A 57,671-nucleotide genomic window follows, 5' to 3' on the forward strand; every position below is an offset into this window, starting at 1 on the left:
CCCGCTCGTCGTCGGCGGTGCGCCTGAGGTAGGCGAACACCGCGGCGAGGGAGGGGCCGGCCCCGAGCGACAGCAGACCGAAGAAGACCGGGTACCGCCAGGGTTGGTGCTCGGTGGCCAGGGCGAGCAGCAGCGGCAGGTTGGTGACCGCCACGCCGAGGTTGACCACCAGGACCCGGTGGACATGGGACCAGATGACGTCCCACGAGTCGTGCCCGACGTTCAGCCGGAGCCGGCGGCCGCTCACCGTCGTGCCCGATGTGCTCGGTGTGCTCATCCCCGTCACCTCACTTCATCCCGCTGGTGGAGATGCCCTGGACGAAGTACCGCTGGCCGAGCAGGAAGACCACCAGGATCGGCAGGACGGACAGCACCGAACCGGTCATGATCATCCCGTACTGGGAGCTGTACATGCCCACGAACGACCGCAGGCCGAGCTGCACGGTCCACAGATTGTTGTCCGTCAGGTAGATGAACGGACCCATGTAGTCGTTCCAGGTGTTGACGAAGGTCAGCAGCGCGAGGCTGGCCAGCGCGGGCTTCGACAGCGGCAGCACGATCCGCGCCCAGATGCCGTACTCGGTCAGCCCGTCCAGCCGCGCGGCCTCGCTGAGCTCGTCCGGGATGGTCAGGTAGAACTGGCGCATCAGGAAGACGCCGAACGCGCCGAACGCCTGCAGCAGGATCAGCGACAGATGCGTGTTCACCAGGCCCAGCTTCTGCATCATGATGTACTGCGGCACCATGTACGCCTGCCACGGCACCGCGATGGTGGCGATGTAGGCGACGAAGACCGCATCGCGCCCGGGAAAGCGCATCTTGGCGAAGCCGTAGGCCGCGAAGCTCCCGGTCAGCACCTGCAGTGCGGTGATGACGACGCTGAGGAACAGCGAGTTCCCCATATAGGTCCACAGCGGGATCGCGGTCCAGATGTCGGAGAAGTTCTCCCAGCGGAAGGACTTCGGGATCCATTGGATCGGGACCGTGAAGACGTCGGAGTCCGGCTTCACCGAGGACACCAGCATCCACACGAACGGCACCAGGACCGCGGCCGCCAGCACGGTCAGCACCACATACAGCAGGGCCCGGCCGACGATCCGCCCCGCCCCGGCCGGCCCCGCCGGGCCCCGGCGACGGGGCCCGGCGGGAGCGATGGCGCGGTCACTCGGTCGCGACGACTCGGCCGTCGCGCTGCCCTTCGGCAGCACGGTCGTCTTCATCGCTCGGCCCTCCGCTGGAATCGGAACTGGGTCACCGTGATGATCAGGACGATGACGAACAACACCAGGGAGATGGCCGAGGAGTAGCCGAACCGGCCCTGGGTGATGCCCTCCCTGAAGATGAGCTGGGACAGCACCAGCGTCGAACGGCCGGGACCGCCCTCGGTCATGACCTGGACCAGGTCGAAGACCTTGAAGCTGGAGACCGTCAGCATGACCAGCACGAAGAAGGTCGTCGGCCGCAGGGACGGCACCGTGACATGCCAGAACCGCTTCCACGGCCCGGCCCCGTCCACCCTGGCGGCCTCGTACAGCTCCCCCGGGATGGCCTGGAGCCCCGCCAGGTACAGCACCATGTAGTAGCCCATGTCCCGCCACACGCTGGTGATGATCACCGCGGGCAGCGCCCAGTCGGTGTCGGTGGTCCACCCCGGCGGGTGTGCGACCCCCACGGCCTTCAGCAGCTGGTTCACCGGCCCGGCGTCCGGGCTGAACAGCATGTTCCACACCACGGCCACCGCGACCAGCGAGGTGATGTAGGGGAAGAAGAAGGCCGTGCGGAAGAAGGCGACACCGCGCAGCTTCTGGTTGAGCAGCACCGCCAGGCCCAGGGAGGCCGCCATGGTGAGCGGGATGTGCCCTGCCGCGTACCAGGAGGTGTTGGACAGCGCCGTCCAGAAGTTGTCGTTGTCCCACAGCCGGCGGAAGTTGTCGAACCCGATCCACTGGGGGGTGTTGTACGAGTTCCAGTCGGTGAACGACAGCAGGAGTGTGGCGATCACCGGGACCAGGGTCAGGGCGGCGAAACCCAGCAGGTTCGGCAGGATGAAGCTCCAGCCCACCAGCGCGTTGCGCCGGCGTCGCCGCTTGAGGGCCGTGGCGTTGGAGGTGTTCAGGGCCGGCCCGCCGGGGGTCTTGGAGAGGGCCACGGCTCCCGAGGACTTGTCGAGGGCCGTGGCGCCGGAGATCTCGCTCATTCGACTTCGGACTTCACGCGGGATTCCATCTCCTGGATGCCCTTGTCGATGGACTTCTCACCGGACATCACCAGCTCGTGCTCCTCGGTGAGGATCTGGTCGATGTCGGAGGACTTCGTGCTGACCGGCATCTCAAGCTTGACCGTGTCCGGCTTCATGGCCTTCTTGGACAGGGCGTCGTTCGGCATGCCCTTGACGCCGAAGAAGTTGTTCATGACCGCGTCATCGGTGTAGGACGGGACGACGCCGACCTTGGCGATCGCGGCCGCTCCCTTCGGGCCGGAGGCCCACAGCACGAACTTCTTGGCCGCCGCCGAGTTCCGCGCCTTCTTGTTCACGGCGAACGCGGTCGGGGAGCCGAAGGTGACCGTCTTGCCGTTCGCGCTGGTCTGCGGCAGCGGCGCCATGCCCCAGTCGACACTCTGGCCCTGGGCCTTGAGCTGGAGCATGCGGGCGGCGAGCCAGGTACCCATGGGCACCATCGCGGTCTTGCCGGTGGCGAATACCGCGTCGTACTTGACCTGCTGGCTCTTGGCCGTGGCGAACGGCATCACGGCGCCGTCCTTCTGGAGGCCCAAGGCCATCTCGTACTGCTTCTTGAAGAACCCGTAGTCGCCGCTCAGCAGGTCGCCGCCGGTCTGCGCGGAGGCGACGGCCTGCACCACCGAGCGCCAGGTCTGGTGGTAGGTGCCGTACACCTTGGACGAGCCCGAACCGGTGGTGAGCTTCTTGGCCAGGTCGGCGTACTCGGACCAGGTGAGCTTGGACGGGTCCGCGCCGCTCTTCTTGAGGAGGGTCTTGTTGTAGAAGAGCACCCAGAAGTCCTGCCGGTACGGCAGGGCGTAGTAGTCGCCCTTGAGGTCGAAGGCGTCGAGGCCGGAGTACTTGGCCTTGTCGAGCTTGTTGACGTCGGTGGTGAGCGACTGCAGCTGGCCGCGCGTGCCGTACCGGGCGTAGTCGGTGACGTTCTTCATGGTCAGCACGTCGGTGGAGTCACCGCCTGCGAGCATGGTGGTGAGCTTGTTGGAGTAGTCGGTGGAGAGGATGTCGACCGGCTGCACGTCGATCTTCGGGTTCTCGGCCTCGAATCCGTCGATCAGCGCCTTGAACTCGGGGGTCTTCTCGTAGTCCCACACCGCGATCTTGACGATGGTCTTGCCGTCGGCGGTCTTGCCACTGCCTTCGCCGTTGGCACAGCCGACGGCGAACAGGGACAGCGCGACGGCCGCGGTCAGAATTCTGACGGGACCTTTGCGGGTGCGTATCACGGGAGCGGCTCCTTGATGAGGGATGTGTTGCGGAAGGTACGTCGCGGGGGGGTGCGGGGGTGTGGCGGGGGGTGTGTTCAGGGGGTGTCGCGGGGTCGCGTCTCCCAGACGCCCTCAGGCGCCTTCAGACGCTCAGGCACTTAGGCCGAGCGCCAGCGCCTCCGCGGTGATCTCGGATTGCAGGGGTTCGCGCGCGGTCCACCGGGCCAGCTCGTCCATGGCGTGGTCGGTGAGGCGCCCGATCTCGGTGCCGAGCGAGCCCGCGATATGCGGGGTGATCATCACGCTGGCCTGGTGTCGCAGGGGCGAGTCGACGGGCAGGGGCTCGGGGTCGGTGACGTCGAGGATGGCGAAGAGGCGTCCGGAGGCGCATTCGGCGGCGAGCGCGTCGGAGTCGATGAGGCTGCCTCGCGCCGTGTTGATCACCGTCGCGTGATCGCGCAGCAGAGCGAGCTGGTCGGCGCCGATCAGATGGCGGGTCTCGCGCAGTTCGGGAGCGTGCAGGGACAGCACGTCGACGCGCGGAAGCAGTTCCTCCAGCGGGACCAGGGTGGCGCCCGCGCGCTTCACCTCCTCCGCGTCCGCGTACGGATCCGCGACCAGGCAGGTAGTGCCCCCCAGGACCTTGAGCAGGTCGACCACCCTGCGGCCGATCCGCGAGAAGCCGACGATCCCCACGGTCCGCCCGAAGTTCGACAGGTCGCCGTACCCCGTCACCGTGCCCCAGCCCTGGTAGGCGCGGGCCTCGTCGGCGGCGAGGAACGGGGCCTTCTTGCCGGCGAAGATGATGGCCGCCAGGGTGTACTCCGCGACGGGGATCGCATTGGCGTCCGCACCGCTGGTCACCCGGATCCCGCGGCGCCACACCTCCTCGCCCACCAGGCCCCGCACACTGCCGGCGCAGTGCAGCACCGCCCGCAGCGCGGGGGCCGCGGCGACCCGCTCCGGCGTCAGCGTGGGCGCGCCCCAGGACGTGAGCATGACCTCCACGTCCGCCAGGCGCGCCCGCACCGCCGGATGGTCGAGGTCGTCGACCCAGACCGGGTCGCCCAGGGTCACCAGCTCCGCCAGGCGCGCGAGCCGGGCGGAGTCGAAGTGCGCGTCGAAGCTCGGCCTGCTCATGACGACCAGCGCGTGGGGCTTCGTCTGCATCGGGCGTCGAGTCCTTCCCTAGGCCGGTTTGGACCGGCACCGTTGCCATCTAACGCGAAGTCGTATGTCCTACTAAATGCCGTGTTGCGTCGAACACATTGGAACTTGCCGAACACGTTGGAACAGGGATAGTGGTCAGCAGTACAGATCCGCCATAGACCGAACACAACCGAAGCAATTCGTTCAGACTCGAACAGGCCATCAGGCCATCGACGAGGGGGCCCGATGAGCGCAGACCGACCTTTCGCCCTTCAGCGCAGGGAACGGCTGATGGACGAGTTGCGCCGGCACGGCACCGTGCGGGTCCGGGACCTCGCCCGGCTGCTCGACGTCAGCGAACTGACCGTACGGCGCGACATCACCGCCCTGGCCGCCCGCGGCCTGCTCACCAAGGTGCACGGCGGCGCCACCCTGCCCACCGACCTCGACCAGGCCCCGGCCCCGGCCCGCCGGCCCCGCCCCACGCCCGTGCCCTTCACGATCGGCATGGTCGTGCCCTCCCTGGACTTCTACTGGCCGTCGATCGTCAGCGGCGCGCGTACGGCCGCCGCCGGGCTCGGCGTCCAGCTCCAGCTGCGCGGGTCGACTTACGACCAGGCCGAGGACCGCCGCCAGATCAGCCGGCTGACCGAGGCGGGGCAGGTCCAGGGGCTGCTGCTGGCGCCCAACCTCGAGGGCAACGGCGTCGACGAGATGATCGACTGGATCGGCAACCTGCCGGTGCCCACCATCCTCGTCGAGCGGCAGACCTCGCAGTGGACGCCGACCCCGCGCCAGTTGGAGTGGGTGCGCAGCGACCACGCGCTCGGCATGGAATTGGCCGTACGCCACCTCCACGAGCACGGCCACCGTCGGATCGGTCTGGTGCTGTCGAAGGGCAGCCCGACCTCCGCCCACCTCGCCCAGGGCTGGCTGAAGGCGTGCACGGAGCTCGACCTGCCCAGCGAGTTCGTGGTCCGCGAAAGCGTCGCCCTCGACCAGCCGGGTCACCGACAGATCATCGAGGGCATCCTCGACCGATGCCGCGGGTCCCGGATCACCGCGCTCATCGTGCACAGCGACCCCGACGCGATGTCGATCGCCCAGTACCTCGCCGAGCAGGGGTTCGCCATCCCCGACGACATGGCCCTGGTCAGCTACGACGACGAGGTGGCCCATCTCGCGGAGCCCGCGATGACCGCTGTCCGCCCGCCCAAGGCCCGGGTCGGCCGGGTCGCGGTCGAGATGATGGTGTCCCGGCTCGTGGAGGGCAAGCGCCGCCCGGCGCAGCGCGTTCTCATCCTGCCGGAGCTGATCCTCCGCGACTCCTCGGTCAAGCGGGCCCGGGCGCTGTAGCGGCGCAGCGGGCAGGCACCTCGGACGGGCGCCCCGGGCGGGCCCCGGAGGCGGCCCGCGCGCCAAGCGCCCGCCAGGAGCGGCCCGCCGGGAGCGACCCACCGGGAGCGGCCCGGCCGACCCGCCGGTGACGTACGGCCGGGGGCCTACGGCCGGTGACGTACCGCCGGGTCGGAGCGGGCCGAGCCGGTCAGGGGGCCGCCGGGGGCAGCTCGACCTCGGTGGTGAGGCCGTCCGGCCAGGTCAGCCGGGCCCGGTGGCCGCCGTCGGGACCCGGGTGGACGGAGACGTCAGGATCGGGGCCGTCCTGGTCGTCCTGGCCGCCACCGTCGAGAGTCACCGCGGCAGCGAGCACCTCGCCGTACGGCACACCGTCCGTGGCCAGCCACGGCGTCGCGGTCCGGGCGCCGAGCGGGCTGTCGTCCTTCCCGGTGGCGACTCCGCCGCGGTGCAGCCCCCGCAGGCCGCGCAGGGACGAACGCAGCGGCGAACGCGCCGACGCGGTGCCCGCTTCGGCGTACGGCCCCGCGCCCGCGGGGCCGGTGCCCACCTGGGTCTCGGGCGGGTTGTCAGCCGCGACCGGCCAGCCGCCCATCCGTACGCAATCCCCGGCCCGGCCCGCCCCCGACTCCGGGGCGTCCACCCTGACGAGCCGGACCTCGACCCCCGCGCGCAGCACCGAGGCGACGGTGACCACAGGCCCCGGCGTCGTCGGCCCGGTCCGGCCGGAGCCGTGGTCGGGCGAGTCGTCGGCGCCGCTGTCGACCCAGCGCACCGGCCCCCGGGAGGCGGCGGCGAGCACACCACCGGGAAGCTCGCGGGCGTACAGGGTCTCGAACCCGGTGCGGTGGCTGGCCCGCCCGGCGTCGTCGAGCAGTACGACCGCGTTGTCGACCGGGTCCGCCGCCGACGCGGCGGCCAGCGGAGGCACGGTGGCGGTGGAGTAGCCGAGCCGCGCGTACAGCGGTGAGTCCGCGCTGGTGTCGCCGGGGCGCGCGTGGTCGGTGCCGTGGTTGAGCACCACCGCGATGCCGTCGCGGCGCCGCGCGGAGACCAGCCAGCCGGGGGCCTCGACCACCCGTGCGACGTCCCCGGTCTCCACCGGCAGCGGGAGTTCCGGATCGGTCCACACGGGGTGGTCCTCGGGCAGCATCAGGCCGAGCATGCCCTTGGCCGCCCAGTACGGCGAGCCGGGCCCGGAGTAGGACTGCCGCATCGTCGGCCAGGCGGCGTACCAGCCGAGGTTGAGCAGTCCGTCCTGGTCGGGGGCTCCCCGGTCGGCGAAGTGCCGGACCATGCCGGAGGCCACCCGCCGCACCAGCCCGGGCGGCTGTCCGCCCGCCCCGGTGACCGCGCCGACCCAGAAGGGCGCCGCGGCGGCGAAGCGGTAGGTGAGACTGCGCCCCTGCAGCAGCGGGGAGCCGTCCGCACCGACCAGGCACACCGCGTCGTCGAGGTAGCGTGCGAGGTCCGCGGCCCAGGTGTCCCGGAGGGCCGGCGGGCACAGGGTGCCGGTGACGTCGAACAGGTGGGTCCACAGCAGCGGGTACAGGTGCAGTGCCCAGCCCGTGTAGTGGTCGTAGGCCCGCTCCTGCCCGTCGCTGAGCCAGCCGCCCGCCCGGCGCATCGAGGCGTGGACGGCCAGGTCCTCCTCGATGTCGCCGGGCGACCACGGTCCGCCGGCCTCCCGCAGGAACGACTCGACGACGATCCTGAACCACACCCAGTTGATGGGCGGATAGTCCTGCCCGACGACGGTCCCCAGCCAGGCGATGACCCGCTCGCGCACCCCGTCGTCGAGCCGGTCCCACAGCCAGGGCTTGGTCAGCTGCAGCACCAGGGCGATGGAGGCGGCCTCGACCTTGGCCTGGCCGAGCCGGTCGGGGCGGGGCCAGGCCTCGGGCGAGTGCGGGTCGGTGCCCGCCGCCAGGCCGCGCGCGTACCGCTCCAGCAGGCCGCCGGGGTCCGCGCCCCGCTCCCCCGCGATGCGGAAGCCGGCGATCAGGAAGGTGCGGGCGAAGCCCTCCAGGCCGTCGGAGGTCGCGCCGCTCTGGCTCGCCGGACCCGGCAGGTCGATCCGGGCTCCCGACGGGGAGGCGTACGGCTGGGTGGCGGCGAGCATCCGGTCGGCGAGCGCGGTCCAGCGCGCCCTGGTCCAGCCGGTGTACGGGGCCAGGTCCCGATCCTCGTCAGGCGGCACGGCTTCCTCCGAAAGGCGGTGGTAGGTGATCGATGGATGGTGTTGCCACCTCACCCCGTGGCATAGTCCCGAGTCAACGATTTCGCACAGAATCGATCAGGAGAGATAATGGGCCTGGTAGAGCCGGTTTCCCCCGCGTACCGCTCCCTCCGGAACCGGCTGGGCCCGGCCCTGCACCCCGCTTCCGCCCCCGGTTCCCGCCCCGATCCGCTGGTCGAACTCCTGCGAGACGCCCCCACGCGGCTGCCCGTCCCCGAGGTCTCCGCGCGCTCGGTGTGGGAGGCGGTGGACGCCGCCACGCGCGAGGGGCTGCTGGACGAGGCCGCCGCCGAACTCCACCGGACCGCACCGGTGCTGACCGCGTCCGACTGGGCCCGGACGTTCCGCGACGGCGTACGGACCGCGTACGAGGACTCCGCCCGGCGGCTGCGCGAGCGGGCGACGCTGTTCGTGCTCGCCGCCACGCTCACCGGTGAGGTGGCGCCGGCCGACGCCCCGCCCGGGGCCGCGCCGTACCTCGACGCCGCGGCCGACGCGCTGATGGCCCTGGCGGAGACCAGCACATGGTGCTGGGCGCCGCACGACCGCTTCGCCACGGCCCGCGGTGAGGTGCTGCCGGACCCGGACGAGCCGTTCGTCGACCTGGGGGCCGCCGAGGTGGCGTCCCTGCTGGCCTGGGCCGACCACGTACTGGGCCCACACCTGGACATCCGGATCCCCGGGCTGCGCAGGCGGCTCCGGCGCGAGGTGGACCTGCGGGTGCTGACGCCGTTCGAGCACACGCGGGACTGGCACTGGATCGGCCTCGACGAGGAGGCCCACAACTGGAATCCCTGGATCCACGGGGCGGTGCTCGCCGCGGCCCTCCTGCTGGCCGAAGACGAGGAACGGCGGGCGCGGCTCGTACGGCTCGTCATCGAGGGCCTGGACCACTACCTCGCGGTGCTCCCCGACGACGGCGGGATCGACGAGGGCGTCGCCTACTGGTGGCAGGGCGCCTGCCGGCTGCTGGAGGCCCTCGACCTGCTCGCCGACGCCGGCGGCGCCGCGCTCGACGCCCGCGACCTGCCCGTATTCGGTCCGCTCAGCAAGTTCCCGCACCGCATGCACCTCGCCGGGGACTGGTACGTCAACGCCGGTGACGCCCCCGCCCGCCTGTGGGCCGACCAGCCCTGGCACGTGCTCTTCCAGTGGGGCGAGCGGCTGGCCGACCCCGACGTCCGCGCGCACGCCCTGGCGTGCGCGCGCGGAGGGCCGGCGGTACGCGCGGTACGGCCCCGGGCGGGACTCGGCCGGGCGCTGGCCGGACTCTGCGACCCCCACTGGCAGCGCGCCCTGGCCACCCCCAGCGGCGGAGACGGCGGCCCCGCCCCCTGGGCGGCACGGGAGACGTGGCTGCCCCGGGTCCAGGTGCTCGTCGCCAGGGAGGCGGCGGGCACGGCCGAGGGGCTGACCCTGGCGGCGAAGGCGGGACACAACGGCGAGCGACACAACCACCTCGACGTGGGCTCGTACTGGGTCGCCCTCGACGGCCGGCCCCTGGTCGTCGATGTCGGCCAGCCCACCTACACCGCGGCCAGCTTCGGACCCGACCGGTACCAGGCGTGGCCCCTGCGCAGCGCCTGGCACAACGTGCCCGAGCCGGGAGCCGCGCAGCAACCGGGCGCCGCCCACCGGGCGGACGACGTACGGGTGGACCTCACCTCCGCCGCTGCCGCCCTCCACGCCGAGCTCGCCGGGGCGTACCCGGCCGGCCTGTTGCGCGGCTGGCGCCGGTCCCTGCGACTGGTACGCGCCACGGCGGGCGCCCCGGCACACGTCCTGGTCGAGGACCACTGGACACCACACCCCGCCGCCCCGGTGCTGCTCCGGCACGTCCTGGCGGGAGACGTCGAACTGGGCGAGGGACGGGCACAGGTCACCGCCGACGGGCACTCGTTGTTGATCACCTGGGACCCGGAGCGCGCCACCCCGGAACTCGAACACCGCCACCTCGACGACCCATTGCTGCGCGAGTCGTGGGGAGAGCAGCTGACCAGGCTCACCCTGACCGTCGCGGCCCCCTCCGCCGGGGAACCGTTCGCAGTCCGGCTGGAGCGGTCACGGTAAGCGTCGCAGACCGCGTCGGGAGAGGCCCTGCTCATCGGTCAGGGCCTCTCCCGACGCGCGCACACCGCGAGAAGTCCGCCGCGGTGCGGTGCCGTACGACGGTCAGCGGCCCAGGGCCTTGGCCAACTGCTCCTTGGTCATGTGCGAGCGGCCCTCGACGCCCCGCTGCTTGGCCTCGTTGTACAGCTGATCGCGCGTCGGCCCCTTCGAGCCGCCGCCCGAACGCTGGCCGCCCCGCTCCGGCGCGGACTTCCGGTCCTGGGTCGAGGTCTTGCTCGCGGACTTCGACTCCCCGGCGCGGGCTCGTTCCTTGTTGACGGTGCGCGCCGCCATCTCCTTGGCACGGCCCGCGGACGCGCCCCGCTTCTCCGCGCCTTCCTTGATGTGCTCGTACTGCCGTTCACGCTTACGGCTGGATCCTGCGGGCATGGTCATCCCTCTTCCTTGCCCCTCGGTTGCTTGCCGCGTCCGGTCTCACGACGTGGCTCGTGAACCTCTGTCTTCAGTTTGCGACGCTCAGAACGTCGAGGTCGGAAACGACATGCTTCGTGTCCCCGCCATTCCCCGCCTCTAACAAGCCCGTGGAAATGCGTGGGTGCCCCCGCCCACGGCCCCACGGCCGGAATGAGCCCCCGTCCGCCACCGCTCCGAACGCGACGGCATGCGACTCCTCCGCATGGGGTACCCGCTCTCCGTCCACGCCCGTGTCCGGCCCCGCACCGTGAAGGAGACCACATGCTGATGGCACACCCGGCGGTCCTGCGCGATCTCATCCGGCAGTACGAAACCCTTCTGGCGCTCAATGCCGACGCGGGCGGCCCGGAAGTGCGGCGGCGCATGGAGGACGTCGCCTACACCCTGTGCATCGCGACCGGCACCCGGGACGTGGACAGCGCCCTCATCGCCGCCCGGCACCGGCTCCCCGGCGCCCGCGTAAAGGACGATTCCCTCGTGGCCAACTGACGCCCGTGGCCAACTGAGGGAAGCCCGTTCCCTTCGAGCGCGCCGTCAGGCGTCCGGGCCGGCCTCCGTGTCACCCTCGGGCTCCGCGGTGATGGCCGGCGTGTCGCTCAGGCCCAGGCGAAGGTGCTCGACGTGGTAGAGCGCCTGGTCGAGGAGTTCGGCGACGTGGTTGTCGTAGAGGGCGTACACCACGGAACGCCCCTTGCGGGTGCCGGTCACCAGACCGAGGTTGCGCAGCAGGCGGAGCTGATGGGAGCAGGCTGACTGCTCCATGCCGACCTCGGCGGCCAGTTCGGTGGCCGCGAGGGGGCCCTCGCGCAGCCGGGCGAGGATCAGCAGCCGGGAGGGGGTGGCCAGGGCCTGCAGGGTGGTGGCGACCCTGGCGGCGCCGGCCGCGTCCAGACGCGCACGAGGGATGGCGCTGGCGGCGGATGCGGCTCCATGACCCATGCGGCCATCGTACGACCTGAATGAATGCATGAATTCTTGTTCATCTATTCCTGTTACGGTGGTGCCGTTGGATGCGATTCCTCCCGCCCGTGAAGGACCACTGCCGCGATGTCGTCCACCCTCACCCGCACGGCCCCTGCCCCCGGCGTTGCCCGCGATGCCGTGGCGCCCAGGCGCCGTACGCGGATCTTCGCCCTCCCCGAGGCCCGCTGGGCGGCGGCCGCGCTGGTGCTGTTCCTGGTCGGGCTGCCGCTGTATCTGCTGGGAGCGCCCAGGTGGGCGTGGGGTCCGCTGTTCGCGCTGGTGTACGCGACCGGCGGCTGGGAGCCTGGGTGGGCAGGGCTTCAGGCGCTCAAGGACAAGACCCTCGATGTGGACCTGCTCATGGTCGTCGCCGCACTCGGCGCGGCGGCCATCGGGCAGGTGCTGGACGGCGCACTGCTGATCGTCATCTTCGCCACCTCCGGCGCGCTGGAGGCCATCGCCACCGCCCGCACCGCCGACTCCGTACGCGGCCTGCTCGACCTCGCCCCGGCCACCGCCACGCGCATCGCCGACGACGGCGGGGAGGAGACGGTGGCCGCCGAGCGGCTGCGCGTGGGCGACACGCTTTTGGTGCGGCCCGGAGAGCGCATCGGCGCCGACGGCCGGGTGCTGGACGGGGCGAGCGACGTCGACCAGGCCACCATCACCGGCGAGCCGCTGCCGGTGGCCAAGGAGACCGGCGACGAGGTGTTCGCCGGCACCCTCAACGGCACCGGCGCGCTACGGGTGAAGGTCGAACGCGACCCGTCGGACTCGGTGATCGCCCGCATCGTCGCCATGGTCGAGGAGGCCGCCGAGACCAAGGCCCCCACCCAGCTGTTCATCGAGAAGGTCGAACAGCGCTACAGCCTCGGCATGGTCGCCGCCACCCTCGCGCTGTTCGCGCTCCCCCTCGTCTTCGGCGCCGCCCTGCAGCCGACCTTGCTGCGGGCGATGACCTTCATGATCGTCGCGTCCCCGTGTGCGGTGGTGCTGGCCACCATGCCCCCGCTGCTGTCGGCGATCGCCAACGCCGGACGCCACGGCGTACTGGTCAAGTCCGCCGTGGTGATGGAACGCCTCGGGCAGATCGACGCCGTCGCTCTCGACAAGACCGGCACGCTCACCGAGGGCACGCCGAAGGTGACGGACATCCGCCCGCTGCCCGCCTCCGGCCTGACCGGGGACGAGTTGCTACGGCTCGCGGCGGCGGCCGAGCACCCCAGCGAGCACCCCTTGGCCCGCGCAATCGTGGACGCCGCCGGTGGCCTGCGCCTCCCGCCCGTTGATGCCTTCAACTCCACGCCCGGCACCGGCGTGACCGCTCGCGTCGACGGCAAGGCTGTCGCGGTCGGCAGCCCGGCCCGGCTCCTGGACGGCCGCACCGACCACCCGGCGGCCGGTCTTGCCGCGCAACTGGAGGGCGAGGACCGTACCGCCGTCCTGGTGTTGGTGGACGGCGCCCCGGTCGGCGTACTGGGCATCGCCGACCGGCTCCGCGACGAGGCCGCCGCCACCGTCACCGCCCTGACCGCGCTCACCGGCACCGCGCCGGTCCTCGTCACCGGCGACAACCCGCGCGCCGCCGCGCGTCTGGCTGACGAGGTCGGCATCGCGGACGTACGGGCGGGACTGCTGCCACAGGACAAGGTTGCCGCGGTGCGGGAGTTGGAAGCCGCCGGGCGAAAGGTCCTGGTCGTCGGCGACGGCGTCAACGACGCCCCAGCTTTGGCCGCCGCCCACACCGGCATCGCCATGGGCCGTACGGGCTCCGACCTCGCGCTGGAGACCGCCGATGCGGTGGTGGTGCGAGACGAGTTGGCCACCATCCCGACTGTCGTCGCGCTCTCCCGCCGCGCCCGGCGGCTTGTGGTGCAGAACCTGGTCATCGCCGGGACCTTCATCACCGGCCTGGTGATCTGGGACCTGGCTGGGACCCTCCCCCTGCCTCTCGGCGTCGCGGGCCACGAGGGGTCCACGGTGATTGTTGGCCTCAACGGTCTGCGGCTGTTGGCCGATGGCGCGTGGCGCCGCGCTCGGGGCTCCGGGGACGCCGGGTAAGCGGGTAAGCCGACGCGCAAGCCGCGAAACCGCCCCCTCGCGCTGTGGCGTGTCAGTATGGAAGGTCTCGACGGCGTGAGGGGGCGTCAGGTGAGCGCACGGATGCGGTGGTTGCTGGCGGGGGTGGGGTCGCTGGTGGTGTTCGGGTTGTTCGTGTGGCTGGGGGAGTTGGTGTTGCCCTGGGATCGGCCAGAGCGCATCGGGACGGGCGCGGGGGCTGGGGCTGTGGTGGCCGGGGTGCTGGTGGCGTGGGTGTCGTCGGCGACTGGGTCCCGGGCTCCGGCGCCGTCCACGCCGCCGTCGCCTGGGACGGGTTCGGGAGGGCCTACGGCCTCCGGGGAGCGGTCGGTGGCTGTGGGGGACAACTCGGGTGTCATCGTGACGGGTGACGGAGGCACGGTTCAGCGGTGAGTGGGGAGAGTGTGCCGTCCGCGTCCGGGGATCGCTCGGTCGCGGTGGGCAGGAATTCCGGGGTAGTCGCGACCGGTGACCACAACCACATCGAGCACCGGACGGTGGTCCTGCCAGCAGGCAGTGTGGGAACCGCTGCCGTGCCGGATGACACCGTTGTACGGGTGAACAACCTACCGACGCCTGACAGCGCGGTGTTCCGGGGCCGGGATGAGGCCCTTGCGGTGCTGATGGCGTTACCGGCGGCCGGGGCGGGGGTGGTCGCGCAGAGCGTGCGGGGGCTGGGCGGGGTCGGCAAGAGCACGCTGGCGCTGCAGCACGCCCGCCGGTTCCTCGCGGCGGGTGGCGGGCCGGTGTGGTGGGTGGACGCCGAGTCGGCGTCCAAGGTGACGGCTGGGCTGGCCGCGATGGCGACGGCGCTGAACCCGGTGCATGCGGGGCTGCCGGTAGACGAGGCGGCCCAGTGGGCGGTGGTCTGGCTGCAGGGCCGTACCGGGTGGCTGCTGGTGCTGGACAACGCCGAGGATCCAGCTGACCTCGACCCGTACCTCGGGCGCCTGACCACCGGACAGGTCGTGATCACCACCCGCCGCGACCTGCCCTGGCGCGACCTGGGCACCCCGCTGCGCCTAAACACCCTCACCCCTGAGGCAGCGGTGGACGTCCTGCGGGACATCACCGGCAGCACGGATGCGGCGGGGCTGGATCGTCTGGCTGATGAGCTTGGCAATCTGCCGCTGGCCTTGCAGCAGGCCGGCGCCTACCTGGCCCAGACCCGCACCCCACCCGGGGACTACCTCGCCCAGCTACGCCAGGACCCGGCCGGGGCCCTGGCCGCCAGCGCCCCGGGAGATCCCCAGCAGCGCACCATAGCCCAGCTGTGGAGCGTCACTTTGAACGCCGTGCAGACGGCCGACCCGCACGCGGTCGATCTGCTGCGCATCCTGGCCTACTGCGCCCCGGGCCCACTGCCCCGCAACGTGCTGGACACCGCGCTGGAGACCCGACGCACCGTCGACCACGCCTTGGGCGTGCTGGCCGCCTACAGCATGATCACCCTCACCGAGACCACCGTCACCGTCCACCGCCTCGTCCAGACGGTCATCCGCGCCACCACACCGCCCACCACGCCGACACTCCCTCCCCGGGGCATCCGCCGACTGTTGCCCCGGCGTACGCCATCTGCACCGCCACACCCGAGCTCCACCGCCCTGGCGCTCCTGAGGGCGGCGATCCCGTCCGCCAGCCCCGAGGATGTCGAGACCTGGCCTGCCTGGCAGACGCTGCTGCCCCACATCCAAGCCGTAGTCAGCTACGACGAGATCGACGACGGCCATCCTGACCTTGCCTTTGTACTGGGAGAGTCCACCTTCCATCTGTGGGCACGTGGCCAGGCCACACAAGCACTGCCGCTGGCAGAGCGGGCGCTGACCATCACCGAAGCAGTCCTCGGCCCCAATCACCCCAACACCGCCACCCGCCTGAACAACCTCGCCGCCACACTCAGCGACCTCGGACGCCACACCGAAGCCCTCTCGCTAAAGGAACGGGCACTGACCATCACCGAGGCAACCCTGGGCCCCAACCACCCCGACACCGCCCTCCGCCTGAACAACCTCGCCGCCACACTCAGCGACCTCGGACGCCACACCGAAGCCCTCTCGCTGGAGGAGCGCGCTCTGGCCATCACCGAGACAGCCCTCGGCCCCAACCATCCCGACACCGCCATCCGCCTGGGCAACCTCGCCGCCACACTCAGCCGCCTGGGACGCCACGCCGACGCCTTGCCGCTTGCGGAACAGGCACTGGCCATCACCGAGACAACCCTCGGCCCCAACCACCCCGACACCGCCCGCTGCCTGAACAACCTCGCCACCACACTCAGCCGCCTCGGACGCCATGCCGACGCTCTACCACTGAAGCAGCAGGCACTGGCCATCACCGAGGCCGCTCTTGGACTCGACCACCCCGACACCGCCCTCCGCCTGGGCAACCTCGCCGCCACACTCAGCGACCTGGGCCGACCCACCGACGCCATGCCTCTTGAGGAACAGGCACTGGCCATCACCGAGACAACCCTCGGCCCCAACCACCCCGACACCGCCCTCCGCCTGGGCAACCTCGCCGCCACACTCAGCCGCCTGGGCCGACCCACCGACGCCATGCCTCTTGAGGAACAGGCACTGGCCATCACCGAGACAACCCTCGGCCCCAACCACCCCGACACCGCCCGCTGCCTGAACAACCTCGCCACCACACTCAGCCGCCTCGGACGCCATGCCGACGCCATACCGCTGGCAGAGCGGGCAGTGGCCATCATCGAGTCAACCCTCGGCCCCGACCACCACATCACCGCCCGACACCTGGACAACCTCGCCATCCTGCGACGCCGTCTCGCGGACGATGGCGGTGATGACGCCTCGGACTGAGCAGTGCGACGGGGCTGCGCTCAGGCCGTGGGCAATTCTCCGGCCCGCACGGCAGCCGTGAACGAGCCCCACGCGGCGGCCGAGAAGACCAGGGCTGGACCTGCCGGGTTCTTGCTGTCCCGGACGGGGACGACACCGCCGGTCGCGGATATGTCAGGCGCGAACTCCACGCACTGGCCTTCGTTACCCCCGCTGTAGCTGGACTTGACCCATGTGGCGCGGGACAGGTCAGGGATGCTGCTCATCCGCTAGTTCCTCCATCACCTTGCGAATCAGGGCAACCGACGCCTCCGGGGAGAGTGCGTCAGCGCGGAGCCGATCATAGGCTGCGGCGCTGTCCTCAACCACGGCCTGCGAGTCGATCACCGACCCGGATACGGGGTTCTCCACGTAGAGAAGGTCCGGGTCATCATCGAACCTCAGCAGAGTGAACGCCATATGCCGGGCCGGGGCTCCCGACGCGTAGGGCAGCACCTGGATGGTGACGTGCGGTGATTCCGCGTCCTGGATCAGGTGAGCCAACTGCGCGCGAAACACTTGGGGCCCACCAACCTTGCGCCTCAAGCACGACTCGTCGATGACACACCACAGGAGCGGCGGAGCGGCGCGCTGCAGCACCTCACGCCGCTTCAGCCGCCGGTCCACCATCGCGTCGACCTTGTCCACGCCCTCCCGAGGGTGCGCAGCCTGGAAGACGGCCCGCGCGTAGTCGGTCGTCTGAAGCAAGCCCATGATGAGAGTGGCCGAGTAGTCCAGGATTCCCGTCGCCTGCCGCTCCAACTGCACGTACGGCACGAACCACGCCGGATAACCGTGCTGGCTGGCCTGCTCTCGGAGCCGCGTGAACATGCCCTGCGTACCGAAGACCCGATCGCAAGCCTCAGCGAACGCCTTACTGGCCAGCCTCTCCCCCGCCTCCACCTTCGCCACGTACTGCTGCCCGTAGTTGGCCTCCAAGCCCAGCTCTCGCTGGCTCATCTTCGCCCGTGTCCGCCAGATCCGCACCTCCCTGCCGAAATACGCGAGCCCGCTTACCGGTTGCTGCTCCTCGCTCGTTTCGCTCATCACATGGACCTCCCTCACCCCAGGCCAACTTGGTGTGCCGCCGCCCCTGTTGGTTGCCGCCCCGCAACGCAACGCTGGGAGTACACACAGTGATTAAAGCCCGCAAGGCACATCCAAGCCAGAAACATCCACCCAAAGTAGCTAACACCGAACAGGTGACCGAATGAACGACCAATGCCCCACCTGCCGCCACTACCGCGCGCTGCGCGAACAGGCCAAGCAAGCCGGGGACTACAGCAAGGCGACCGACTACGAGGTGCTGCGCCGACGCCACCCCACCCACGCCATCCACATGCCTCGGCAGTCTGGAGGGCAGCACGCATGAACACCGGAAGGACTGCCCCCGGCCCGGGCCAGGAGGCGTACGACCCGATCAGCGGCCGCACAGGGGTCGTCCAGGCGATTCATCCCACCACCGAGCTGCTCTTCGACCACAAGATGACCGGAAGCCTCACCGCCTTCCTGCGCCCCGCCCGGGGCGGCGTCGAGTGGACGGCCGATGCAGCCACCCTCCGTTCCCCCACGGAGGCCAAACCCCGGCCGTGAAACCCTGTACCGCGTGACGGACACGACTCCCTACGACAACGACCGCAACGAACTCTCCCGGCCCGCTCTGGCGCGTCTGGTGCTGAGTGACCGCGCCGTCGCCCTGGCCGAGACGGCCGGCACCCTGGCGGTGACCCGGTACGACGCGTACACCGGCCCGGGAGGGCGCGCCAGTGAGGCGCTGACCCTGACGCGGATCGCGGATCGGCTTCTGGCTTACGCCGTGGTGTACGAGCGTGAGCGCGGGAGCAGTTGGGAGGAGATTGCCCAGTACCTGGGCATGGATGCCGCCACGGCGGAGGAGCGCTTCACGCCCGAGATCGAGCGGTGGAACACGGCGTTCGCCGTGCCCTATCGCTTGGACGAGACCGGGCGTAAGCGCATTCCCAACCTGCCGACGGCGGCGTACGACCCCCGGAGTGCCTGCAGACGGCTCGACCTTTGGACGCACGTGCATCTCACCATCGACGACAAACACGCCGTGAGCGACGGTCTGCGTCCGAGCTTCCTACAGGACGAGCAGGACGAGCCCTCCGACATCGACGGGTGGATCTGGCGGCGGAACTTCGCCTCATTCATGGAGTCGCTGTCCCGGTACCTCGACACGGACTGGGACGAGACCGACTGGGACACGGTGGCGCTCCGCCTCGAAGGGACTGATGACAGCGGCCCGGACAACGGCTGGTACACGCACCCGCTGACCGGGGCCTGGCAGTCGGTGGAGGTCCGGTTGGCGAACATCGCGGGCGGCGACAGGCTGTCCGTCGTCGTCGCGGGTGCCGAGTACTCCGAACTGCGCTTGCGGATCGACACCCTGCTCTCCGCCTTCGCCGTCGAGCCCTGAGCGACCGCGCAAGTGACAGCTGGAGCTTGACGTATCTGGTGCTGTTCGAGTCACTAATCGAACCACTAGTTTTTCCTCATGCCACCAGCCTCACCGGCACCATCAGCCGCCCCCGGCTCCTCCTCACCGCGGCTGCCTCCGCTTGCCGCCGCCGCGAGGGCGGCCTGGCTGTGTCTTCGCGAGGCCCGCCCCGTGGTCCAGGTGGTCTTCCTGGCGCGCTTCACCGTGGGGGCCCTCGGGGCCTGGCCCGGCGAGCACTTACCCGTGGCGCAGGTCGCCACCGGCGCGCTCGCCTGGTTCTGCGCCACCGCCTCCGCCTATCTGCTCAACGGCGTGATGGATCTGCCGGAGGACCGGGCCAACGGCTCGCGGCGACCGCTGGCCTCCGGCGCGCTGCCGCCCCGCGCAGCCCGCTGGGCCATCGCCGTCCTGACCGTGACCGCCCTCCTCCTCAGCGTCGTCGACCTGGGGCTTTTTCTTTGTGTGGGCGGAATGCTGTTCCTCGGCTGGGCCTATTCCGCGCCCCCGCTCAGCGCCAAGCGGCGCAGCTGGTCCTCCTCGTTGACGGTGACCGTCACGGGCCTGTGCGCCTATGCGGCCGGGGCGCAGGCCGCGGGCGGGGAACCACGCCCCGGTCTTTGGCTGTTCGCCGCCGTGATGTCGGCGTGGATGGGGCTGGTCGGGGCGTTCGCGAAGGATCTGGGCGACGTCCCCGGGGACCGGGAGGGCGGGCGCCGTACGCTCGCGGTGGTGCGTGGCGAGAAGGCGGCCCGTACGGTCACGGCGGTGTGTGCCCCGGCGGTGGGGCTGGCGTTCGCCGTGGGCGCCCTGCTGTACGACCCACCGCTGCTGGCCGCCGCCGTGGTGCTGTTGTGTGGTGCCGGCTGGATCTCCTGGCTGTGCCGACATCCCGCCCCCGGCCGGGAACGCGCTCCCTACCGCGCCTTCATGGTCTGCCAATACGCCACTCATCTGGCGATCGCGGCCGTCCTTCTCCTCACCTGAAACGGCATCGGGCAGATCCCGCAAACCGGTTGAGCCGCGCCTGGCGCCTCGTTAGCGTGCGCAGTCGGCAGTGCCCATCGGCCGAAGGAGCGTACGGGCTGGTGCACCGGGCATGACAAGAACAGGGTCTTCCCCGCCTCCCCCCACCCCTCTCTCCCCACGGCTCCTTCTCTCCCCCCAAGGCAGGCAGCATGCTGCGCGGCATCGATGTCAGTTCACACCAGAGCACCTTCGACCCGGACGGGCTCGCCTTCGTCTTCATCAAGGCGACCGAGGGCCGCTCGTACATCAACCCACGCCAGTCCTCACAGGCGGCCCGCGCCCGCGAGGCGGGGTGCGTGGTCGGCTTTTACCACTTCCTGTGGCCCGGCAATATCGCGGCGCAGGCCGGCTATTTCGTAGAGAAGTGCGCCTCCCAGTCACATGATCTGCTCGCCGTGGACTGGGAGACCACATCCGAGGGCACCCACGCGAGCAATGCCGAGAAGGACAAGTTCATACGGGAGGTCAAGAAGCTCCGCCCCGGGCACCGGGTGCTGCTCTACTGCAACCGCACCTTCTGGCTGAACATCGACACCACGTCGTACGCCGGGGACGGGCTGTGGATCGCCGACTACGTGAAGGCGGGCGAGCCGCGCATCAAGGCGACGTGGCGGATCCACCAGTACACCGACCACCCGCTGGACAAGGACGTGGCGCGCTTCGACAGCAAGGCCGACCTGCGCGCCTGGGCCCGGAAGGAGTAGCAGGCAGCCGAGGCCGCTGTCGGTGGGTGCACCTACCCTTCCGGTATGAGCTACGCAGACCTGCGCGAACTCCGCAGCGCGCTGACCACCGCGTCGGATATCGCCTTCTCGCTGGACGCCGCGCCCTCGGGGCAGGAGACCGAGCAGCTCACCGACGCCCTGCGCCGGGCGCTCGCCGCGGCGGGCGCGCTGGGGGCGGAGCACGGTGCGACGGGCTGCCCGGAGCATCCGCGCGGCGCCGTCGACCCGCTGTACGGGGACAAGGACGACCCGCTGCCGCCGGGATACGGCCGCTGCCTGCTGTGCAACGACCGCCGGCGGCGGGCGAGCGCACAGCGGCGCGGCGGGCGGTGATCCGCCGGCCGCGCCGCGCATGCGGTTGTTCAGCCGCTGTTTCAGCTGCCGCTCAGCGGCCGTTCTGGGCGGCCCAGAACTCCTCGAAGGAGAGCAGACCGTCGCCGTTCGAGTCATGGGAGTTGATCACGGCCTGGGCGACCGGCTCCGTGACGTACGGGTCTCCCAGCTGAGCCATCACGCTCTTGTACTCGGCCGCGCTGATCAGTCCGTCCCCGTTGAGGTCGTACCGCTCGAACGCTTTCCGCGCCGCCTCGATGTCCGCCACGTGATCCGCCCCTTCTGTGCGCTTGTCTGACCCGCACAGATTAGCGGGCCCCGTCAGGGTACGTCCGAGGCCGGGGCGGCGGCGCCTCAGGCCGCCTTGACCAGATCGATGTAGCGGTCCCAGTCCCAGTACTTGCCGGGGTCGGTGTGGTCGGCGTTGGGGACCTCGTTGTGGCCGATGATGTGGGCCCGGGTCTTGGGCACGCCGTAGCGGTCGCAGACGGCGGCGGTCAGGGCCGCGGAGGAGGCGTACAGCTCGTCCGTGAAGTACTCCGGCTTGTCCACCCAGCCCTCGTGCTCGATGCCGATGCTGCGGTTGTTGTAGTCCCGGTTGCCCGCGTGCCAGGCGACGTCCTTCTCGCGCACGAACTGCCCGATGTAGCCGTCGGCCGAGGCGACCATGTAGTGCGTGGAGACCTGCTTGGCCGGGTCCTGGAAGATCTTCATCGCGTCCTGGAACGTCTCCTGCGTCACATGGATGACGACGAAGTCGATCGGATACGCGGTGGGGCGCTCGGAGACCCGGTAGTTGGAGGTGCTGGCCGGGATCCAGTGGGTGGGTGGGTAGGCGACGGCGGCTCGATCGCGTCTTGCGTCGGCCCGTGCGGGGGTCGTGGCGGCGGTGAGTCCCGCGGCGGCGGCGCCGAGATAGGCGCCGGAGCGCAGCAGGGTACGGCGGGACGGGGTGCGGCCGTGCGTTTCCATGGGGGGTCTCCCGGAATCCATAGCCGTGACAGTGGGGGTGTGACGCGCGTAGCGCGGTTCCATGGTGCGGTGTCGGCAGGGCCATGCCAAGGATTGAGGGGCAAAGAAAGAATTCGCGTCACGGTATGGACCACTGAAAATTCAGCAGCCGGAAAGACGCTATAAAGGAAATTCACAGCCGCTACCCGGCATTAACATGGCGAGTGTCATACCTCACCTTGGATTGGATTGGTGGCGGCAACTGGCCTCTGCGATAGTGAGGCATACGACCCCCATCGACCCGGGCCAGGTCGTTCACCCCTCTGCCACGGATGACACCCCTTTCACCATCCGTGGCGCATACGAAAGAGGCCCCGCGCCGTCGCGATCCGACGGTGGGGGCCTCTTCGGCATATCGCGCCACGCCAGGACGCCCGCGGCACTCTCAGGGTTCGGTCACCCGCATCTCGAACCACGTCGTCTTGCCGCGCGGCAGCAGATCCGCCCCCCACCGCTGGGAGAGCAGGTCCACCAGCATCAGCCCCCGCCCGCTCGTATCGAGGTCGGCCACCGGCATCAGACACGGCAGCCCGCGCGACGGGTCCCGCACCTCCACCCGGATCCAGCCCCGCCGCCGTAGCATCCGCAGCCCGAAGGTACGGGCGCCGGTGTGCCGGACGGCGTTGCCCACCAGTTCGGACACCAGCAGCACGGTGTATTCGGCCAGTTGGGGGGTCAGGCCCCAGTCGCGCAGGACGACGCATTCGGCCAGCCGGCGTGCGGTGCCCGCCGATTCCGGGCGGGAGGGCAGCCGCACCTCGTCGACCGCGGGGTTTCCGAACAGGTCGACCGCCTTGGCGACCGACTCGTCGTCGATGGACGGCACCCGCCGAGCCGCGGCAGTACCGGTGCGCCGCTGCGGCTGCTCCATACCCTCCAAGCCCGCCATGCCCCCCATCATGGCCGCCCGACAGGCCGACCGGGGCCGAACCGTGGGATTCCGAACACCCAAGCCCCAGGCCCCGCAAACCGGCCCCCACATATGCCAGCGGCAGTCAGATATCCCAAATACCCGGCCTGACCAGCGATATCGCGGCGCGTATGCGCGATCACCCAGCGTACCGGAGCGGGTCGTCCAGGGACTCGCGGGTGGCCAAACAAATTCGCTCTCACGGGGCATCGCCCACACGGGGGATCCATCAGGCGGAAACGCGACGGAGCCCCCGCCCCGAACCCCGCCGGAAGCCCGGGCGACGACTGCCGCCGCCCGGGCCACCGCTCACCGGAACTTGGCCTTGCCCGGCCCTTCCTCGACAAAGCTCCGCATCCCGATCTCACGGTCCTCGGTGGCGAACAGCCCCGCGAACCAGCCGCGTTCAATGGCAAGACCGGTCTCCAGGTCGGTCTCCAGACCCGCGTCCACCGCCTCCTTGGCCGCGCGCAGCGCGATCGCCGGACCCCGCGCCAGCCGGGCCGCCCACGCGTGCGCCTGCCCGTAGACCTCCTCCGCCGGTACGACCCGGTCCACGAGCCCGAGCGCCAGCGCCTCGTCCGCCTTCACCTGACGGCCCGTGAAGATGAGGTCCTTGGCGCGGGACGGGCCGATCAGCCGGGCCAGCCGCTGGGTGCCGCCCGCGCCCGGGATCAGGCCGAGCAGGATCTCCGGCTGGCCGAGCTTGGCGTCCTCGGCGGCGATCCGGTAGTCGGCGCACAGCGCCAGCTCGCAGCCGCCGCCGAGGGCGTAGCCGGTGACGGCTGCGACCACGGGTTTGGGGATCCGGGCGACGGCGGTGAAGGAGTCCTGGAGGGCGCGGGACCGGGCCACCATTCCGGCGTGGTCCATGTCCCGCATCTCCTTGATGTCCGCGCCGGCCGCGAACACCTTCTCGCCGCCCCAGATCACCACGGCCCGTACGTCGTCGCGGCCGGTCACCTCCTCGGAGAGCTCCCGCAGCCGGTCCTGCGTGGCGATGTCCAGCGCGTTCATGGGCGGACGGTCCAGCCGGATGGTGCCGACGCCCTCGGCAACCTCGAGGTTCACAGTCATGAGCGCAGGTTAGCGTCCGTTAGCACGCCGTCCACAGCCTCCCCGCGCCTACTGCCCCTCGCCCCTCCTGGCCATCCCTGCCATAACCTGGCACGCCTGCCACACCTGCCGTCCCCGTCAGCCCTCTTGGTCGGCCTTCCACTTCGCCCACGACATGTTCCATCCATTGAGCCCGTTGTCCGGCTGGATGGTGTCGTCGTGCGAGTTCTTCACCACGACCACGTCACCGATGACCGAGTTGCGGAAGAACCAGGCCGCCGGGGTCGATTTGTCGCCGCCGCCCCGCTGGTCGAAGAGACCCACACAGCCGTGGCTGACGTTCGCCGAGCCGAAGGTCGCCTGGCCCGCCCAGTAGTTGCCATGGATGAAGGTGCCTGAGGTGGACAGCCGCATCGCGTGTGGCACGTCCTTGATGTCGTACTCGCCGTCGAAGCCGACCGTCGCGCCGTTCATCCGGGTCACCGGGAGCCGCTCGCTGATGACCATCTTGCCGTTGTACGTCTCGTGGCCGGGCGCGCCGGAGGTGATGGGGAGGGTCTTGATGGTCTTGCCGTCCCGCTTGACCACCATCTTCTTGCTCTTGGCGTCGACCACGGAGACCTGGCTGCGGCCGATGGTGAACTTCACGGTCTTCTTCTGCTCGCCGTACACGCCCGACCGCCCCTCGACGCCGTCGAGGTCCATGCGGAGGGTGACCTTGGTGCCCGGTGCCCAGTACTTCTCGGGCCGGAAGTCCAGCCGGTCGTTGCCGAACCAGTGGCCCTCGATGGGCACCGACGGGGAGGACGAGACCTTGATCCCCCGCTCCACGGCCCCGGGGTCGGTGATGCCCCGGGAGAAGTGGATCGAGACCGGCATACCGACGCCGACCGTCGAGCCGTCCTCCGGTGTGTAGGTCCCGAGGAAGGTCTTCTCGGGGCGGAGCGTGGTGAAGGAGGAGTGCCGGGAAGCGGTCAGCCCCTGGGAGTCCTTGGCGACGGCGTCAACCGTGTAGGTGGTCGCGGAGCTCAGATGCCGGGCGGGCCGCCAGCTGCCGCCGTCCTCGGTGATCTTCCCGTCGATCTCGTTGCCCTTGGGGTCCTTGACCTTGACGGAGGTGAGCTTGCCCTTGTCCGACGTCACCTTGAGCGCCCCATGGGTGTTGACGCCCTTCGCCCCGTCCTTGGGTGTGATCGCCACGACGGCGCGCGAGGTCTTCGGGGCGCCCCCGCCCTTGCCGCCGCCCTCGTTCTTCTTCCCGTCGTCCGATCCGCCGTCCCCGCCACAGGCGGTCACGAACAGCAGCATCCCCCCGGCCAGCAGCGCGAGAAGCCCCCTGCGGCCCCGCGCCGTCAGCGCCCCTGATATCGGCTGCACTCCCACTACGGCTCTCCCCTCCGCCCGCGCCGCGCCCCGCGGCACCCCCGTTGTGTCACGCGCACGCGCGTATTCGACAGGAACTCATACCCACTGAAGCAGGGGGAGTTCGGCCGCGCGCACGCGCGTATGCGACAGGTAATCACACGCCACTGACAGCGGGCTCGCGATCTATGTCACGGTTCAGTCCCAGGTGAGGGGCCCCTGATCCCAGGCACCCCGGGCGAAACGTGAGGGTTGACCCCATCGCGGGCAGAACAGGTGAGAGGGCGGCAGCACTCCGCGCGGCACGGGACGCCGCGCGGGCTCACCCAGGCCGCCCGGCCGTGGGGCTTGGGCCGTGGGGCTTTGCCATCGGCCGGAGCCGCGAACGCCGGAGGAGCCACGTGTCGCACGCAGCCGAACAGAGGAAAGCGCACAACGGGCTGCCGAGGCCGCGCACGCGCGCGGCGGGTATGGAACGGGTCATCGAACCAGACGGCGAACAGGCCGTCGAACCAGGACGGAGCGGCCGCCGCGCGGACTCGGGGCCGCCCGCCGCGCCCGCGGTCCTCGCCGACCCGCACGGCGAGCCGGCCGGGGGCGCACCGGTGTGGCCGGGGAGCGCGCAGCCGCTCGGGGCGCGGGTGCGGACCGGGCCCGGCGGGGTGCCGGGCACCAACTTCGCGCTGTGGGCGCAGGGCGCGGAGGCCGTGGAGGTGTGCCTGTTCGACGACGACGGGACCGAGACCCGCTGCCCGCTCACCGAGCGGACCCATGAGATCTGGCACGGCTTCGTGCCCGGCGTGCTCCCCGGGCGGCGGTACGGATACCGGGTGCACGGCCGCTGGGACCCGTGGACCGGCGCCCGCTGGAACCCGGCCAAGCTGCTGCTCGACCCGTACGCCCGCGCCGTGGACGGCGACTTCGGGGGCGCGGGGGTCGTCCCCCGGGAGTGGCACGGCGCGCTGCCGCCCGAGGTCTACGGCCATGTGCGGGACTGGCCGCAGCAGCACATCGCCGACACCGTGCGCGACGACCGCGACTCGGCTCCGTACGTCCCCAAGGGCGTGGTCGTCGGCGACGACGATCCCGACGGCCCGCCCGACGAGTGGCTCGACGACCGGCGCCCGAAGACCCCCTGGGCCGACACCGTCATCTACGAACTCCATGTGCGCGGCTTCACCAAGCGCCACCCAGGCATCCCGCCCGAACTGCGCGGCACCTACGCCGGGCTCGCGCACCCGGCCGCGATCGAGCACCTCACCCGGCTCGGCGTGACGGCCGTGGAGCTGCTGCCGGTGCACCAGTTCGCGCACGAGGACCATCTGCTCCGGCGCGGCCTGCGCAACTACTGGGGCTACAACTCCATCGGCTACTTCGCGCCGCACGGGGCGTACGCGGCGACCGGCACCCGCGGGGCGCAGGTCGGCGAGTTCCGGCGGATGGTGCGGGCGCTGCACGACGCGGGCGTCGAGGTGATCCTCGACGTGGTCTACAACCACACCGCGGAGAGCGGTGAGCTGGGGCCCACGCTCTCGCTGCGCGGCATCGACAACCGCGGCTACTACCGCCTCCAGCAGGACCCGCGCCGCTACGCCGACTACACGGGCTGCGGCAACACCCTGCACGCGGTGCGGCCCCACGTGCTGCGGCTGATCACGGACTCACTGCGCTACTGGGTGACCGAGATGGGTGTGGACGGCTTCCGCTTCGACCTCGCCGCCGCCCTCGCCCGCTCCGCGAACGACGTGGACATGCTCTCCCCCTTCCTGGCCGTGATCGCCCAGGACCCGGTGCTGCGCCGCGTCAAACTGATCGCCGAGCCGTGGGACGTGGGCTCCGGCGGCTATCAGGTCGGCGCCTTCCCCCCGCTCTGGTCGGAGTGGAACGACCGCTACCGCGACGCGGTGCGCGACTTCTGGCGCGGCGCCCTGCCCGATGTACGCGACCTCGGCACCCGGCTGTCCGGCTCCAGCGACCTGTACGCGTGGAGCGGCCGAAGGCCGTACGCCTCGGTCAACTTCATCACCGCGCACGACGGCTTCACGCTCCGCGACCTGGTGAGCTACGACCGCAAGCACAACGAGGCCAACGGCGAGGGCAACCGCGACGGCACGGGCGACAACCGCTCCTGGAACTGCGGCGCCGAAGGCGAGACCGAGGACGCGGCCGTAGGGGCGCTGCGCCGCCGCCAGCTGCGCAACCTGCTCAGCACGCTGCTGCTGTCCACCGGCGTCCCGATGCTGGTGGCGGGCGATGAGATGGGCCGCACCCAGGGCGGCAACAACAACGCGTACTGCCAGGACAACGAGACCGGCTGGCTGGACTGGACGCTGCTGGACGACCCCGGCTGGCGTTCGCTCACCGACCTCACCGCCCGCCTGATCCACCTGCGCCGCGAGCACCCCGCACTGCGCCGCCGCGCCTTCTTCTCCGGCCGCGCCCAGGGCCCCGACGGGCTGCGCGACCTGGCCTGGTTCACCGCGGGGGGCACGGAGATGACCGAGGGGGACTGGTATGCGCCGACGGCCGCCCTGGGCCTGTACCTGTCCGGCCACGACACCGCGCAGCGCGACGCGCAAGGCGCCCCGATCACCGACGACAGCTTCCTGGTGCTGCTGCACTCGGGCCCCGCGCCGGTGGACTTCACCCTCCCCGGCCCGCCGTGGGCCGCCGCGTACGAACTCCTCGCCGACACCTCGCGGGAGGACCAGAACGCGCCCCCGGGCGCCCGGCATCGCGCCGGCTCACGGATCGAGCTGCCCGGGCGCTCGGTGCTGCTCCTACGCGCCGTCACGGCCGCGGAGGCGGACCAAAAAACCGAGTGAGCGCTGTCGGTGCCGGACCGTAACCTCGGCAGGTGATGGCTGCCACAAATGAACGACTCAGGGAACCGGAGAAGGAACCGGAGACCGGACCGGAGACCGAACCGGAGACCGAGGCTGCCGGGGGCCCGCGCGTGACCGGGCGCGGGCGCTCGGCCACGCGCTCGCTGTCGCGCCTGTGGCCCTATCTGCGGCCCGTCAAAGCGCGCTTCTTCACGGCGGCCGGGGCCGCGGTCGTCGCCTCATGTCTGGGCCTGGTCATCCCGCTCGTGCTCAAGTGGCTGGTGGACGGACCGGTGGCCGACCGGGACCCGGGCGGGGTGTGGCTGGGCGGCGCCCTGCTGCTGGCGCTCGGCGTCGGGGAGGCGGGGCTCTTCGGGATACGGCGCTGGCTGGTGGCCCGGCCGCTGGCCGCCGTGGAGGCCGCGATGCGCGTCGACCTGTACCGGCATCTGCAGCGGCTGCCGGTCTCCTTCCACGACCGCTGGGCGTCCGGGCAGCTGCTCTCGCGCGCGACCACCGACCTGATGCTGCTGCGGATGTTCCTCGCCTTCCCGCTCACCTTTCTGGTGGTCAACGGGGTCACGATCCTCGTCGGGTTCGCCATCCTGCTGGCGCAGGAGTGGACGCTGGGGCTTGTTCTGCTCCTTCCGGCCATCCCGCTGATGATCCTCTGCTCCGTCTTCGAGACGCGCTACGCGGTGGTCGCCCGCTCGGTCCAGGACCAGACGGGCGATCTGACCACGGTCGTCGAGGAGGGGGTCCTCGGCGTCCGTATCGTCAAGGGCTTCGGGCGCCACCGCAGCCAGGCGCGCGCCTTTGGGGCGCTGACGGAGCGGGTCCGCACGACGGAACTGCGCAAGGCGGGCCTGCTGGCCACGATCTGGGCGCTGATCATGACGCTGCCCGAGCTGGCGATCGGCACCGCCCTGGTCCTCGGCACCATGCAGGTCGCCGACGGCGAGCTGTCGGCGGGCGCGCTCGTCGCCTTCCTCTCCACGGCGCTGACGCTGCGCTGGCCGGTGGAGTCGCTGGGCTTCCTGCTGGCGATGAGCCAGGACGCGGCGACCGCGACGGACCGGTTCTTCGAGGTGATGGACGAGCCGACGGCGGAGCAGCCCACAGCACAGCAGCGGTCCGCGCCCCGCGCCGACGCCCTGGAGACCACGCCACGAGACGGGCTGCGCTTCGAGGGTCTGGAGTTCCGGTACGCGGACGCGCCGCCGGGCGCCCCGCCCGTCCTGGCCGGGGTGGACCTGCACATCCGCTCCGGCGAGACGATGGCCCTGGTGGGGGCGACCGGCTCGGGCAAGACCACGCTCACCGCCCTGGTGCCGCGCCTCCTCGAGGCGACGCGCGGCCGGATCACCCTCGACGGGCGGGACATCACCGCCCTCCCCCGGGACGAGCTGCGCGAGCTGGTCGCCATCGCGTTCGAGGAACCCACGCTGTTCTCCGCGACGGCGGGGGAGAACGTCCTGATGGGCGCGTCCGGGGCGGCCGAGGCCGATCTCGTACGGGCGCTCGAGGTGGCCCAGGCCGACTTCGTACACGCCCTGCCGCAGGGCGCCGGCACCCAGGTCGGCGAGCAGGGGCTGAGCCTGTCGGGCGGTCAGCGCCAGCGCCTCGCCCTGGCGCGCGCCGTCGTCGGACAGCCCCGCTTCCTCATCCTCGACGATCCGCTGTCCGCGCTGGACGTGCACACCGAGGCCCTGGTGGAGGCCGCGCTCCGCCAGGTCCTGGCGACGACGACGGCGCTGGTGGTCGCCCACCGCCCGTCCACCGTGCTGCTCGCCGACCGCGTCGCGCTGCTCTCCGGCGGCCGTATCACCGCGGTCGGCACCCACCACCAACTGTTGTGCGACAGCGCGGAGTACCGGTCGCTGATGTCCGGAGACAAGCGGGAGGAGGTCCGATGACCCAGACCACTACCGGCACCGGCGCAGGCACAGACACGGCCGCAGCCGGGGCCGGGGCCGGGGCCGGGGCCGCAGACAAGGCCGGGGCGGCGCCGGACGGCGACCCCTTCGGCCAGGACGTGCTGCCCACCCCGAAGGGCGCCTCCCTCGCACTGCTGCGCTCCCTGCTCTCCCCGCGCCGCGGCCGGGTCTGGGTGGCGGCCGTACTGCTCCTCCTGCAGCAGGCCGCCGTGCAGGCAGGCCCGCTGCTCGTCGCGTACGCCATCGACACCGCCGTGCCCGCCTTCCGCCACGGCGGCCACGGCCCCCTCATCGCGGTCGCCGTCGCCTACCTCGGCTGCGCGCTCGTCTCCGGGGCGCTGCAGTACACCTTCATCCGCACCTCCGCCCGGATCAGCCAGGACGTGCTGCTCGATCTGCGCGGCAGGATCTTCCGCCATGCCCAGGCGCTCAGCGTGGACTTCCACGAGCGCTACACCTCCGGCCGGCTGATCTCGCGCGCCACCACGGACGTCGAGTCGCTGCGCGAACTGCTCAACGAGGGGCTGGAGGAACTGCTCGGCGTCGCCCTCTCCGTCGTCTACATCTCCGCGACACTGCTGTATCTGGACTGGGGCCTGGGCGCCGCGGCCGTGCTCTCCTTCTGGCCGCTGTACCTGCTCGTCCGCTCCTTCCAGCGCCGCTCCATGCGCGTCTACCGCAAGCGGTCCACGGCCATCGCCGCGGTCATCGTCAAGTTCACCGAGACCATGAACGGCATCCGGCCGGTGCAGGCGTTCCGCCGCGAGCGGGTCAACGACGCGCACTTCCACGAGCTCAACCACCGCCATGAGCGGGTGAACGGGGACGCGATCCTGGAGATGGCCCGCTATGTGGTCAGCTCCCGGCTGGTGGCCAACGCGGCGGTGGCCGCGATCGTCCTGTGGGGCGCCTACCGGGTGGCCTCCGAAGACCTGGCGCTGGGCGTCCTCGCCGCGGCCGCGCTCTATCTGCGCAGGCTCTACGACCCCATCGACCGCCTGGGGATGTTCCTGAACTCGTACCAGTCGGCCGCCGCCTCGCTGGAGAAGATCGCGGGCCTGCTCGCCCAGCGGCCCTCCGTGGCCGAGCCCGCCGACCCCAGCCCGCTGCCCCCGCGCTCCTCGGAACTTCCCGGCCGCGAGGTGGTCTTCGACGGCGTGCGCTTCACCTACCGTACGGGCGGCGAGGTGCTGCCCCGCTTCGACCTCACGCTGCCGGCCGGGCAGACGGTGGCCGTGGTGGGCGCGACCGGAGCGGGCAAGTCCACCCTCGCCAAGCTGCTCGCCCGCTTCTACGACCCCACCGGCGGCCGGGTCCTGCTCGACGGCGTGGACCTGCGCGAACTGGCCACGCCTGAGCTGCGCCGCGGCGTGGTGATGGTCACCCAGGAGGCGTTCCTCTTCTCCGGCACGGTCGCCGACAACATCGCCATCGGCCGCCCCGACGCCACCCGCGCCGAGATCGAGCACGCCGCCAAGGCCATCGGCGCGCACGACTTCATCACCGCCCTCCCCGACGGCTACGACACGGACGTGCGCAAGCGCGGCGGGCGCATCTCGGCGGGCCAGCGACAGCTCGTGGCCTTCGCCCGGGCGCTGCTCGCGGACCCGTCGGTGCTGATCCTGGACGAGGCGACCTCCTCGCTCGACATCCCGGGCGAGCGCGCGGTGCAGCGCGCCATGCACACGGTCCTGCACGGCCGCACCGCCGTCGTCATCGCGCACCGCCTGTCGACGGTGGAGATCGCCGACCGGGTGCTGGTGATGGCGGACGGCCGGATCGTCGAGGACGGGTCGCCGGAGCGGCTGATCGCGAGCGAGGGCCGGTTCGCGGCGCTGCACCAGGCGTGGCGGGAGAGCCTGGTGTGATCGCAATCGAGACGGCCTCGGAGGGACGTACGACCTGACTCAGGTCCTGCGCGGGTGGGAACACCCGGAGGAGGTGCCGGAACACACGTGGTGGCTGCCCTGCCAGGCCCCCTGCTGCGCCCGTTCCGGAGCCCGTTCCGTGCCCCGTACGCGCACCACATCAGCGGCGGCCACCCGCGCGGGAGACCAGCAGCACCGCCGCCAGCCCCACAGCGATGAGCACGGCCCCCGCCCCCGACAGCGTGCCCAGGGTGCCGAGCACCGCCACCCCCAGCGCCGAACCCGCCTGCCGGACCCCGTTGAGCGCGCCCTGGCCGGTGGCGGCGAGCTCGGGTGGCGTGGAGACGGCCATCGCGGCGGCGGCGCCGGGGATCGAGAGGGTTCCCGTGGCGGCGAGCGCGAGCTCGGCCGCGACCAGCAGGGCGAGCGGAACGTGGCCGCCACCGCAGAAGGCCAGCAGGACACCGGCCACAACGGTCGCGGACATCCCGGCCAGGAGCACCGGGCGGGCCCCGTAGCGGGTCACCAGCCGGCCGGTGAAGAAGGGCATCACGCACACCGGGAAGGTGAGGGGCAGCGAGGCCAGGCCGGCCTGGAACGGCGAGAGCGCGTACGTGTGCTGCAGCCACAGCGCGAGCATGTACATCCCGCCGAAGTAGCCGAAGCAGGAGACCGCGGCCGCCGCCATCGCGGCCCGCACCCGGCCCAGGGCGAGCAGCGCGGGCGGCAGCACGGGAGCGGCGACGCGGCGCTCCACGACGGCCAGAGCGACCAGCGCACCCAGCGCGACAGCGATCGGAGCCCATGCGTACGGCGAGCCCCAGCCCTCGATGCCCGCCTCGACCAGACCGAAGGTGAGCGCGCCGAGCACGGCGGTGGACAGCAGCAGCCCGGGGCGGTCCAGGGCCCGTACAACGGTCGTCCGGGGAGCCGGAAGGCGGCGGGCGAGCAGCAGGGCGGCGAGCGCGATGGGCGGGTTGACCAGGAACACCAGCCGCCAGCCGCCGAGTTCGACCAGGCCGCCGCCGAGGACGGGCCCCGCGGCGGCGCCGAGGCCGCTCAGCGCGGTCCAGGCGCCGATCGCCCGGGTGCGCCGGGCGGGGTCCGGGTTGAGGTGGATGAGCAGGGCGAGCGAGGCGGGCACCAGCCCGGCGCCGGCCACGCCGAGCAGGGCCCGGCCGACGATCAGCGTGCCCGCGTCGGGCGCGGCGGCGCAGAGCGCGGACAGCGCGGCGAAGGCGGCGAGCGCGGCCCGGTAGACCCGGCGTGCACCCCACCGGTCGGCGAACACCCCTGCGGCGAGCAGCAGTCCGGCGAACACGACGGTGTAGGCGTCGACGGCCCAGGGCAGCGCGGCGGCGGTGGGGTGGAGGGAGCGCTGGAGGTCGGGCACGGCGACGTTGAGGATGGAGGTGTCGAGGAGGACGAGCAGGTTGCCGGCCGCGATCCCGGCGAAGGCGAGGCGGGACCGTGCCGGTGCGGAGACGGCGGCCGGGTGCGCCGCTGTCTCTTGCGCCGCTGCCCTTGGTCCCGCTGTCTCTTGCGCCGCTGTCTTTGGTGTGGTGCCGGTGCGTTCGGTGGTCACGGGGCAACGGTGGCCCGGGGCCCGCACGGCGGGCGACGCCGTGATGTCGATGCCCCCATCGGAAAGTCCGATGGGGGCATGCGATGCTGGCGGCGTGGACACTCGCTATCTGCGTGCCTTCGTCGCCGTCGCCGACCGGGGCGGGATCTCCGCCGCCGCCAAGGAGCTGGGCTACGCCCAGTCCAGCGTGAGCGCCCAGCTCAAGCGGCTGGAGGCGGACCTGGGCGCGGCGGTGCTGGTACGCGCCGGGACGGGCGCCACACTCACCGAGGCCGGGCAGCGCCTGCTGCCGTACGCGCGCGAGGCGCTGGAGCTGGTGGAGCGGATGCGCCGGGCCGCGCTCGGCGACCGGCCCAGGCTGCGGATCGGCTGCCAGGAGTCGCTGGCCCACGTGTGGATGCCCGAGCTGCTGGCGGCGCTGGAGTACGGCGCGGCGGGCCCCGGGTCGGGGGCCGACGTCGAGCTCACGGTATTGAACCGGCAGCGCCTCGAACAGGCCTTCCGTGACGGGGAGTTCGAGGTGACGTTCCAGTACGACAATGGCGCGCGGGTGCTCGGTCCGCACACGGTGGTGGGCCATGACCGCACGGTACTGGTGGCCGCGCCCGGCCACCCGCTGGCAGGACGGGAGCGGGTGACGCCGAAGCAGTTGCTCGGCTACGACTTCCTGGTCGCCGAGCGCGGCTGCACCGCGGAGATGCTGGTGGACCGCTTCGGGCGGGACCTGCTCGCGGGGGCGCGGCTCACGATGGTGCAGGGCTCGCTGTCGGCGCTGCTGCGGCTGACCGGACACGGACACGGCGTCTCGCTGCTGCCGCGGCTGGCGGCCCTGCGGGAGCTGGAGCAGGGCGAACTGGTCGAGCTCCGACTCACAGAACCCCTCCGTCCCGTCAGCATCGTCGCCCAGTGGCACCCACGCCCCGGCCTCGCCGAGCGCTCCCTGCACGCCGTTCTCGACCTGGCCCGCCGCGCCGATCCGCTGGACGAGCGCCCGTGCTTCGACAGCCCCGCCGCATCCACCCGACTCGCCTCATCCGCCTGATCCACGCGGGGCCCGCGCGCCCCGCGGCTCACTCCCCGACGGTGCCGTCGGCCAACTCGCGCACGACGTCGAGCTGCCCGGCGTGCCGGGCGTACTCCTGCAGCAGATGGAAGAGGATCCAGCCGAGTGTCGGGGCCTCGGCCTCTGTGGCGAATCGACCGCCGGTGGGCGCCCGGCGGCCGAGCGGCACATCCGCCACGGCCCGCCGCGACCAGGCGCATTGCTCCTCGAACCGCGCCCGGACCTCCCGTGGCGACATGTCGTCGGGGACGTGCCAGCGGTCGTCGGGACCCCGGTCGCCCCAGGGCGACTCCACCGGCTCACCCAGGAACCCCCAGCGCAGCCAGCGCCGTTCGACGTGGGTGAGGTGGTGGAGCAGCTCCAAGGGGGTCCAGCCGGACGGCAGTCGGGAGGTACGAAGCTCGCTCTCGCTGAGCCCGTCGAGCTTATGGAGCACGACGCTCCGGTAGTAGTCGAGATACGCGTCGAGCATCTCGCGGGTGTCGGCGAGCGAGTACGGCGGTTCGTCAATGGGGTTGACGGGGTCGACGGGGTTCATGGGATATGTGGAAGTCGGCATGTCACGATGCTACGGACGGCTCCCCATCCGAAATGTGAACGCCCGCCATTTGTCAACGAACGCTTTCCGGTCAAGTTTTTGTCGCGCTCCTGACAGGACTAGTCCACCGATGACACTCTTCCCTCGGTCGGCGCACAGCTCCCCCACAGCTGTCGGCTGAGCTTCGACACGGTCGGCACCCGCATTCGCACCTTCCCCCCATGCGTTCTGCCTCGCCATGCCCGGGCGGCCTCACCTGGCCGTCCGGTCGTACCCGGTCGCGCCACCGCGCGGCCAGCGCAGAAGGAGTCAATGTGAGATCGACCTCCCAACGCCCCGACAGACCCCACAGACCCCTCTCCCCCCGCCGACGCGCCGCAGCGAGCGGCGCCCTGGTCGCCGCGGCGGCCATGCTCGCCGTCGGGATGCAGACCGGCCCCGCGGCCGCCCGCCCGGACGCCTCCCCGAACGCCTCCGCCCCGGCCGCCGGCACCGTCTTCGCCAAGCCGGACCCCGACGCCCTGCCGGTGGCCCTCTCCCCCGCGCGGCGCGCCGAGCTGATCCGCGAAGCCGACGCCTCGAAGTCCGCCACCGCCAAGGCTCTCGGCCTCGGCGCCAAGGAGAAGCTGGTCGTACGGGACGTCACCAAGGACGCCGACGGCACCGTCCACACCCGCTACGAGCGCACCTACGCCGGCTTGCCCGTCCTCGGCGGCGACCTGGTCGTCGAGGAGGCCAGGAGCGGCGCCGTGCGGTCGGTCGCCAAGGCGACCAAGGCGCAGGTGAAGGTCGCCTCCACGACCGCCGCCGTCGCGCCCGCCACCGCTCGGAAGACGGCGGTGAAGGCGGCGGACGCGCAGGGTTCACGCAAGACGGAGGCCGAGCGGGCGCCGCGCAAGGTGATCTGGGCGGCGAAGGGCACGCCCACGCTCGCGTACGAGACGGTCGTCGGCGGCCTCCAGGAGGACGGCACGCCGAACGAACTGCACGTCATCACCGACGCGAACTCCGGCGCCAAGCTCTTCGAGTTCCAGGGCGTCAAGGAGGGCACCGGCAACAGCCAGTACAGCGGGCAGGTCACCCTCGGCACCTCGGGCAGTTCGGGCTCGTACAACCTGACCGACGGCGGCCGTGGCGGCCACAAGACGTACAACCTCAACCGCGGCACCTCGGGGACGGGCACGCTCTTCACCGACGCCGACGACGTATGGGGCAACGGGACGACCGGCGACGCCGCGACCGCCGGTGTGGACGCACACTACGGCGCCGCTCTGACCTGGGACTACTACAAGAACGTGCACGGCCGCACCGGCATCCGGGGCGACGGCGTCGCGGCGTACTCCCGGGTGCACTACAGCAGCAACTACGTCAACGCGTTCTGGCAGGACTCCTGCTTCTGCATGACGTACGGCGACGGCTCCGGCAACGCCGACCCGCTCACCTCGATCGACGTGGCGGCCCACGAGATGACCCACGGCGTCACCGCCGCGACCGCCAACCTCACCTACAGCGGTGAGTCCGGCGGCCTCAACGAGGGCACCTCGGACATCTTCGCCGCCGCGGTCGAGTTCAGCGCCAACAACGCGAGCGACGTGGGCGACTACCTGGTCGGCGAGAAGATCGACATCAACGGCGACGGCACCCCGCTGCGCTACATGGACAAGCCCAGCAAGGACGGCGCGTCCAAGGACAGCTGGTACTCCGGTGTCGGCAACGTCGATGTGCACTACTCCTCCGGCATCGCCAACCACTTCTTCTACCTGCTGTCCGAGGGCAGCGGCGCCAAGGTGATCAACGGCGTCAGCTACGACAGCCCGACCTACGACAACCTGCCGGTCCCCGGCATCGGCCGGGCCAACGCCGAGAAGATCTGGTTCAAGGCGCTGACCCAGCGCATGACGTCCAACACCAACTACGCGGGGGCGCGGGACGCCACGCTGTGGGCGGCGAGCGAGCTGTTCGGCCAGGCCAGCCCCCAGTACAACACGGTGGCCAACACCTGGGCCGCGGTCAACGTCGGGTCCCGGATCGTCGAGGGCGTCTCCATCACCGCGCCCGGCAACCAGACCAGCATCGTCGGCCAGGCCGTCAGCCTGCAGATCGCGGCGACCAGCTCCAACCCGGGCGCGCTCAGCTACTCCGCCACCGGGCTGCCCGCCGGGCTGTCGATCGACTCCTCGACCGGCCTGATCTCCGGCGCCCCGACCACGCTCGGATCCGGCACGGTGACGGTCACCGTGACCGACTCGACCGGCAAGTCGGCCACGATCTCCTTCACCTGGACCGTGAACACCACCGGCGGCAACGTCTTCGAGAACACCGCGGACGTCGCCATCCCGGACGCCGGGAACGCGGTCACCTCCTCGCTCACGGTGAGCCGGGCCGGCAACGCGCCGTCCAACCTTCAGGTGGGCGTGGACATCGTGCACACCTACCGCGGTGACCTGGTGATCGACCTGGTGGCGCCGGACGGTACGGCCTACCGGCTGAAGAACTCCAGCTCCCTGGACTCGGCGGACAACGTGAAGACCACGTACACCATCGACGCCTCGTCCGAACTCGCCGTCGGCACCTGGAAGCTGCGGGTGCAGGACGTCTACGCACAGGACACGGGCTACATCAACAGCTGGAAGCTCACGTTCTGACGTTCTGAGGGTTCTGAACGACGCACACATCCGGATGAGGCGCTGAACCAACTCTCCGGCCAGCAGACAGGCGCCGCCAGGGGTGACTCCGACTCCCCCTGGCGGCGCCTACTCATTGCCGCTCACTCATCCTCAACTCTGGTCCGCATACCGGAACTTGATCAACATGAAACGAACATTTTCCCGCCCACCTGGCCCGAAGTCCGTGACATGTACGCGCCTTGTATGACAGTCTGCCCAACGCGATCGCACCCGTACCTCTTGTTCAGGCCCGGGCGGCACTTCCCCGCTGCCCGGGCCTGACCCCCCACAGCAATGAGGAGTTCGCGTGAGCAAGACCTCGAACCTGCCCGTTTCCCCCGCACATTCCCCTGCCCGCAGGAAGCGCCGCACGGCGGCCGCCGCCGGTGCCGCGGTCGCGGCGGCGGCGCTGCTGGCCACCGGCGTCACCACGGGCCAGGCCGGCGCGGCCACCACGAGCACCGACACCAAGGCGGGCGCGCGGCCCGCCCTCCTCACCGCCTCGGCCCGCGCGGAACTGCTGCGCGACGCCGACGCCACCAAGGCCGCCACCGCCAAGGCGCTGGGCCTCGGCGCCAAGGAGAAGCTCGTCGTCAAGGACGTCATCAAGGACGCCGACGGCACCGTCCACACCCGCTACGAGCGCACCTACGCCGGCCTGCCCGTCCTCGGCGGCGACCTGGTCGTCCACGAGTCCGCGGGCGGCGCGGTCAAGGGCGTCACCAAGGCCGTCAAGGCCACCCTCGCGGTCCCCTCCACCACCGCCAAGGTGACCCCGGCCTCCGCCGAGCGGGCCGCGGTGCGGCGCGCCCAGGCGGACGACGCCCGCCGGGCGGCGGCCGACGGCGCCCCGCGCAAGGTGATCTGGGCCGCCACCGGCAAGCCCGTCCTGGCGTACGAGACCGTCGTCGGCGGCGTACAGAAGGACGGCACCCCCAACCAGCTGCACGTCATCACCGACGCGAGCACCGGCGCCAAGCTGTACGAGTACCAGGGCATCGAGACCGGCAGCGGCAAGAGCCAGTACAGCGGCACGGTGGACCTCGGCACCTCCAAGGAAGGCAGCGGCTACACCCTCACCGACGCCGACCGCGGCGGCCACCGGACCACCGACCTCAAGAACGCGGAGTCCGGCGAGGGCGCGGCCTTCACGGACGACGACGACACCTGGGGCACCGGAAAGCCGGACGACACGCAGACCGCGGCCGTCGACGCCCACTACGGCGCCGCCCTCACCTGGGACTACTACAAGAACGTGCACGGCCGCGACGGCATCGCGGGCGACGGCAAGGGCGCGTACTCCCGGGTGCATTACGGCCACGACTACGTCAACGCCTTTTGGGACGACAGCTGCTTCTGCATGACGTACGGCGACGGCGAAGGCGACAAGGCCCCGCTCACCTCGATCGACGTCGCGGCCCACGAGATGACCCACGGCGTCACCTCGGCCACCGCCAACCTCCAGTACAGCGGCGAATCGGGCGGCCTCAACGAGGGCACCTCCGACATCTTCGCCGCGGCCGTCGAGTTCAACGCGAAGAACGACAGCGACCCCGGCGACTACCTGGTCGGCGAGAAGATCGACATCAACGGCGACGGCACCCCGCTGCGCTACATGGACAAGCCCAGCAAGGACGGCGGCTCCGCGGACAACTGGTCGGACTCCGTGGGCGACTTGGACGTCCACTACTCCTCCGGCGTCGCCAACCACTTCTTCTACCTGCTGTCCGAGGGCAGCGGCGCCAAGGAGGTGGGCGGCGTCAAGTACGACAGCCCGACCGCGGACGGCTCCAAGGTCGAGGGCATCGGCCGCGACAAGGCCGAGAAGATCTGGTTCAAGGCGCTGACCACGTACTTCACCTCCACCACCGACTACCACGCCGCGCGCGAGGCCACGCTGAAGGCCGCGAGCGACCTGTACGGGGCGGACAGCGCCGAGTACAAGGGCGTGAATTCGGCGTGGGCCGGAGTGAACGTCAAGCCGTAAAAACGCATCAAACGAAGTGCACCACCTAGCCGGTGTCCGGGTCCCGTTCCCGGGCACCGGCTACGTTTCCGCACTTTGTTCGGCCGGGTGGCCACTTCGGCACCCGCCACCCCACAGCAACAGGAGACAACGTGACGCAAGGCTCGACCTCCGGCAGATCCAGCGCCTCCCGCATAGCCCGCGCCACCACGCACAAGCGCTCCCGTACCGTCGTCGCCGCGGGGGCGGCGACGCTCGCCGGAGCCCTCATCGCGGCCGGCGCCACCTCCGGCACCGCGGGCGCGGCCACCCCGCCGCCCACCGCGACGGGCGCCCCGTCCATCGCCCTCTCGCCGTCCGTCCGCGCCGAGTTGCTGCGCGAGGCCGACGCCGCCACCTCCGGCACCGCCCGGTCCCTCGGGCTCGGCGCCAAGGAGAAGCTGGTCGTACGGGACGTCATCAAGGACGCCGACGGCACCGTCCACACCCGCTACGAGCGCACCTACGACGGCCTGCCCGTCCTCGGCGGCGACCTGGTCGTCCACACGTCGCCGAGCGGCGCGACCGAGGAAGTCACCAAAGCCACCGACGCCACCATCAAGGTCGCCGACACCAAGGCCGCGATCGCCCCGTCCGGCGCCGAGCGGACCGCCGTAGGCGCCGCGAAGGCCGAGGCCGGCGACAAGGCCGACACCTCCGCCACCCCCCGCAAGGTCATCTGGGCCGCCGACGGCAAGCCCGTCCTCGCGTACGAGACCGTGGTCGGCGGCTTCCAGGACGACGGCACCCCCAGCAAGCTGCACGTCATCACCGACGCCGACACCGGCAAGAAGCTGTACCAGTTCCAGGCCGTCCAGAACGGCACCGGCACCGGCCAGCACAACGGCAAGGTCACCCTCGGCACCGCCAAGAGCGGCACCCAGTACCTGCTCAAGGACACCGCGCGCGGCGGCCACATGACCTACAACCTCAAGCACGCCGAGGACGGCAAGGGGTCGAAGTTCCTGGACGCCAACGACGTCTGGGGCAACGGCAAGCCGACCATCGCGCAGACCGCCGCCGTCGACGCCCACTACGGCGCGGCCATGACCTGGGACTACTACAAGAAGGTCCTGGGCCGCAACGGCATCAAGAACAACGGCAAGGCCGCCTACTCGCGCGTCCACTTCAGCAACGAGTACGTCAACGCCTTCTGGGACGACGACTGCTTCTGCATGACGTACGGCGACGGCGAAGGCAACAAGAAGCCGCTCACCTCGCTCGACGTCGCCGGCCACGAGATGAGCCACGGCCTCACCGCCGCCACCGCGAAGCTCGAGTACAGCGGCGAGGCGGGCGGCCTCAACGAGGCCACCTCCGACATCTTCGGCACGGCCGTCGAGTTCTACGCCAAGAACCCGAAGGACGTCGGCGACTACCTCATGGGCGAGAAGATCGACATCAACGGGGACGGCACCCCACTGCGCTACATGGACAAGCCCAGCAAGGACGGGCTGTCCTACGACTACTGGTCCAGCAGCATCGCCGAGGACGACCCGCACTTCACCTCCGGGCCCGCCAACCACTTCTTCTACCTGCTCTCCGAGGGCAGCGGCCGCAAGGTCATCAACGGCGTGACCTACAACAGCCCGACCAAGGACGGCCGCACCGTCAAGGGCATCGGCCGTGCCAAGGCCGAGAAGATCTGGTACAAGGCGCTCACCACGTACATGACCTCGACCACCAACTACGCCAAGGCGCGCACCGCGACGCTCAAGGCGGCGAAGGCCCTGTACGGCGGGACCAGCGTCGAGTACAAGGCGGTCGACAACGCCTGGGGCGGCATCAACGTGCGGTGACGCACTGAGCCCTGCGCACTGATACGCCGTGGGCCGGGCGGGCGCACTGCCCGCCCGGCCTACGGGCGCCTCATGGCCCCAGAGCCCGCACGGCCTGGGTGGCCCAGTCGGCCACCGGCGTCAGGCTCTGGGGCGCGGGCCAGCCGTTGGTCACCGCGAGCAGCTCCCCATAGCGCTCCCTGCGCGGGTCGTTCAGGCCCTCCAGCCGGGCCAGCAGCCGAGCCCGCAGCGCGGCGTCGTCCGCCCGACCGGCCTCGTCCGATCGGCCGACAAGTCGCGCGTAGTGTCCCGCGAGCGTCCCGACGATCGCCTCGGCCCCCGGCTCCACCCCGGCCGCCAGGGCCGGCCCGACCCACCTCGGGTGTCATCGAGCGCCTGACGGCCGTGAATTCCGGATCCCCCGCCAGCCCTCCGAAAGAGGCGTCCAGGAAATCACCGATCACATGCCGACGCTCGTCCTCGGAGAGCCTGGCCAACGTATGCATGAGTTCCATCTCCTCAGGGCTCGCCCCACGCTCCGCCACCGCCGTCAGCACCGCCCGCCGCAACCGCAGCAGGCGAATCTGCACCTCCAACGCCTCCGCATGCGCCGCCGCGACCTCCGAGAGCGAGACCTCCCGGTCCACGACCCTTTGGATCGTCGCGAGGTCCAGCCCCAGGTCACGCAGCGTCCGCACGAGGTCCAGGCGGGCGGCGGCAGCCACGTCGTACAGCCGGTATCCGGCCGGGCTGCGGTCCGTCGGCGCCACGAGCCCGCGATCGGAGTAGAACCGTATGGTCTTGACCGTGAGCCCGGTCCGCCGGGCCAGCTGACCGATCGAGTAGAGCGTGCCGCCGTCCATGGCCCTACCTTCGCGTCTCCCCCTACGGGAGACTCAACCCCACCCCCGTGGGCCTGCCGCCACGGGCACGGATCTCCGGCCGGGCCCGGTGCGGGCTGCGAAAAACTCTGGCGAGCCCGGAACCTCGCGGACGACCATGGAACGCATGAGTGACCAACCCGCACGATGGACCAGGGCAACCGTCTACCCCGACATGTGGGCCGACCCGGACGACGACCCCCGCAACAGCGAGGGAAACAGTCCGGACGGCGAGCTTGCGACGCTGCAGGACTTCCTGACGAACTACCGCTTGACCTTGCGGATGAAGTGCGAGGGTCTGGATGCGGAGCAACTGGCCCGTCGGTCGGTTCCGCCGTCGACGATGTCGCTGCTCGGCCTGGTCCGTCACCTCGCCGAGACGGAACGGGACTGGCGCAACTGGATCAGCGACGACGATCCGCTGCCGAAGCTGTACGGCGAGCGTGACGCGGACTTCGACAACGCTGTCGCCGAGCAGGCCGAGGTCGACGCCGCGTATGCCGCTCTGGAGCGCGAGCAGGCCGCGACCGACGCCGCGCTGGCCGAGCACCCGGATCTGGGCGAGCGTTTGGGGAAGGACGGAATCGTGGTCCGGGAGCTGATGGTGCACAGGATCGAGGAGTATGCCCGTCACTGCGGGCACGCCGACCTGTTGCGCGAGCGCATCGACGGAAGGGTGGGTCAGTAGGGCAGCCCCATGCATCACCGCCTTGCATGCGGTGGGTTCCTCGCCCGGCGGTCAGCTGTAGAAGTTGCGCTGCCAGCGGTGGTTGGCGAGTACGGCCAGCTGGTCGGCGGTCAGCGGACGCCCGTCGCTCAAGGCCGTGTTGCGCTCGACGTTGCGTACGGTGCGCATCCCGGGGATGACGGTGGACACCGCCGGGGAGCTGAGTACGAACCGCAGCGCGGTCTCGGCGATCTCGTCGGGGGCGATGCCGAGGTCGGCGACGATCGCGGACACCCGCTGTTCGACCTGGGCCGGACGGTCGTCGCGGAAGTAGTGGTTGCGGAAGTCGCCCTCGGGGAATGTCGAGTCGGCGGTGATACGGCCGGTGAGTCCGCCTTCGTCGAGCGCCACCCGCACGATGACACCGACGCCGTGCTCCGCGCAGGCGGGCAGCAGCGCTTCGGCGGGCGCCTGGTCGAAGATGTTGTAGATGACCTGCACGCTGTCCACGGCGCCACTGGCGATGAGCGCGAGGGCGTTGTCCGGCTGGTGGTCGTTGATGGAGACGCCGAACAGCCGGATCTTCCCCTCCTGCTTCAGCTCGGCGATCGTCTCCAGCCAGTCGCCGCGGTCGACCCACTCGTCGCTCCAGACGTGGAACTGCAGCACGTCGAAGTGGTCCAGGCCGCTGACGCGCAGGCTGGTCTCCACACTTTCGCGGATGTGCGCGCCGGGGAAGGTCTCGGCCGGGTCCAGGCCGTCGGGGGCCGGCCAGACGCGGTTCTTCGGGGGGACTTTGGTCGCGACGAACACCTCGTCGCCGGAGATGGCCCGCTCGCGGACGACCCGGCCGACGATCCGCTCGCTCTCGCCGTAGCCTCGGGCGGTGTCGATGAAGTTCACGCCGAGGTCGATGGCGCGGTGCAGGGCGCGTACGGATTCGTCCTCGGTGGCCCCCACCCAGTTGGACTCGCCGATGCCCCAGGCACCGTAGCCGATCTCGGACACGGACAATCCGCTGCGGCCCAGTTCGCGGTAGTGCATCTTTCCTCATTCCTCCGTCCGGGGGGTACTACTCCTTGCGGCCGGTCGCGGCGACGGTGACGCCGAGACCGATCATGGCGAGCCCGCCGGCCCCGCCGACCATGGACAGCCGCTGCGGTGAGCGGGCGAACCAGCCGCGTGCGGTGGCGGCGGCGAGGCCCCAGACGCTATCGGAGGCCACGGCGATGATGTTGAAGACGAGGCCGAGCAGCAGCATCTGCAGTGCGACGTGCCCCTGGTCGCGGTCGACGAACTGGGGCAGTACGGCGGCGAAGAACACGATGGTCTTGGGGTTGGCCACGCCGACCGCGAACCCCTCCCAGAACGTGCGAAGGGCGCCCTGCCGCACCGGGCCCTCCCCGCTGAACGCGGCACGCAGCGAGCCCCGCTGCCGCACCGCCTTGACCCCCAGGTACACCAGGTACGCGGCGCCCACCAGCTTCAGCGCCGTGAAGACGAGAACCGAGCGCTCCACGAGGGAGCCGACCCCCAGCGCCACGGCCACCACGAGCACATACGCGCCGACGGTGTTCCCCATGACGGTGGTCAGCGCGGCCCGGCGCCCCTGGGCCAACGCCCGACCGACCACGAACAGCACGCTGGGGCCGGGGATCACGATCAGCAGGAAGGACATGGCCGCGAAGGCGAGGAGACGGTCGGTGGGCACCATGCGGCACATACAAACACGAACACCGGCCACCGCCGTAGCGCTTTTCCGCACGCGGGCCAGGGGCTCCCGGCTCAACAGTCCGCGCGCCGAATCGAACGGCCGTCCTTCGGCCATACCGTGACGTATCAATCCGGTCCCGGAGCAGTCCCGGACCGGTCCCGGGAGATCGGCGGGCGAGTTGATCCCCCGATAGTGGGATACAACTGTCTTGGGAGAGTTCCGACGTGTGCTCGGCTGCCGGTGAGGTCACCGTTCGAGGCCGGAGTCGGCGGTCAGGGATCACAGGGGGAACGGGATGGCTGAGCAATCCGTACTGGCGAACCTCCACTTCGGGCGGGAAGACGCCGAGCGTGATGTGACCGACGGGCTGCTGCTGCGGGGCGGCTTTCTGGCGACGGCGGCTACACGGGCGGCGATGTCCGGGCGGAAGATGCTGATCATCGGGCGCAAGGGCAGTGGCAAGAGCGCCATTTGCATGCGTCTGATGGTGGACGGGGTGCACGACGGCGGAAAGGTTCTGATCACGCCGGACGACGCGGCCGGGGACGAGATCCGGCGGTTCGAGCTGCAAGGGCTGCCCGCAGATTCGGCGAAGGCGCTGATCTGGCGGTACCTGTTCGCCGTTCACGCCGCGCGGCATCTGGTGGAGCACGCCAAGGCCGGGCACGGGCGGAAGCCCGACTCGGTGAAGGCGCTCCACCGCTTCCTGAAGCAGAACGACGAGCTGCCCGGCGACCGGCTGGGCGATCGGCTGGCGCAGGGGGCCCGGGGGTTGCAGACGGCGCTGTCGCTGGAGGCGTTCGGCTTCAAGGCGGGGGTGGAGCTGGCGCACTCGCCGTCGGAGGGGGCGCGGGCGGCGCGACAGCTGGAGGTCGTCGAAAAGGGGGTGGCGCAGGCATTCGCCGACCTCGGCTGCGCGGGGGCGCACGGGCCGTTACTGCTCCTGGTCGATCAGCTGGAACAAGTGTGGTCCGCGGAGCCGGACAGCAATTCGATGGTGATCGGGCTGCTGCTGGCGGCCAAGCACGCCGCGGGGCTGTACGGGCGGGCGGTGCGCTGTCTGCTGTTCCTTCGCGCGGACATCTACGACTCGCTGTCGTTCGGAGAAGGGGACAAGTTCCACGGGGACGAGCTGCGGATCGCATGGGTGGACCAGGCCCTGAAAGAGCTCGTCCTGGCCCGCGCTCGGGCCTCGGCCGGCGCCGGGCTCACGGAGGACCGGCTGTGGAGGGAGATCTTCCCGGAGACCGTGCGGGGGGAGGAGACCCCGGCGTATCTGTTCAGTCGCTGTCTGCCTCGGCCGCGCGACATCATCCAGTTCCTCAACCTCTGCCAGGAGACCGCCTGGCTGACCCACGGCCGTGACCGGATCACGGAGGCCGACGTCCTCCAGTCCAGCCTGCAGTTCTCCGCCTGGAAGCTGAAGGACCTGGCCCTGGAGTATCTGGTCGCCCACCCCTTCCTCGAACGGCTCTTCCCGCTGTTCCAGAACACCGGGTATGTGGTGACACGCGCCGCGCTCGGCGGCCGCTTCGAGCAGGCCGCGGGGACGCTGCACCGGCTGTTCCCCGCGTACGCCGAGGCGCTGACGCTGTCCGGCGTCATCGACATCCTGTACGGAGTGGGCTTCCTCGGTGTGCGGCGCGGCAGCGACGTGGTGTTCGCGGGCGGCGGCGAGCTTCCCGTACAGCCCCACGAGCCGGAATTCCATGTCCATCCGTGCTTCCGGGAGGCACTGGGCGCCACCAGCGCGATCGACCTCCGCCGCTATGAGCCGGTGGTGGTCGGCGACCGCATCGCATCGGGCAACGTCGGCCCCGGCGTGCGGGGGGCGACGGTCGTCAGCCGTGACTACCGGCTGCTGGGGGAGCTGGCACGCTCCTGCCACTCGATCCTCGCTCAGGTCGGCCGCGCGGTCGGGCTGGCGCAGGGCGCCCGGGACGAGATCACTCAGCAGATCGGCCGGGTCCTGAACGACGCCGACCCCGCGAACGGCGGAAGGCCCGTCGACCCTGAAGACCGCGTCCTCACCGCGGCCCACTACTTCATCACCCTCGCTACCCAGCTGCGCGTCAGCGGCCTCGACGACACCGCGGGGGCCGGGGGCGTCGCATACCGGATCGAGGACGAGGCCCGCCGGCTGCGGAGGCTGGCAGGCGGCTCCTTCGGAAGTTCGGCCCACTCGGCCGGCGTCTGACCGACGTGTGGCGAAGACACTGACGGTGGGTTACGGGCACGCCAAGGCCCGCGGTCCGCCCACGGGAGAGGACAAAAGTGCAGGACACACTGCTCGCCGGACGGTTCCGGATCGGGGATCGAGTGGGCTCCGGCGGTATGGGCGAAGTCTGGTCCGCGCTGGACGAACGGATGCAGCGCGAGGTGGCGGTCAAGCTCGTCCAGGCGCTGCCATCCATGGGCGAGGTGGAAACACAGATCAGATTTCGGCGTGAGGTACAGCTGGCAGGACGTCTCTCACACCGGAACATCGTCACGGTCCACGACTGGGGCGAGGTGACGGTCGGCGGGCGCCAAACCCTCTACCTGGTGATGGAGCTCGTCTCCGGGGTCTCGCTCCGCCAGCGGCTCAAGGAATCCGTCCCGCACTGGACGCTTGCCGCCGGATGGGCCGGGCAGATCGCCCAGGGGCTGCATGCCGCGCACCGCGCCAGCGTGGTCCACCGGGACATCAAGCCCGCCAACGTCCTCCTGACTCCCGACGGTACCGTGAAGGTTCTCGACTTCGGCATCGCCAAGTTCATAGGCGACACGATGCGGGTCAGTGAGCTCACCGCCACCGGTCACCTGCTCGGCTCCCCGCCGTACATGTCCCCGGAACAGGCCCAGGGCGACCGTGAGGTGGACCACCGCAGCGACCTCTATTCGCTCGGCTGCCTTCTCTACCACGCGGTCACAGGGCGCGCGCCCTTCGTCGGCACCAACGAGCTCGCCGTACTCCTCATGCAGATCCAGAACACGCCGACCGCGCCCAACACTCTCGCCCCGGACATCCCCGAGGCGCTGAACGACCTCATTCTGGCCCTGTTGGCCAAGCGTCCCGAGGACCGCCCGGCCGACGCGGCTGCCGTGTACGACGCGCTGGGCGGGACGTTACTCGACCACGCGGCCGCGCTGCCCGCGGAAGGTCGCCTGGACAGCGCTCACCTGAGCCAGGCCGACGCCCTGGCCGGGCGGATGCTGGAGAAGGCGTGGGAGGTCCGGCGGCGGGCGGAGAAGGAAGCCACCGCCTTGATCGAGCAGGCGGAGGCGGAGGCCGCCGCCCACGCGCGGGCCGTTGCCGATGCCGAGCGGTTCGTTGCCGAGTCCAAGACGAAGGCGGCTACCGAGAGCGCGCTGATCATCGAGAGAGCCGAGAAAAAGGCAGCGTCACTACGGGAAGCGGCGCAGAGGGACGCTCAGCGGAAGCGCGAGGGGGTGGACACTCTCTTCGAGGAGACCCGCGCCAAGGCCGCCCAGGCCGCCTTCGACTTCGAGACCAACCTCGCCAAACGCCGCGAACAGACCGAACGCGACCTCGCCACCCGCCGGGCCAAGGTGGAGAGCGAGGTGGACTCGCTGCGATCCGAGGCTGAGAAGGACGCTCGGCAGAAGCGCGAGGAGGCGGACGCTCTCTTCGAGGAGACCCGCGCCAAGGCCGCCCAGGCCGCCTTCGACTTCGAGACCAACCTCGCCAAACGCCGCGAACAGACCGAACGCGACCTCGCCACCCGCCGGGCCAAGGCAGAAGAGCGGCTCACGGAAAGCGAGCACCGGGCGGAGGAGCTGGACCTGGAAGTCCAAACGCTGCGTACACAGGCGGAGCTCCGCGCCCGCAGGACGGTGGAGACCGCGCAGCGTCAGGCCCAGGACATCGTGGCCGACGCGAACACCATGGCGGAAGAGGCCCGCAAGGAGCTCGCAGCCCTCACCGACCGGCGCGATGCCATCAGCGCCCAGCTCGCCAACGTCCGCCAGATACTCTCCCAGCTCACCGGCCCCGCCGAACTCCTGGAGCGCGCACTGCCGCAGCCGCGGTTCGAACTGGTGCTGAGGGGATACGACCGTGAGCAGGTCGACGCCTACGTGCACAAGCTGCGGCACGGGCACGACGAGCCGAAGCCCGAGTTCGGCCTCGTGCGCCGGGGCTACGACCGGAGGCAGGTCGATACGTACATCACTTCCCTCAAGCGGCTCACCGGCCGCGCGGACACCACGCCCGCCTAGCCCCTGTCCGCACCTCTTGGAGCTGGTCCGGGGCTTCGTCCTGACGGGCGCGGCCATACTTTCGTCAGGGGCGCGCCCGGCCCGTCGCGGGGGATGCTGGGGCGCATGATCCGGTGGATACGACACGGTGGCGCCGCGCGAACGGCCCTGCTCCTGTGGCTGGCGGCCTGCGCGCCCGTCCTGCTGAAGGCCACATCGGCGAGCGGACGCGACCTGTGGGTGCTGCTGGCCGGGTTTCCGCTCCTGGCGGGCGCGGCCGCGCTGGGGCGTACGCGGCCGCTGGTGGGGCTGGCGATCGCGGTGGGGCTGAGCCTGGCCCTCAACCTGGAGCTGTTCACATCCTCCTACTGGGCGGCGCTGGCCCTGTGGGGCTATCTCACGGGGCGGTGGACGGCGGGCGCGCGGCCCGCGCTGTGGTTCTTCGCGGCCTTCGCGGTGGCGGGCGCGCTGCTCACCTGGCTGACGGACGCGGGGGTCTGGGCCTGGTTCACCGCGCTGACCACCCTGCTCTTCAACGTCGTGGTGCCGTGGCTGCTGGGCCGCTACCGCCGCCAGTACGACCATCTGGTCCGAGCCGGCTGGGAGCTCGCCGACCGGATGGAGCGGGAGCAGCGGGCCGTCGCCGACCGCGCGCGGCTGCGCGAGCGGTCCCGGATCGCCGGGGACATGCATGACTCGCTGGGCCACGACCTTGCCCTGATCGCGCTGCGCGCCGGGGCTTTGCAGGTCGACCCGGAGCTGAGCGACCGGCACCGGGCCGCTGCCGCCGAACTGCGGGAGGCGGCCGCGGCGGCCACCAGCCAGCTGCGGGACATCATCGGTGTGCTGCGGGCCGGGGACGACCCCGCCCCGACCGCCCCCGCCGACGAGGGCGTCGGCGCGCTGGTGGAGCGGGCGCGGGCCTCCGGGCTGGCCGTCGAGCTGCAACACGGTGAGCTCAGCCCCCCGGACCTGCCGCCCATGGCCGACCGGGCCGTGTACCGGGTGGTCCAGGAGGCGCTGACCAACGCCGCCAAGCACGCCCCGGGCGCGGCGGTCCGCGTCCAACTGGTCCGGGACCCGGCGGCGGGCGAGATCGTGGTGTCCGTCGCCAACGGCCCGCGACCGGCGGGCGGTTCCCCGCCGGATCTGGCCTCGGGCGGCAACGGCCTGGTGGGCCTGGACGAACGGGTACGGCTGGCCGGCGGGGTGCTGACCCACGGCCCGTCGCCCGACGGCGGCTTCGGGGTGTCGGCGCGGCTGCCGCTCACGGCCGGGGTCGCGCTCGTCGCCGAGCGGGCGGCGGCCCCCTCGTCCACGTCGGCCCGGGAGCTGGCCCGCGCCCGGCAGCGGGTGCGGCGCAGGCTGGTGGAGTCGATCACGGTGCCGCTGGTCGTGACCGCCGGACTGGCGGTCCTGTGGGGAGGGTTCACCTTCTATACGCAGTACCACTCGGTGCTGGACCGGCGCACCTATGACCGTCTCGAGATCGGCGAGCCCCGCGCCGACGTCGAGTCGCGGATGCCGCCGTACACGATGGACGGGCCGCCGGACGGGGTCGCCGCGCCGCCCAAGGGCTGGGACTGCGCGTACTACGGGGTGCGCCGGTACGACGGGCGGTCCGCGTATCGGCTGTGCTTCACGGACGGGCGGCTGGTCGCCAAGGACGTGGTCACCAGCCGGGAGTAGGGACCGGTGCGCAGGCAGCGGTAGGGGCGCCGCGCGCTGGGAGCCGGGGGTGGGCACGGTCGACATCCCCGAACGCACCCCGGCGATCCAGCGCCGGAAATCCGTGGAGAGGGCGGCAACCTTTCCGGCCAGAGCGGCGACCACACCCCGACACCCCCGCACCCGCGCACTCCTCCCCACCCCCCAGGAGGTCCCGTGGCACCCCCGCACGGTTCGCCCGCCCCCTCCACCGGCCGCCGGGCCAGACGGGTCGCGCTCGCCCTGGCCGCCGTCGGCGCGCTGCTCACCACCGGGCCCGCCGCCCTCTCGCACGCCGCCCCGGCCGACGGCAGCGGCACGCATGCCGACGCCGCCGAAGCCGCCATCCAGGCCGCCCAGCTGGAGAAGCTGGACCGCGGGCTGGTCAGCGTGCACACCGGCAACGACAACCTGGTCAGCTGGCGCTGGCTGGCCACCGACCCGGACGACGTGACGTTCAACCTCTACCGGGGCAGCGTCAAGGTCAACTCCTCCCCCATCACCACCACCAACTACCTCCACAAGGATGCTCCCAACAGCGCGGACTACACCGTCCGCGCGGTGGTGGGCGGCGCGGAGCAGCCCGCCTCGCCGAGCGCCGTCCAGTTCCGCTCCGGCTACTACGACGTGCCGATCTCGCCCCCGGCCGGCGGCTCGGGCTACACCTACGAGGCCAACGACGCTTCGGTGGGCGACCTGGACGGCGACGGCGACCTCGACATCGTCCTCAAGTGGCAGCCGACGAACGCCAAGGACAACTCGCAGTCCGGAGTCACCGGCAACACCATCGTCGACGGCTACACCCTGCAGGGGCAGCGGCTGTGGCGGATCGACCTGGGCCGCAACATCCGCTCCGGCGCCCACTACACCCAGTTCCAGGTGTACGACTACGACGGCGACGGCAAGGCCGAGGTCGCGATGAAGACCGCGGACGGCACGGTCGACGGCACCGGCAAGACGATCGGCAACGCCTCCGCCGACTACCGCAACTCCAGCGGCTATGTGCTGACCGGCCCCGAGTTCCTGACCATGTTCAACGGGCAGACGGGCGCGGCGGTCTCCACCGTCGACTACGTCCCGCCGCGCGGCACGGTGTCCTCCTGGGGCGACTCGTACGGCAACCGCGTGGACCGCTTCCTGGCCGGCACCGCCTACCTGGACGGCTCGAAGCCCTCGCTGATCGAGGCGCGCGGCTACTACACCCGTACGGTCATCAGCGCCTGGAACTACAGCGGCGGGCAGCTCACCCGCAAGTGGACGTTCGACACCAACAGCTCCACCAACAGCGGCAAGGGTTACGACGGGCAGGGCAACCACGCCCTGGCGATCGGCGATGTGGACTCCGACGGCAAGGACGAGATCGTCTACGGCTCGATGGCCGTGGACGACAACGGCGCCGGCCTGTGGACGACGAAGAACGGCCACGGCGACGCGGCCCACCTCGGTGACCTCGACCCGTCCCGGCCCGGCCTGGAGTACTTCAAGGTCGACGAGGACTCCTCCAAGCCGTCGTCGTACTTCGCCGACGCCAGGACCGGCCAGGTGCTCTGGTCCACCCCGGCGAGCGGCGACAACGGGCGCGGGGTGGCCGGGGACATCTGGGCGGGCAACGACGGCGCCGAGATGTGGTCGGCCGCCGACGGCTCGATCCGCGACGAAGCCGGCGCCACCAAGGGCCGCAAGCCGTCCTCGATCAACTTCCTGTCGTGGTGGGACGGCGACCCGGTGCGCGAGCTGCTGGACGGCACCCACATCGACAAGTACGGCACCTCCTCCGACACCCGGCTGCTGACCGGGTCCGGGGTGCACTCCAACAACAGCACCAAGGCCACCCCGGCGCTGTCCGGCGACATCCTCGGCGACTGGCGCGAGGAGGTGATCTGGCCGACCTCGGACAACAAGGCGCTGCGGATCTACTCCACGCCGTACGAGACCGACCGGAAGATCACCACGTTGCTGCACGACCGCCAGTACCGGGTGGCCCTGGCCTGGCAGAACACCGCGTACAACCAGCCGCCGCACCCCAGCTTCTTCATCGGGAACAAGATGGCGACCCCGCCGCGGCCGAAGATCGCCACCCCCTGAACGACCGTCCCCCGCACAGTTCCACCAGCTCCACCCGCACCACCGGCACCACCGGCACCAGTCAGCTCCATCCGCACCCCCCACGCATCACGGACACAAGGAGAGTGACATGGCAGTACCGGCACCGCGCACCAAGCATCTGAACAGGAAGCGGGCGATCGCCGGCCTCCTGGGCGCCGTCGCCCTCACCACGGGCGCCGTCACCACCGGTCTGACCCTCCCCGCCGCCTCCGCCGCCACCTGGCCCACGCCCAGCGGCACCCCCCAGGCGGTCACCAAGACCATCCCGGTCAGCGGGACCGTCGACGGCGGCATGAAGCGCTACTACGGCGCCGGCGACCTGGCCGGCGACGGCCAGGAAGAGGGCCAGGACCCGATCTTCAAGCTCGCCAACGGGGCCACCCTCAAGAACGTGATCATCGGCAAGCCCGGCGCCGACGGCATCCACTGCGAGGGCAGCTGCACCCTGCAGAACGTCTGGTGGGAGGACGTCGGCGAGGACGCCGCCACCTTCCGGGGCAGCGGCAAGACGTTCAACGTGATCGGCGGCGGCGCGCGCAAGGCCGCGGACAAGATCTTCCAGTTCAACGGCGGCGGCACGCTGAACATCTCCAACTTCGCCGGCCAGGACTTCAAGACCTTCGTCCGGTCCTGCGGCAACTGTTCGTCGCAGTACAAGCGCACCATCAACGTGACCAACACGGAGATCACCGCGCCCGGCAGCGTCATCGGCGGGATCAACACCAACTACGGTGACTCGCTGACGCTGCGCTCGATCACCATCGTCGGCGACAGCAGCAAGAAGATCGTCCCGTGCCAGAAGTACATCGGGAACAACACGGGCGCCGAACCGACGAAGAACGGCAGCGGCCCCGACGGCACGTACTGCAAGTACGCCAGCTCGGACATCACCTACAAGTGAGCCGCATAGTGAGGTGACGGACTGACCGGCAGCTGACCGGCAGGGCCGGCAGGTGACTGGCCGGGCCCGGCGTGCCTGACCCCGACAGGGACAGGCACGCCGGGCCCGGCTGCTGGACACTGGTCCCCATGGACACACCTGCCGAGCTGGGCGACTTCCTCCGCACCCGCCGCGCCCGCCTGCGGCCCGAGGACGTCGGGCTGGTCGCGTACGGGACCCGCCGCCGGGTGCCCGGGCTGCGCCGCGAGGAGCTGGCGCAGCTGGCCGGGGTGAGCGTCGCGTACTACACGCGGCTGGAGCAGGGCCAGTCGGCGGGCGCGTCGGACGGCGTGCTCGACGCAATCGCCCGGGCGCTGCGGCTGAGCCCCGACGAATACGCGCATCTGCGCAATCTGGCCCGCCCGGCGCGGGCCGGGCGCCGTCCGGCGCCGCGCGCCGAGACCGCCCGGCCGAGCACCCGCCTGCTGATCGAGGCCATGGCCCAGGTGCCCGCCCTCGTGCTGACCGCCCGGTTCGACGTGCTGGCCTGGAACCCGCTGGGGCACGCCCTGATCGCCGGACACCTGGCCGCCGACAGCCCGGAGCGCCCCGCGGACCGCCCCAACACCCAGCGGCTGCTCTTCCTGGACCCGCACACCCGCGAGCTCTACCCCGACTGGGAGGACGAGGCGCCGCGCGCGGTCTCCGCGCTGCGGCTGGCGGCGGGCGAGCACCCCGACGACCGCCGTCTCGCGGAGCTGATCGGCGAACTGACCATGAAGAGCGGCGAGTTCGCGGCGCTGTGGTCACGCCACCCGGTGCGCAAATGCGCCTTCGGCACCAAGTCCTTCCACCACCCCCTGGTCGGGCCCATGGAGCTGACCTTCGAGATGACGCGGCTGCCGGACGCCGCGGGCCAGTGCCTGCTGATGTACGGCGCGGAGCCGGGCTCTTCGTCGGAGGCGGCCCTGCGCCTGCTGGCGACGGGCGTGGCCCCGGACGCGGTCCTGAACGCGGTCCCGAACACGGTTCCGCCGCGCGAGCCCGCCGCGGGCGCTTAACTCACCCACCGACGGCGGGAATGCGACGCAACCGCCGACCACGCCGGCCGCGGTGGACGGCAGCTACATCGTCACACTGAGGAAGGGGGCGGAGGGTACCGCTCCGCGCTGAACGGCTACGCGGTGCGGGCGGACGAGACGCAGGCCAGGCGGCTGGCGGCCGACCCGGAAGTCGCCTCCGTCGCGCCGGACACCCAGGTGTCACTGCGCACCGAGCAACAGCAACGCGAGCCACCACAACACCAACGGCACCCACGGTCGTGGGGCCTGGACCGGATCGATCAGGCGGAGCGCACGCTGGACGCGTCGTACACCTCGCCGCGCGCCGCCGGCCGGGGCACGACGATCTACGTCCTGGACACCGGCGTGCGCACCACGCACCGGGACTTCGGCGGGCGGGCACGCTCGGGCTGGACCTTCGTGAACGACGACGCGGTCGCCGAGGACGGCAACGGACGACGCGGTGCGGTCCGGCATCGCGTCCGGCCTCACCTTCACGGTCGCGGCGGGCAATCAGAACCGCCTGGCGGGCTCGTACTCGCCCGGCCGGGTCGCGGGCGCCATCACGGTGGGTTCGACGGGCCGGGCCGACCGCCGCTCGGCCTTCTCCAACTGAGCCCCGCTGCCCACCTGTTCGCGCCCGGGGAGCGGATCGTCTCGGCGTCGAACGCGAACGACACGGGGACCAAGGTCATGTCGGGCACCTCGATGGCCGCCCCCCACGCGACCGTGCGGCCGCGCTGTATCTCGCGGACCATCCGCGGGCGACCCCGGCCCAGGTGAGCGCGGCGCTGACGGCCCGCGCGGCCAAGGGCAAGGCGCGGAACGCGGGTGCGGGCTCGCCGAACCGCCTCCTGCGGGTGGGCAACTGACAGGCGCATACCCCACGTGCGGGGCCGAGCGCGTTACGCACGGGAAGTTAACGGGAACCCGGATTGTCCCCCCGCGCCGCATGGGAAGGCTTTCCGAACACGCCCCCCATGGCCGACCCCATCCGCCCACCAGAGTGAACGCGGACAGGAGCTGTCATGCCCGCAACCCGTCGCAAGGCAGCACAACCGATACAAAGGACAAAAACCGCCAAAGCATATACGCCCGCAACGCCGTCAGGTGATCCTATGATCGGTCGCATCCCCGTCCTGGACATCCGCCCGCTCATCGACTGCGGCCGCCGCCCCGCGAAGGCGGTGGTGGGCGAGACCTTCCAAGTCAGCGCCACCGTGTTCCGGGAAGGCCACGACGCGGTCAGGGCCAATGTCGTCCTCCGCGACCCGGCCGGGCGCTCGGGCCCGTGGACGCCGATGCGCGAACTCGCCCCCGGCACCGACCGCTGGGGCGCCGACGTCACCCCGAGCGCGCAGGGCCGCTGGTCGTACACGGTCGAGGCATGGAGCGACCCGATCGGCACCTGGCGCCATCACGCCACCGTCAAGATCCCCGCGGGGATCGACACCGACCTGGTCCTGGAGGAGGGCGCGCGACTGCACGAGAGAGCGGCGGGGGCCGTCCCCAAGAGCGACGGCCGGGAGGCGGTGCTGCAGGCCGTCGACGGACTGCGCGACGAGCGGCGCCCGGTGGCCGACCGGCTCGCCGCCGCCCTCGCTCCCGACGTCACCGAGGTCCTCGACCGCCACCCGCTGCGCGAACTGGTCACCGCGTCCCGCCCGATGCCCCTGCTGGTGGAGCGGGAGCGCGCGCTGTTCGGGTCCTGGTACGAGCTGTTCCCGCGCTCGGAGGGGGCCAAGGTCGCCGAGGACCGACGGCCGGTGAGCGGCACGCTGCGCACCGCCGCCGAGCGGCTGCCCGCCGTCGCGGCCGCGGGCTTCGACGTGGTCTACCTCCCGCCGATCCACCCCATCGGCACCTCGTTCCGCAAGGGCCCCAACAACGCGCTCTCGGCAGGCCCGTACGACGTCGGCTCCCCCTGGGCGATCGGCTCCGCCGACGGCGGCCACGACGCGATCCACCCCGACCTCGGCACCCTCGACGACTTCGACCACTTCGTGGCGCGCGCCCGCGAACTGCGCATGGAGGTCGCGCTCGACTTCGCCCTGCAGTGTTCGCCCGATCACCCCTGGGTGGACAAGCACCCCGAGTGGTTCCACCGGCGCGCCGACGGCACGATCGCGTACGCCGAGAACCCGCCCAAGAAGTACCAGGACATCTATCCGATCGCGTTCGACACGGATTTCACGGGGCTCGTCCGCGAGACCGAGCGGGTGCTGCGCTTCTGGATGTCCCACGGGGTGCGGATCTTCCGGGTGGACAACCCGCACACCAAGCCCGTGGTGTTCTGGGAGAAGGTGATCGGCGACATCAACCGGACCGACCCCGATGTCATCTTCCTCGCCGAGGCCTTCACCCGGCCGGCCATGATGCACACCCTCGGCGCCGTCGGCTTCCAGCAGTCGTACACGTACTTCACCTGGCGGAACACCAAACAGGAGCTCACCGACTACCTCACCGAACTCTCCGGGGACGCGGCCGGATACATGCGGCCCAACCTGTTCGTGAACACCCCGGACATCCTGCACGCCCACCTCCAGGAGGGCGGCCGCCCCGCCTTCGAGGCGCGGGCCGTGCTGGCCGCCACGCTCTCCCCCACCTGGGGCGTCTACGCGGGCTACGAGCTGTGCGAGAACACCCCGCTGCGCCCCGGCGGCGAGGAGTACCTGGACTCCGAGAAGTACCA

45 protein-coding genes and 4 pseudogenes (2 of these 49 cut by a window edge) are annotated in these 57,671 nt (G+C 71.1%); 28 read left to right on the top strand and 21 right to left on the bottom strand.

The window, feature by feature from the left end; genetic code table 11:
• The 5 genes from PV419_RS36910 to PV419_RS36930 form a co-directional block, all read right to left on the bottom strand.
• Window positions 1–277, bottom strand: the 5' portion of a protein-coding gene (locus tag PV419_RS36910; RefSeq protein ID WP_319696468.1) for a YesL family protein. 467 nt of this gene lie to the left of the window's left edge; the window shows 277 of its 744 coding nt (coding positions 1–277); the start codon lies at window positions 275–277; its stop codon lies beyond the left edge, outside the window.
• A 10-nt stretch (window positions 278–287) separates the two neighbouring features.
• The gene (locus tag PV419_RS36915; RefSeq protein ID WP_319696469.1) at window positions 288–1,220 is read right to left on the bottom strand and encodes a carbohydrate ABC transporter permease; all 933 of its coding nucleotides are present in this window, start codon (window positions 1,218–1,220) and stop codon (window positions 288–290) included.
• Entirely contained in the window at window positions 1,217–2,197 is a 981-nt protein-coding gene (locus PV419_RS36920; RefSeq protein ID WP_319696470.1) for a sugar ABC transporter permease, read from the bottom strand. The genes PV419_RS36915 and PV419_RS36920 overlap by 4 nt, the downstream gene beginning before the upstream one ends.
• A complete protein-coding gene (locus PV419_RS36925) occupies window positions 2,194–3,465 on the bottom strand; it encodes a sugar ABC transporter substrate-binding protein (protein ID WP_319696472.1) in 1,272 nt (423 codons plus the stop codon). The genes PV419_RS36920 and PV419_RS36925 overlap by 4 nt, the downstream gene beginning before the upstream one ends.
• Window positions 3,466–3,597: 132 nt before the next feature.
• On the bottom strand, window positions 3,598–4,617 hold the full coding sequence (locus PV419_RS36930; protein WP_319696474.1) for a hydroxyacid dehydrogenase: 1,020 nt from the start codon (window positions 4,615–4,617) through the stop codon (window positions 3,598–3,600).
• 225 nt (window positions 4,618–4,842) lie between these two features.
• Between PV419_RS36930 and PV419_RS36935 the strand changes: the two genes are divergently transcribed.
• Window positions 4,843–5,952, top strand: a complete 1,110-nt coding sequence (locus PV419_RS36935) for a substrate-binding domain-containing protein (RefSeq protein ID WP_319696476.1) — start codon at window positions 4,843–4,845, stop codon at window positions 5,950–5,952.
• 190 nt (window positions 5,953–6,142) lie between these two features.
• On the opposite strand, the gene PV419_RS36940 is transcribed toward PV419_RS36935, so the two are convergent.
• Window positions 6,143–8,152, bottom strand: a complete 2,010-nt coding sequence (locus PV419_RS36940; RefSeq protein ID WP_319696477.1) for a DUF2264 domain-containing protein — start codon at window positions 8,150–8,152, stop codon at window positions 6,143–6,145.
• Between the two features lie 108 nt (window positions 8,153–8,260).
• Here PV419_RS36940 and PV419_RS36945 point away from each other — a divergent pair, with 108 nt between their 5' ends.
• Window positions 8,261–10,261 (top strand): heparinase II/III domain-containing protein, encoded by a 2,001-nt coding sequence (locus PV419_RS36945; RefSeq protein ID WP_319696478.1) that lies wholly within the window; start codon window positions 8,261–8,263, stop codon window positions 10,259–10,261.
• A gap of 102 nt (window positions 10,262–10,363) precedes the next feature.
• Here PV419_RS36945 and PV419_RS36950 read toward each other — a convergent pair whose 3' ends face one another.
• Entirely contained in the window at window positions 10,364–10,690 is a 327-nt protein-coding gene (locus tag PV419_RS36950; protein WP_319696572.1) for a plasmid stabilization protein, read from the bottom strand.
• A gap of 306 nt (window positions 10,691–10,996) precedes the next feature.
• Between PV419_RS36950 and PV419_RS36955 the strand changes: the two genes are divergently transcribed.
• Entirely contained in the window at window positions 10,997–11,224 is a 228-nt protein-coding gene (locus tag PV419_RS36955; protein ID WP_319696480.1) for a DUF5133 domain-containing protein, read from the top strand.
• A gap of 45 nt (window positions 11,225–11,269) precedes the next feature.
• On the opposite strand, the gene PV419_RS36960 is transcribed toward PV419_RS36955, so the two are convergent.
• On the bottom strand, window positions 11,270–11,674 hold the full coding sequence (locus tag PV419_RS36960) for a metalloregulator ArsR/SmtB family transcription factor (protein ID WP_319696482.1): 405 nt from the start codon (window positions 11,672–11,674) through the stop codon (window positions 11,270–11,272).
• Window positions 11,675–11,782: 108 nt separating this feature from the next.
• On the opposite strand from PV419_RS36960, the gene PV419_RS36965 reads away from it, so the two are divergent.
• Complete coding sequence (locus PV419_RS36965; RefSeq protein ID WP_319696483.1) at window positions 11,783–13,759, top strand: heavy metal translocating P-type ATPase; 1,977 nt, start codon at window positions 11,783–11,785, stop codon at window positions 13,757–13,759.
• Window positions 13,760–13,845: 86 nt separating this feature from the next.
• Here PV419_RS36965 and PV419_RS36970 read toward each other — a convergent pair whose 3' ends face one another.
• Window positions 13,846–14,124, bottom strand: coding sequence for a hypothetical protein (locus PV419_RS36970; RefSeq protein WP_319696484.1), 279 nt, complete (start codon window positions 14,122–14,124; stop codon window positions 13,846–13,848).
• A gap of 210 nt (window positions 14,125–14,334) precedes the next feature.
• Between PV419_RS36970 and PV419_RS36975 the strand changes: the two genes are divergently transcribed.
• The gene (locus PV419_RS36975; RefSeq protein ID WP_319696485.1) at window positions 14,335–16,599 is read left to right on the top strand and encodes a tetratricopeptide repeat protein; all 2,265 of its coding nucleotides are present in this window, start codon (window positions 14,335–14,337) and stop codon (window positions 16,597–16,599) included.
• A 20-nt stretch (window positions 16,600–16,619) separates the two neighbouring features.
• Here PV419_RS36975 and PV419_RS36980 read toward each other — a convergent pair whose 3' ends face one another.
• Together PV419_RS36980 and PV419_RS36985 are read right to left on the bottom strand one after the other, a co-directional pair.
• A complete protein-coding gene (locus PV419_RS36980; RefSeq protein ID WP_319696486.1) occupies window positions 16,620–16,844 on the bottom strand; it encodes a DUF397 domain-containing protein in 225 nt (74 codons plus the stop codon).
• A complete protein-coding gene (locus tag PV419_RS36985) occupies window positions 16,828–17,664 on the bottom strand; it encodes a helix-turn-helix transcriptional regulator (RefSeq protein ID WP_319696488.1) in 837 nt (278 codons plus the stop codon). Before PV419_RS36985 ends, PV419_RS36980 begins: the two co-directional genes overlap by 17 nt.
• Before the next feature lie 163 nt (window positions 17,665–17,827).
• Between PV419_RS36985 and PV419_RS36990 the strand changes: the two genes are divergently transcribed.
• The 6 genes from PV419_RS36990 (at window position 17,828) to PV419_RS37015 (ending at window position 21,159) form a co-directional block, all read left to right on the top strand.
• Window positions 17,828–17,989, top strand: a complete 162-nt coding sequence (locus PV419_RS36990) for a hypothetical protein (protein WP_319696489.1) — start codon at window positions 17,828–17,830, stop codon at window positions 17,987–17,989.
• Window positions 17,986–18,210: a hypothetical protein gene (locus tag PV419_RS36995; RefSeq protein WP_319696490.1), complete on the top strand. Its 225-nt coding sequence runs from the start codon at window positions 17,986–17,988 to the stop codon at window positions 18,208–18,210. Before PV419_RS36990 ends, PV419_RS36995 begins: the two co-directional genes overlap by 4 nt.
• Before the next feature lie 13 nt (window positions 18,211–18,223).
• Complete coding sequence (locus PV419_RS37000; RefSeq protein WP_319696492.1) at window positions 18,224–19,054, top strand: hypothetical protein; 831 nt, start codon at window positions 18,224–18,226, stop codon at window positions 19,052–19,054.
• A gap of 78 nt (window positions 19,055–19,132) precedes the next feature.
• Window positions 19,133–20,059, top strand: a complete 927-nt coding sequence (locus PV419_RS37005) for a UbiA family prenyltransferase (protein ID WP_319696494.1) — start codon at window positions 19,133–19,135, stop codon at window positions 20,057–20,059.
• Between the two features lie 191 nt (window positions 20,060–20,250).
• Window positions 20,251–20,805 (top strand): glycoside hydrolase family 25 protein, encoded by a 555-nt coding sequence (locus PV419_RS37010; RefSeq protein WP_319696496.1) that lies wholly within the window; start codon window positions 20,251–20,253, stop codon window positions 20,803–20,805.
• 45 nt (window positions 20,806–20,850) lie between these two features.
• Window positions 20,851–21,159, top strand: coding sequence for a hypothetical protein (locus PV419_RS37015; RefSeq protein WP_319696498.1), 309 nt, complete (start codon window positions 20,851–20,853; stop codon window positions 21,157–21,159).
• A 52-nt stretch (window positions 21,160–21,211) separates the two neighbouring features.
• Here the strand turns inward: PV419_RS37015 and PV419_RS37020 are convergent, their stop codons facing one another.
• From PV419_RS37020 to PV419_RS37040, 5 genes are all read right to left on the bottom strand, one after another.
• The gene (locus PV419_RS37020; RefSeq protein ID WP_319696501.1) at window positions 21,212–21,427 is read right to left on the bottom strand and encodes an EF-hand domain-containing protein; all 216 of its coding nucleotides are present in this window, start codon (window positions 21,425–21,427) and stop codon (window positions 21,212–21,214) included.
• An 86-nt stretch (window positions 21,428–21,513) separates the two neighbouring features.
• On the bottom strand, window positions 21,514–22,131 hold the full coding sequence (locus PV419_RS37025; protein WP_319696502.1) for an N-acetylmuramoyl-L-alanine amidase: 618 nt from the start codon (window positions 22,129–22,131) through the stop codon (window positions 21,514–21,516).
• A 424-nt stretch (window positions 22,132–22,555) separates the two neighbouring features.
• A complete protein-coding gene (locus PV419_RS37030) occupies window positions 22,556–23,071 on the bottom strand; it encodes an ATP-binding protein (protein ID WP_319696504.1) in 516 nt (171 codons plus the stop codon).
• Window positions 23,072–23,389: 318 nt separating this feature from the next.
• The gene (locus PV419_RS37035; RefSeq protein WP_319696506.1) at window positions 23,390–24,157 is read right to left on the bottom strand and encodes an enoyl-CoA hydratase/isomerase family protein; all 768 of its coding nucleotides are present in this window, start codon (window positions 24,155–24,157) and stop codon (window positions 23,390–23,392) included.
• Window positions 24,158–24,274: 117 nt separating this feature from the next.
• Entirely contained in the window at window positions 24,275–25,519 is a 1,245-nt protein-coding gene (locus tag PV419_RS37040) for a L,D-transpeptidase (protein WP_415925459.1), read from the bottom strand.
• A 449-nt stretch (window positions 25,520–25,968) separates the two neighbouring features.
• On the opposite strand from PV419_RS37040, the gene glgX reads away from it, so the two are divergent.
• Genes glgX through PV419_RS37055 form a run of 3 tightly spaced genes read left to right on the top strand, consistent with a single transcriptional unit; the run spans window position 25,969 to window position 32,128 of the window.
• Entirely contained in the window at window positions 25,969–28,323 is a 2,355-nt protein-coding gene (gene glgX / locus PV419_RS37045; protein WP_319696576.1) for a glycogen debranching protein GlgX, read from the top strand.
• 35 nt (window positions 28,324–28,358) lie between these two features.
• A complete protein-coding gene (locus PV419_RS37050; RefSeq protein ID WP_319696508.1) occupies window positions 28,359–30,239 on the top strand; it encodes an ABC transporter ATP-binding protein in 1,881 nt (626 codons plus the stop codon).
• Complete coding sequence (locus PV419_RS37055) at window positions 30,236–32,128, top strand: ABC transporter ATP-binding protein (RefSeq protein ID WP_319696510.1); 1,893 nt, start codon at window positions 30,236–30,238, stop codon at window positions 32,126–32,128. The genes PV419_RS37050 and PV419_RS37055 overlap by 4 nt, the downstream gene beginning before the upstream one ends.
• A 160-nt stretch (window positions 32,129–32,288) precedes the next feature.
• Here PV419_RS37055 and PV419_RS37060 read toward each other — a convergent pair whose 3' ends face one another.
• Entirely contained in the window at window positions 32,289–33,713 is a 1,425-nt protein-coding gene (locus tag PV419_RS37060) for an MFS transporter (RefSeq protein WP_319696512.1), read from the bottom strand.
• Between the two features lie 94 nt (window positions 33,714–33,807).
• Here PV419_RS37060 and PV419_RS37065 point away from each other — a divergent pair, with 94 nt between their 5' ends.
• Window positions 33,808–34,755: a LysR family transcriptional regulator gene (locus PV419_RS37065; protein ID WP_319696513.1), complete on the top strand. Its 948-nt coding sequence runs from the start codon at window positions 33,808–33,810 to the stop codon at window positions 34,753–34,755.
• A gap of 28 nt (window positions 34,756–34,783) precedes the next feature.
• Here PV419_RS37065 and PV419_RS37070 read toward each other — a convergent pair whose 3' ends face one another.
• On the bottom strand, window positions 34,784–35,335 hold the full coding sequence (locus PV419_RS37070) for a DinB family protein (RefSeq protein WP_319696515.1): 552 nt from the start codon (window positions 35,333–35,335) through the stop codon (window positions 34,784–34,786).
• A 389-nt stretch (window positions 35,336–35,724) separates the two neighbouring features.
• Here PV419_RS37070 and PV419_RS37075 point away from each other — a divergent pair, with 389 nt between their 5' ends.
• The 3 genes from PV419_RS37075 (at window position 35,725) to PV419_RS37085 (ending at window position 41,784) form a co-directional block, all read left to right on the top strand.
• Window positions 35,725–37,959, top strand: coding sequence for a M4 family metallopeptidase (locus tag PV419_RS37075; protein WP_319696577.1), 2,235 nt, complete (start codon window positions 35,725–35,727; stop codon window positions 37,957–37,959).
• Between the two features lie 328 nt (window positions 37,960–38,287).
• Window positions 38,288–39,967 (top strand): M4 family metallopeptidase, encoded by a 1,680-nt coding sequence (locus PV419_RS37080; protein WP_319696517.1) that lies wholly within the window; start codon window positions 38,288–38,290, stop codon window positions 39,965–39,967.
• A gap of 131 nt (window positions 39,968–40,098) precedes the next feature.
• Window positions 40,099–41,784, top strand: coding sequence for a M4 family metallopeptidase (locus PV419_RS37085; protein WP_319696519.1), 1,686 nt, complete (start codon window positions 40,099–40,101; stop codon window positions 41,782–41,784).
• A 70-nt stretch (window positions 41,785–41,854) separates the two neighbouring features.
• On the opposite strand, the pseudogene PV419_RS37090 reads toward PV419_RS37085, so the two are convergent.
• A pseudogene (locus PV419_RS37090) lies at window positions 41,855–42,626 on the bottom strand (MerR family transcriptional regulator).
• Between the two features lie 136 nt (window positions 42,627–42,762).
• Between PV419_RS37090 and PV419_RS37095 the strand changes: the two are divergent.
• Entirely contained in the window at window positions 42,763–43,332 is a 570-nt protein-coding gene (locus tag PV419_RS37095; protein WP_319696521.1) for a DinB family protein, read from the top strand.
• A 51-nt stretch (window positions 43,333–43,383) separates the two neighbouring features.
• Here the strand turns inward: PV419_RS37095 and PV419_RS37100 are convergent, their stop codons facing one another.
• The gene (locus PV419_RS37100) at window positions 43,384–44,355 is read right to left on the bottom strand and encodes an aldo/keto reductase (protein ID WP_319696523.1); all 972 of its coding nucleotides are present in this window, start codon (window positions 44,353–44,355) and stop codon (window positions 43,384–43,386) included.
• 28 nt (window positions 44,356–44,383) lie between these two features.
• On the bottom strand, window positions 44,384–45,025 hold the full coding sequence (locus PV419_RS37105; protein ID WP_319696525.1) for a LysE family translocator: 642 nt from the start codon (window positions 45,023–45,025) through the stop codon (window positions 44,384–44,386).
• Window positions 45,026–45,320: 295 nt separating this feature from the next.
• Here PV419_RS37105 and PV419_RS37110 point away from each other — a divergent pair, with 295 nt between their 5' ends.
• From PV419_RS37110 to PV419_RS37150, 9 genes and pseudogenes are all read left to right on the top strand, one after another.
• Window positions 45,321–47,222, top strand: coding sequence for a P-loop ATPase, Sll1717 family (locus tag PV419_RS37110; RefSeq protein ID WP_319696527.1), 1,902 nt, complete (start codon window positions 45,321–45,323; stop codon window positions 47,220–47,222).
• Between the two features lie 122 nt (window positions 47,223–47,344).
• A pseudogene (locus PV419_RS37115) lies at window positions 47,345–48,085 on the top strand (serine/threonine-protein kinase); the annotation flags it as partial.
• A 507-nt stretch (window positions 48,086–48,592) separates the two neighbouring features.
• A pseudogene (locus tag PV419_RS37120) lies at window positions 48,593–49,024 on the top strand (cellulose-binding protein); the annotation flags it as partial.
• A 327-nt stretch (window positions 49,025–49,351) separates the two neighbouring features.
• Window positions 49,352–50,914 carry a sensor histidine kinase gene (locus tag PV419_RS37125; RefSeq protein ID WP_319696528.1) on the top strand — a complete coding sequence of 521 codons (1,563 nt, stop codon included), beginning with the start codon at window positions 49,352–49,354 and terminating at the stop codon, window positions 50,912–50,914.
• 195 nt (window positions 50,915–51,109) lie between these two features.
• Window positions 51,110–53,017, top strand: coding sequence for a rhamnogalacturonan lyase (locus tag PV419_RS37130; RefSeq protein WP_319696530.1), 1,908 nt, complete (start codon window positions 51,110–51,112; stop codon window positions 53,015–53,017).
• Window positions 53,018–53,126: 109 nt separating this feature from the next.
• Entirely contained in the window at window positions 53,127–53,939 is an 813-nt protein-coding gene (locus PV419_RS37135; protein WP_319696531.1) for a pectate lyase, read from the top strand.
• A 128-nt stretch (window positions 53,940–54,067) separates the two neighbouring features.
• Window positions 54,068–54,979: a helix-turn-helix transcriptional regulator gene (locus PV419_RS37140; protein WP_319696533.1), complete on the top strand. Its 912-nt coding sequence runs from the start codon at window positions 54,068–54,070 to the stop codon at window positions 54,977–54,979.
• Window positions 54,980–55,075: 96 nt separating this feature from the next.
• A pseudogene (locus PV419_RS37145) lies at window positions 55,076–55,851 on the top strand (S8 family serine peptidase); the annotation flags it as partial.
• Window positions 55,852–56,097: 246 nt separating this feature from the next.
• Window positions 56,098–57,671, top strand: the 5' portion of a protein-coding gene (locus tag PV419_RS37150; protein ID WP_319696535.1) for an alpha-1,4-glucan--maltose-1-phosphate maltosyltransferase. Its footprint extends 421 nt past the window's final position; only the first 1,574 of its 1,995 coding nucleotides appear in the window; it begins with the start codon at window positions 56,098–56,100; the stop codon falls past the right edge of the window.

Source organism: Streptomyces sp. ME19-01-6 (assembly GCF_033793745.1).
Taxonomy (GTDB): Bacteria; Actinomycetota; Actinomycetes; order Streptomycetales; family Streptomycetaceae; genus Streptomyces.

What these genes read in the sequence shown, in the direction of transcription:
- PV419_RS36915 (WP_319696469.1), bottom strand. Translation starts at nt 1,220, where the DNA reads ATGAAGACGACCGTGCTGCCGAAGGGCAGCGCGACGGCCGAGTCGTCG.
- PV419_RS36920 (WP_319696470.1), bottom strand. Translation starts at nt 2,197, where the DNA reads ATGAGCGAGATCTCCGGCGCCACGGCCCTCGACAAGTCCTCGGGAGCC.
- PV419_RS36930 (WP_319696474.1), bottom strand. Translation starts at nt 4,617, where the DNA reads ATGCAGACGAAGCCCCACGCGCTGGTCGTCATGAGCAGGCCGAGCTTC.
- PV419_RS36935 (WP_319696476.1), top strand. Translation starts at nt 4,843, where the DNA reads ATGAGCGCAGACCGACCTTTCGCCCTTCAGCGCAGGGAACGGCTGATG.
- PV419_RS36945 (WP_319696478.1), top strand. Translation starts at nt 8,261, where the DNA reads ATGGGCCTGGTAGAGCCGGTTTCCCCCGCGTACCGCTCCCTCCGGAAC.
- PV419_RS36950 (WP_319696572.1), bottom strand. Translation starts at nt 10,690, where the DNA reads ATGCCCGCAGGATCCAGCCGTAAGCGTGAACGGCAGTACGAGCACATC.
- PV419_RS36955 (WP_319696480.1), top strand. Translation starts at nt 10,997, where the DNA reads ATGCTGATGGCACACCCGGCGGTCCTGCGCGATCTCATCCGGCAGTAC.
- PV419_RS36960 (WP_319696482.1), bottom strand. Translation starts at nt 11,674, where the DNA reads ATGGGTCATGGAGCCGCATCCGCCGCCAGCGCCATCCCTCGTGCGCGT.
- PV419_RS36965 (WP_319696483.1), top strand. Translation starts at nt 11,783, where the DNA reads ATGTCGTCCACCCTCACCCGCACGGCCCCTGCCCCCGGCGTTGCCCGC.
- PV419_RS36980 (WP_319696486.1), bottom strand. Translation starts at nt 16,844, where the DNA reads ATGAGCAGCATCCCTGACCTGTCCCGCGCCACATGGGTCAAGTCCAGC.
- PV419_RS36985 (WP_319696488.1), bottom strand. Translation starts at nt 17,664, where the DNA reads ATGAGCGAAACGAGCGAGGAGCAGCAACCGGTAAGCGGGCTCGCGTAT.
- PV419_RS36990 (WP_319696489.1), top strand. Translation starts at nt 17,828, where the DNA reads ATGAACGACCAATGCCCCACCTGCCGCCACTACCGCGCGCTGCGCGAA.
- PV419_RS36995 (WP_319696490.1), top strand. Translation starts at nt 17,986, where the DNA reads ATGAACACCGGAAGGACTGCCCCCGGCCCGGGCCAGGAGGCGTACGAC.
- PV419_RS37005 (WP_319696494.1), top strand. Translation starts at nt 19,133, where the DNA reads ATGCCACCAGCCTCACCGGCACCATCAGCCGCCCCCGGCTCCTCCTCA.
- PV419_RS37010 (WP_319696496.1), top strand. Translation starts at nt 20,251, where the DNA reads ATGCTGCGCGGCATCGATGTCAGTTCACACCAGAGCACCTTCGACCCG.
- PV419_RS37015 (WP_319696498.1), top strand. Translation starts at nt 20,851, where the DNA reads ATGAGCTACGCAGACCTGCGCGAACTCCGCAGCGCGCTGACCACCGCG.
- PV419_RS37025 (WP_319696502.1), bottom strand. Translation starts at nt 22,131, where the DNA reads ATGGAAACGCACGGCCGCACCCCGTCCCGCCGTACCCTGCTGCGCTCC.
- PV419_RS37030 (WP_319696504.1), bottom strand. Translation starts at nt 23,071, where the DNA reads ATGATGGGGGGCATGGCGGGCTTGGAGGGTATGGAGCAGCCGCAGCGG.
- PV419_RS37035 (WP_319696506.1), bottom strand. Translation starts at nt 24,157, where the DNA reads ATGACTGTGAACCTCGAGGTTGCCGAGGGCGTCGGCACCATCCGGCTG.
- glgX (WP_319696576.1), top strand. Translation starts at nt 25,969, where the DNA reads ATGGAACGGGTCATCGAACCAGACGGCGAACAGGCCGTCGAACCAGGA.
- PV419_RS37050 (WP_319696508.1), top strand. Translation starts at nt 28,359, where the DNA reads ATGGCTGCCACAAATGAACGACTCAGGGAACCGGAGAAGGAACCGGAG.
- PV419_RS37055 (WP_319696510.1), top strand. Translation starts at nt 30,236, where the DNA reads ATGACCCAGACCACTACCGGCACCGGCGCAGGCACAGACACGGCCGCA.
- PV419_RS37070 (WP_319696515.1), bottom strand. Translation starts at nt 35,335, where the DNA reads ATGCCGACTTCCACATATCCCATGAACCCCGTCGACCCCGTCAACCCC.
- PV419_RS37075 (WP_319696577.1), top strand. Translation starts at nt 35,725, where the DNA reads ATGCTCGCCGTCGGGATGCAGACCGGCCCCGCGGCCGCCCGCCCGGAC.
- PV419_RS37095 (WP_319696521.1), top strand. Translation starts at nt 42,763, where the DNA reads ATGGAACGCATGAGTGACCAACCCGCACGATGGACCAGGGCAACCGTC.
- PV419_RS37100 (WP_319696523.1), bottom strand. Translation starts at nt 44,355, where the DNA reads ATGCACTACCGCGAACTGGGCCGCAGCGGATTGTCCGTGTCCGAGATC.
- PV419_RS37105 (WP_319696525.1), bottom strand. Translation starts at nt 45,025, where the DNA reads ATGGTGCCCACCGACCGTCTCCTCGCCTTCGCGGCCATGTCCTTCCTG.
- PV419_RS37110 (WP_319696527.1), top strand. Translation starts at nt 45,321, where the DNA reads ATGGCTGAGCAATCCGTACTGGCGAACCTCCACTTCGGGCGGGAAGAC.
- PV419_RS37125 (WP_319696528.1), top strand. Translation starts at nt 49,352, where the DNA reads ATGATCCGGTGGATACGACACGGTGGCGCCGCGCGAACGGCCCTGCTC.
- PV419_RS37135 (WP_319696531.1), top strand. Translation starts at nt 53,127, where the DNA reads ATGGCAGTACCGGCACCGCGCACCAAGCATCTGAACAGGAAGCGGGCG.
- PV419_RS37140 (WP_319696533.1), top strand. Translation starts at nt 54,068, where the DNA reads ATGGACACACCTGCCGAGCTGGGCGACTTCCTCCGCACCCGCCGCGCC.